Raw genomic sequence first — 57,098 nt, 5'->3', positions numbered from 1 at the left:
CGCACAAATCAGCGCCACGCGCTTCTTGTCGGCGGCCAGATAGCCCAGCGCTCTCCAATAGATCTGCAGAAGTGACACTTCAGCTACTCCGCCAACTCTATATTGTGCCCAATACCAATATTGTGCACTGCACCATTTCTCGACACGTAACGGTTGATGCGTCGCAAAACAATGCCCGTCTATCCCTTCCGTTCCCATTTAGCGAACAAAAGATGACGACGATACGAAATCTGACGTGATCACCTAACGGTTTGAGATAAAAGGTGAAATGCCAGCCTTGCGGCGAAATCATGGCAGCAGGCGGGCACTGCCACATTTTTAAGCACAAGCGGCTGCCCGGGAGCCCATCCGCAGACGGTTTGAGAACGTCGCCGCGGATTGCCCGCAAGTAACGGTGCACGGCTTCGCGCGCCCCGGAGGACGCGCGAAAACCAAGCCAAACTATTGATTTTACGCGGGTATCTTGACCACGATATCGACCTGGGCGCCAGCTTTGGGCTCGAAGGAAGCGGATTTTGTCTTCGAACCGTCGACTTCAAGCGAGATGGTCTTGGCCTTCTTGTCGCGAACGACATGAACCTTGATCTCGGCGCCGAGCATCTTGAGCGAGGCCTCGTAGCCATCCCAATGACTGGGCAGCCTGGGCCGGAACGTGATCAGCTTGCCGCGCCGCTCGATGCCGAGAATGCCCTCCACCGCGGCGCGGTAGAGCCATCCGGCCGAACCGGTGTACCAGGTCCAGCCGCCGCGCCCGCCCTTGTCGTCTCCGGCATAGATGTCGGCCGCGACAACATACGGTTCGACGCGGTAGTGCTCGGTCGAGACCTCGTCGAACGCATGGTTGACCGGATTGAGCATCGAGAAGCAGCGATAGGCTTCGTCGGTCAGCCCCATCTCGGCCAGCGCGATGACGAACCAGGTGGCCGCATGGGTGTACTGGCCGCCATTCTCGCGCACGCCCGGCGGATAGCTCTTGATGTAACCGGGGTCCTTGTCCGTCTTAGAGAAGGGCGGCGTGAACAGCTTGACGATCTTCAGCTGATCGTCGACCAGCAGCTTTGTCGCCTGCTGCATCGCGGTCGTCGACCGCGCCGGATCGCCCTCCCCCGAAAGCACGCTCCAGGACTGGGCGATGGAGTCGATCTTGCACTCCTGCGAGGTGCGTGATCCCAGAGGCGTGCCGTCGTCGAAGCTGCCGCGGCGATACCACTCGCCGTCCCATGCCGTGCTCTCAAGCGCCCGCTTCAGGGCATCGGCATGCTTTGCCCAAGCCTGTGCGCGCTTGGTGTCGCCCTCGCTTTTGGCGACGGCGGCGAAGTCACCAAGAGTCTTCAGCAGGAACCAGCCCAGCCAAACGCTTTCGCCCTTGCCGTGCTCGCCGACGCGGTTCATGCCGTCGTTCCAGTCGCCGCCGAGGATCAGCGGCAGGCCGGCGGGGCTGCTGCGCTTGATAGCGAGGTCGAGCGCGCGTGCGCAGTGGTCGTAGAGCGAGACCGTCTTCTTCGAGACCTCCGGGGTGAAGAAGGCATCATGCTCGCCCTCGCCCAGCGCCTGCCCGTCGATGAAGGGCAGTTGCTCCTTGAGGATCGCGGCGTCGCCGGTCACCGTGAGATAGCGCGCGGTGGCGTGGGCGAGCCAGACAACATCGTCGGAAATCATGGTGCGCACACCGGCCCCGGTACGCGGCAGCCACCAATGCTGGACGTCGCCCTCCGGAAACTGTCGCCGGGCGGCGTTGAGTATCTGGTCGCGCGCCAGCGACGGATCGTGCGCCAGCAATGCCAGCGTATCCTGCAGCTGATCGCGGAAGCCGAAGGCTCCGCTGGCCTGATAGAAGGCAGAGCGAGCCCGGATGCGGCAGGCGAGGCTCTGATAGGGCAGCCAGTGGTTGACCATGGCATTGAGCGCCGTGTCCGGCGTCTCGACCTGGATGGTGTCGAGGAAGCCGCGCCATTCGCGCTCGTTGTCTGCCAGGCGCTGGTCGAAATCCTTGCCCCGGTGCTTCTGCACCAGCGCGCTGGCCTGCTCGGAAGAGTCGGCATCGCCGAGCAGCCACAGCAGCGTGACGTCGCCGCCGGCCGGAATCTCGACATCGCGGGCGATCGCCGCGCAGGGGTCGTCCCCCGCCTCTATGCGGCCCGACAGCGCCGCACCACTCAACACCGACTGCGGCAGTTCGCTGGAACCGTGCCGGCCGAGGAATTCCGATCGGTCCGTCGTCACCGAGTGAACGTCGGCATCGGCGGCGAGGAAGGCCACCCGCTCGCTGAAATCGAGCCCATAGGGATTTTGCGCCAGCAGCGCGCCGGTGCCGCCGTCGCGGGACGGCACGATGGTTGCCGCCGTGCGCGAGCGATGGCCGCCAAGCACCCATTCGGCATAGGCATAAATGCGCAGTCGAGCCGGTACCGAGCCTGAATTCTGGATACGCAACCGGCTGATCTTCACCGGGTCGGCGGGATCGACGACATGGGTCAGGTCCATCGACAGCGGCCCGCGCTTCGAGCGGAACGTCGAGAACCCCTGGCCATGCCAGGCCTCGTAGGTCATCGAAGGATCGCGTACCACCGCGGCGAGCGGCGAGAACGCCTTGCCGCTGGCCTGGTCATAGATATAGATCCCCTCGCCCGGACGGTTCGAGACCGGGTCGTTCGACCAGGGCGTCAACTGGTAATCGCGACTGTTGCGGCTCCAGGTGAAGGCGGCGCCTTCGGCGGAGGTGTGGAAGCCGAACGAGGCGTTGGAGACGACATTGATCCAGGGCTGCGGTGTTGTGCGCCGGCCTGCCAGCCGCACGACATAGTGCCGGCCATCGCCGTCGAAGCCGCCAAAGCCGTTCCACTGACTGAGGCCCGAGCCATCGGCGCTGGCATCCGCGACCGCCGGCGAGGCAAACGCGTGCGCCAGGGGCGCCGGCACATGTGTTTCGCGAGGACCGGGCAATCCGGCCGGCTGCAAGCCGTCGCGCGCCTGGAGAGCGGCCGCTTCAGCCCGTTCGATCTGGTCGAAGATGGTGCCGTTGCGCGTATGCAGCACAACCCGAGCGACCGCGAGCAGCGTCTTGTAGGTGGTCTCTTCCATCAGGTCGCGGCGCACCGCGAAAATGTGCTGGCGAGGTCCGAGTTCCTTGCCGCGCAAGCGGCTGTTTTCGCAGAGAGTTTCCACCGCGCGCTGCAGGTCCTGGACGTAGGACGAGGCCTGCTCGTTGACGACGACGAAGTCGATCATCATGCCGCGGGTGCGCATGTATTCCTGGAAGCGCAATGCCTGGGCGACGATCTCCAGATCGGCGACGTCGCCGATCCTGACCAGGAAGATCGGGAAATCGCCCGAAATGCTGGTCGGCCAGAGGCTCGACTGCTTGCCCAACCCCGAGGCGATGGATTCCGCCGGGAGGCGCAGGAACGGGTCGGGATAGATAAGATAGCGCGCCAGCTTCTGGACATTGGCGGCATCGGTCAGGCTCAAACCCATATGGCGGGTCTGCACCTGGCTGCGGGTCCAGGCAAGCATCGCCTGGCGGGCAAAGCTCTCCTGATGGTCGAGCCGGTTTATGGCATCTTCCAGCTCTGTGCGGTTGGCCCCGACCACGGTCCAGAAGGTCAGCGAGATCTTCTTGTTGGCGGGCACGCGCACCTGGCGGCGCAGCGAGGCGATCGGATCGAGCGTGAAGCCGGAATGGCCGCCGAGCCTCGCGCCCGGATCGAAGGCGGCTGCATCGACGATCGTGCGCCCGCGGCCGATGAAGGCACGCCTGTCGGTCTCGGCCTCGGCATCGCGCGCCGGGCCGGACGGATCGGTGACGAAATGCGCCAGGGTGATATCCGGCTCGCTGGTGTCGCGCTTGCGGCGGGTGGCGAAGATGGCGCCGTTGTTGGCGGCGATTTCGGTCTCCACGAACATCTTCGAGAAGGCCGGATGGGCGTTGTCGGAAGCGTCCGTGCCCAGCACCAGCTCGGCAAAGGAGGTCACCTCGATGTGACGATCGGATGTGCTTTCATTGTAGAGCGTGATGCGGCGGCCTTCGCCATTGCCCTCGGAAACGACGATGCATTCGACCTCGGAGCGCAACGTGCCGACCGATTTGACGAAGCTTGCCTTGTCGTCGGAGAACAGGGTCTGCACCTTCTCCTCGGCCGCGCGCCTTGGCTCCGCCGTTGCCGACCACCAGTCGCCCGTGCTGACGTCACGCAGGAAGATGTAAGAGCCCAGTCGGTCCTCGGTCGGATCCGGCTGCCAGCGGGTGATGGACAGGTCGCCCCAACGGCTGTAGCCGGAGCCGGTTGCCGTCACCATCACCGAATAACGGCCATTCGACATCACATTGGTCGAACGCAGCGCCCGCAGGGGATCGAGCACGATGCGTGTGTCGGGGCTCTCGACTTCGGTTTCGTCCTTGGCGCGCTCGTCGGCCTCGGTGCGCACCGTCGCCGTCGGGATGTCTCGCGGCGCCCTCTCCTGCAGCAGAAGTTCCGCCGATTCGATGACCGGATCGCTGTGGAAGCGGTCACGCAAGCGGCCTTCGAAGATGGCGTCGGCGACCGCGGCGATCGACATGCCCGAATGGTGGGCATAGTAATTCAGCACGACCGCGTGGTTGGTGCCTTCCGGCACGCGCTGCGGCGTGAAATCGACGGCATCGTAATAGCCGTGCGGGCCAAGCGCGCCGACCTCGCGCAGCCGGGCCAGGTTCTGGACCGCTTCGCGCGGGTTGAACTGCGCCGCCAGGATGGTGGCATAGGGTGCAATCACCGTGTTCTGGCCAAGGCCGCGCTTCAGGCCGAGACCAGGCACGCCGAAATTGGTGTACTGATAGGTCAATTCCCGGTCGCGGGCGTTGTAGGCGGCTTCCGAGATGCCCCACGGCACGTTCTTCTGACGGCCATACTGGATCTGGCGCTTGATGATCAGCTTGCTGGTCTGGTTGAGGATCGAGCCCTGGGGTTCCTTCATCACCAGCGGCGGCATCAGGTACTCGAACATCGAGCCGGACCAAGACATCAGCGCGCCCTGGAAGCCGATCTCGACGATCGGACGGCCGAGGCGGAACCAGTGTTCGGTCGGCAGGTCGCCCTTGGCGATGGCGAACAGGCTGGTCAGCCGCGCCTCGGAGGCGAGAAGATCGTAGCAGCTTTCGTCAAGCTGGTGTTCCTCGACGCGGTAGCCGATCGACAGCAGCTTGCGCTCGGGCCGCATCAGGAAGGCGAACTCCATCTCGAAGGCGAAACGGCGCGTGCGCTCGCGCAAGGTGAGCAGTTTTGCTCGCAACGCCTCGACGGCGTTTTCATCGCTATGGGCGTCCTGGACATGGGCTTCGCAAGTGGCTTCAAGCCTTGCCGCCCAGTCGACAATGACGTCGCTCTGTGCCGACGCCGCCTCGGTATGGATGGCGGTTGCGAGCTTGCGGATTTCGCCCGCCAGCACCGCGAGATTGATCGTGCGGATCGAGGCCATTTCCGGCTGTGCCTTGATCGTTTCGACCGCGCGCCGCATGCCGTCGAGACGGTCGACGAGGCGCTGGCGCAACGGCCGCAACTGACGGCGGTCATCAGGAAGGTCATCCAGGCTTTCGCTGAGGATGGTCACCGTGTCGAGAATGCCCTCGAAATCGCCCTGCAGGTGAACGGAAGGCGCTTCAGCCCATTCGGCACAGGAAGCCGCGACGGCCACCAGATGGCCGGCGAGATTGCCGCTGTCGACCGCCGAAATGTAAAGCGGATAGAGCGGCTTCAGCGTTGTCGTATCGTACCAGTTGAAAAGGTGGCCGCGATGGCGCGGCATGCTTTCTATGGTCGTCATGGTGGCGTCGATACGGGTGATGGCATCGGAAAGGCTGATCCAGCCGAAATCGCGCGCCGAGACGACCGACAGAAGATAGACGCCGACATTGGTCGGCGAGGTGCGCGCCGCCACCACGGGAGCCGGGCTTTCCTGGAAATTGTCCGGCGGCAGATTGTGATGCTCTTCCGTGACGAAGCTTTCGAAATAATGCCAGGTGCGGCGTGCCACGGTGCGCAGCGCATGGATGTCGGCCTGCGAAATGCGCAGCCGATCCTCGGTTTCGGCCGAGCGGCTGATCCAGCTGGCGATCGCCGGCGAGCCGATCCAGAACAGGGCGAAGAAGAAAGCGACGAAGGCGCCGGTGGAATCGGCCAGCACCGGAATGGCAAGGCCGACGAAGCCGACGATCACGGCGCCATACATCATGCCGTAGTAGGAGCCGACATCGTTGTCGCCCGCCTTGTGTGCCTGCGAGGCGGTACGCCACTCCAGGAGGTTCTGGCGGCTCACGAACAAGCGATAGAGCGTGCGCACGATGGCATCGCCCATCATCCAGGCATTGTGCGCCATTAGCACGATCTTGATTGCCACCATGGCGGTGCCGAAGGCGACGTCGCGCGCGAGCGCCGAGAAATGGCCGCGCGGCGTCTGGTCCCCGCTCTTGGGGAGGATGGCGTTGACGACATCGAAGGTCGGCGCCATGAACAGGCTGAGGATGAGCAGCGCCTGCCATTGCGCGGCCTGGGTGAAGGGCAGCAAGGTCCAGCCGGCGATCGCCGCCATCACCCAGAAGATCGGGGTCAGCGAACGGCGCAGATTGTCGACCATCTTCCAGCGCGACAGGGCCGGAACGCCGGAGCGCGGATCGAGGATGTAGCCCAGGAGCTGCCAGTCGCCCCGCGCCCAGCGATGATGGCGCGAAGCATCGACCGAGTAGCGGGTCGGATAATCCTCGACCAGTTCGACATCGGTGACGAGCGCCGCGCGCGCCAGCGCGCCCTCGAGCAGGTCGTGGCTGAGAATTGTGTTTTCCTCGATGCGCCCTTGCAAGGCGGCCTCGAAGGCATCGACATGATAGAGGCCCTTGCCGGTGAAGGAGCCGTCGCTGAACACATCCTGGTAGAGATCCGAAACGGCGAAGACATAGGGATCGAGGCCACGATTGGCCGAGAACACGCGCTGGAAGAACGAGGCCTCGTCGCCACTGGTCAGCGAAGCCGTGATGCGCGGCTGCAGGATGGTATAGCCCGCCGTGACGACGCGCTTGACCGGATCGAAATGCGGCCGGTTGAGTGGGTGGCAAAGCTTGCCGACCAGGGTCGCCACCGCATCGCGGGTGGTGCGGGTGTCGGCATCGAGCGTCATCACATGGACGACTTTGTCCGGCAGCGGCACGCTGAGGGGCAGGAAGGTGGTGTCGCTGTCGCCGCGCAGCAGGAGGTCGAGCTCATGCAGCTTGCCGCGCTTGCGCTCCCAGCCCATCCAGCAGCCCTGCGCGGCATTGTAGAGCCGGCGGCGATGCAGGATGTAGAAGCGCGGCGCGCCCTCCGAGGGGTAGCGGGCGTTGAGGCGGGCGATCTCGGCGCGGGCGTAGTCGAGGATTTCGGTGTCCGCGGCGTCGATCTCGGTCTTGCTGTCGGGCCAGTCCGACAGAAGCGCGAAATGGATCTCGTCTGCCAGATTGGCCAGGTAATGCACTTCGATGTTGCGGATGTTTTCCTCGACATCGTCACGCGAGCCGATAAGCGAGGGCACCACGACCAGCGTGCGCGCCTCGGGCGGCACGCCGTGCCTGTAGTCATAGCCGATCAGCCTGGTGGGCTTGAGAAACAGCGAGACCACGGTGTTGAAAAAGGCCAGCGCGCCTTCGCTCGCCGGTACGGCGAACAGCGCCAGCATCAGGACGATCGACGGCACCGAGAGGCCGAGATGGGCCAAGGCGTTGCCCGAAAGCACGAGCAGCAACGCCGTCAGCGCGAAGACCGGCAGGACGATGCCCAGCCATCCCGTCTTGGTGAAGGCTCGCTTTACGGTCTGGCTGACCGTCGGCCGATAGCCGATGGCCTTTTCCAGCTCCAGCCGGCGCGGACCGACGAGGAAGAAGCCGACATCGGTGTGCGCCGATGGCGCCGGCCCGGATTCGGCACCGTCGCCAGCCGATGCCTTTTCGCTCGCGGCGCGCTCGCTGGCGGCCTGGCCGGCCAGTTCGATCGCCTTTTCGGCGACACGATATTCGGAGAGATTCGAGCGGCGGGCCAGTTCCTCGATCGCGGTGCGATACTGATCGCGCGAGAAGAAATCGAGCGCGGCGAAATCGGTGCGTTCACGCAGCACCGTGTCGATGCGGCTGACGCCTTCGAACCAGACCGTCCAGTCGACGTCGTTGATGAGGCGCAGGCCGCGGATGATATTGCCGGTGGTGACATTGCCGCTGGACAGTGTCTGATGCTCGGAGATGATGATCTCCTCGGCATCGGAGCCGGTCTTTTCGAGCTCGCCTTCCAGCCATTCCAGCGCCTTGCCGGCATTCTGCGATCCATCGCGCAAGCGATAGAGCAGCTGGGTTGCGAAGGTGGTGTCCTGTGCATGCGCACCGAAATTGGCAAGGATCGCCTGGCGGTCCGGATTGTCGTCGGTCGCAAGCACCTTGTCGGCCACATCGTTGGCGATCTGGCGCATCTGCCGGGTGCGGTTGACCCTGACGGCAAGCCGGCGAAGATTTTCAATCAGGACAAAGCGCAACAGTGACGGCAGCGCCCAGAGTTCGCCGATCTTCAGCGGCTCGACGGACTGAAACCCCTGGACGATGGCCTTGAACATCGTCGCCGAGACGGAGCTGTCCGAATGCGCCACATAGGTCCAGGCGAGCGCCAGCGCGCGCGGCACCGTGCCGCCATCGGGCAATTTCAGTGTCGGCAACTGGCGATAGAAACGGCGCGGCAGGTCGCGCTTGACCTGGAAGATGGTCTCCTCGACCAGGTAATTGTTATCGAGCAGCCACTGCGCCGCCGGCGTAATCGTTTCCCCCTTGGCCTGCGCCGCATTGGTGGAGCGGTAGACTTCGAGGATCTTCTTGGCGCTGTCGCGGATACGGGCCTGGAAATCGAACGGTACCAGGCCGAACAGGTCGTCGAGATCGCCTTTGGCGAGACTTTCGCCAAGCAGCCGGAGACGCTCCTCCGGCAGGAAAGTCGACCTGATCGGCTCTTCCGTGATGGCCGGGAAGTTCGCGCTTGTCTTCTCGATCTGGGCTGGGTTCGTCTGAATGTTCATTGAAAATTCCGTATGCGGGCGGGTCGCGGCGTCACCGCCACGGGCAATGGCCCTAAAACCGGTTCAAATGCAATTGGTTGCATAAACCCCTATGCCGAAAGTTTGTTTCCGCACCACGACAGGGCGTCATCTTTCGACCAAACTCAAAGACGAGCGCCCCTCGCTCTCGTCAAGATCGATCGACGGAGAGGATTCGGGCTTTTTCGTGATGCCGGCAGGAGCTTACGCTATATTTCGCCGGCGTCGCGATCATGTTTGGAAACAGGCGGTAACCGTTGGCGCGAAAGCGTCAGGCCTCGGCGGTCATCCGGATGACGAACAGGGTTGCGCTCGGCGCCGGTTCGACCCGCAAAGTCCGGGCATTCCGCTCAAGGAGCAGCGTGTCGAGCGGCCCGAGGCGGATCGGTCCGGAGTCCGGGAAAATCGCCTCGCCATCGTGACAAAGGATAAGGGTCGGACCGGCATGGCCCTCGATTTCAGCCGGCGCCGAGATCGTCAGACGCTCGACCGAATGCAGCATGCGGCCACGGCGGGTCATGACGTTGAGGTCAGTGATCGGGCCGGCGACAAGCGCGGCGCTGGTGGGCAGATCGGCTGGAAAGGAAAAAGGCGGCGACGAAGCCGTCAGGCGCGCCGGCGGACGGCCGGCAACATCAAGCACGATCCCCTCGCCTTGCAGCACCGACAGCGTGCGATCGATGCCGGCAAAGCTGGAAAATGGCCCGCTGCCCTCGACGCGCGCCATCGAGACGCGCCACTCGAAATCGTCCAGCCCGGAGCCCTCGGGTGAGACGATGATCTCGGTCGTCGTGCCGCCGCCGTTCTTCCACGGCATGACGCGGTAGTCGGCGGCACGAAGAATGCGCATGGTTCAGCCCAATATGCCAGGCAGGTTGAGCTGGTGTTCCTTGGCGCATTGGATGGCGATGTCGTAGCCGGCATCGGCATGGCGCATCACACCTGTCGCCGGATCGTTCCACAGCACGCGCTCCAGGCGCTTGGCCGCTTCCGGCGTGCCGTCGGCAACGATGACCATGCCGGCATGCTGCGAGAAACCCATGCCGACCCCGCCGCCATGGTGCAACGACACCCAGGTGGCGCCCGACGCGGTGTTGAGCAGCGCGTTGAGCAGCGGCCAGTCCGACACGGCGTCCGTGCCGTCCTTCATCGCTTCGGTCTCGCGGTTTGGCGAGGCAACGGAGCCGGAATCGAGATGGTCGCGGCCAATGACGACGGGCGCCTTGAGCTCGCCCTTGGCAACCATCTCGTTGAAGGCGAGGCCCAGCCGGTGACGGTCGCCGAGGCCGACCCAGCAGATGCGCGCCGGCAGGCCCTGGAAGGAGATGCGCTTGCGCGCCATGTCGAGCCAGTTGTGCAGATGCGTGTTGCCGGGGGTGAGTTCGCGCACCTTGGCGTCGGTCTTGTAGATATCCTCGGGGTCGCCGGAGAGTGCCGCCCAGCGGAACGGGCCTATGCCACGGCAGAACAGCGGACGGATATAGGCCGGCACGAAACCGGGGAAGGCAAAGGCATTCTCGAAACCTTCGTCCTTGGCGACCTGGCGGATGTTATTGCCGTAATCGAGCGTCGGCACGCCGGCGTTCCAGAAGGCAACCATGGCCTCGACATGCTCGCGCATCGAAGCGCGCGCCGCCTTCTCGACGGCCTTCGGGTCGCTGACGCGCTTCTCGCGCCATTGCGCCATCGTCCAGCCCTTGGGCAGGTAGCCGTTGATCGGGTCGTGCGCCGAGGTCTGGTCGGTGACCATATCGGGACGGATGCCGCGCCTGAACATCTCCGGCACGATTTCCGCGGCATTGCCAAGCAGGCCAACCGACTTCGCCTCGCCGGCCTTGGTCCAGCGCTCGATCATCTCCATCGCCTCGTCGAGGGTCTCGGCCTTCTCGTCCACATAGCGGGTGCGGAGCCGGAAATCGATCGAGTCCGGATTGCACTCGATGGCCAGGCAGCAGGCGCCGGCCATGACGGCCGCCAGCGGCTGGGCGCCGCCCATACCGCCGAGGCCGCCGGTCAGGATCCACTTGCCCTTGAGGTTGCCGTTGTAATGCTGGCGGCCGGCCTCGACGAACGTTTCGTAGGTGCCCTGCACGATGCCTTGCGTGCCGATATAGATCCACGAGCCGGCCGTCATCTGGCCGTACATCATCAAGCCCTTCTTATCGAGCTCGTTGAACTTCTCCCAGGTCGCCCAATGCGGCACGAGGTTGGAATTGGCGATCAGCACGCGCGGCGCGTTGGAGTGGGTCTTGAAGACGCCGACGGGCTTGCCCGACTGCACCAGCAGCGTTTCGTCCTCGCCAAGCGTCTTCAGCGAGGAGACGATACGATCGAAGTCGTTCCAGGTGCGCGCGGCCCGGCCGATGCCGCCATAGACGACCAACTCGTTCGGGTTCTCGGCAACCTCGGGGTCGAGATTGTTCATCAGCATGCGCAGCGGCGCTTCCGTGGTCCAGTAGCGGGCGTTGAGCTTGTCGCCGCGCGGGGCGCGGACTTCGCGGATGTTGTGGCGGGGATCGGTCATGTCGTCACTTCCCTTTCAAGATGGCGGCGGCGAGGCGTCAGCGCTCAGCCCAGGAAATCGCGGTTTCGAGGATGGTCTTCAGTGTCGCCCGGATCGGCGCGGCGTAGGTGGCGTCGTAAGGTACCGGCCAGTTGTCCGGCGAGCCCTTCTCCTCGGGTTCACGCATGTAGCCGCGATTGGAGAGCTCCATCTGCAGCGCATGCACGCCGTACCACGGCTGGCCGAAGCTCCGGGTGATCCAGCCGCCCTTGAAACGGCCGTTGACGACCCAGCTTTCGCCGGTGCCGGCGAGGATGGCGGCCACCTCTTCCTGCAACGACGGGTCGGTGCTCTTGCCGTCATTGGTGCCGAGGTTGAAGACCGGCAACGTGCCTTCGAACAAACGCGGCAACACCGAGCGGATGGAATGGCAGTCGTAGACGACGGCTTTTCCATGAGCGCCTTTTATACGCGCGATCTCACCCGCGACCTCGCTGTGATATGGATGAAAAAATCGGCGAGCCCGATGCTCTACCTCCTCAGCGTCAGGCTCCTGACCGGGACGATAGATCGGATCCCCGTCAAATGTTTCCGTCGGGCAAAGGCCGGTAGTGGTTTGGCCGGGATACAAGGAAACACCGGACGGATCGCGATTGACATCAATAACACTGCGAGAGATCGACGTCCGAATAACGCTCGCGCCAAGACCGGCAGCAAAGTCATATAGTTGTTCGATCCACCAATCGGTGTCGCGACGTGCGAGCCACGGAGAAACGAAGCGATCTTCCAAGCCAGCCAAATCCGAGCCGGTATGCGGAATGCTGACAAGCAGCGGCTTGGTCCCTTCATGAACAGAGAGCCAATCACGCGTGTTCATCACGCCGCTCCAGCAATCGACGGCAATATCACCGCGCTCGCCGCCTTCACGGCGGCGCCGCTGCGCACCATTGCGATCGCCTTTTCCATGTCGGGATGAAAATGGCGGTCGTTGTCGAGATGCGGAACTTCGGCGCGGACTAGCTTGCGCACCGCTTCCAGCGCGTCGCTCGAAGCCAAAGGCTGGTGGAAATCGCAGCCTTGCGCGGCGGCCAGCAATTCGATGCCGATCACTGCCGTGGCGTTCTCGACCATGCCGATCAGCCGGCGCGCGCCGTGGGCCGCCATCGAGACATGGTCTTCCTGGTTGGCCGAGGTCGGAATGGAATCGACTGATGCCGGATAGGCTTTCTGCTTGTTTTCCGAAACCAGCGCCGCCGCCGTCACCTGCGGGATCATGAAGCCGGAGTTGAGGCCGGGCTTCGGCGTCAGGAAGGCGGGCATGCCGGAGAGCGCCGGGTCGACCAGCATGGCGATGCGGCGCTCCGAAAGCGAGCCGATCTCGCAGACGGCGAGCGCGATCATGTCGGCGGCGAAGGCCACCGGCTCGGCGTGGAAATTGCCGCCCGAAAGTGCCGTGTCATCCTCGGCGAAGATCAGCGGATTGTCGGTGACGCCATTGGCCTCGGTTTCCAGCGTGTCGGCGGCCTTGCGCAGCACGTCGAGCGCGGCGCCCATGACCTGCGGCTGGCAGCGCAGGCAATACGGGTCCTGCACGCGCTCATCGCCGACGCGGTGCGATTCCCTGATGGCGCTGCCCGCCATCAGATTGCGCAGAGCATCCGCCGTCTCGATCTGGCCGCGATGCTTCCTGAGCAGATGAATACGCGGATCGAAGGGAGCATCCGAACCCTTGGCGGCATCGGTCGAGAGCGCGCCGGCGACCAGCGCCGACTGGTAGAGCACTTCAGCCTCGAACAGGGCGGCAAGCGCGAAAGCCGTCGAGAACTGGGTGCCGTTGAGGAGCGCCAGGCCTTCCTTCGCGCCCAACGTGACCGGTTCCAGCCCGTGCGATACAAAGGCGACCTTGGCCGGAAAACGGCCATGCGGGGTAAAGCATTCGCCGACGCCGATCATGACGGCCGTCATGTGCGACAGCGGCGCGAGGTCACCCGAGGCGCCGACAGACCCCTGTGCCGGCACGACCGGAATAACGTCATTGGCCAGCATGGCTTCGAGCAGTTCGATCGTTTCGGCCCGGACGCCGGAGGCGCCCTGCGCGAGGCTGGCGAGCTTCAGCGCCATCATCAGACGGACGACGGCGACAGGCATCGGCTCGCCGACGCCGGCGGCATGCGAGAGCACGATGTTGCGCTGGAGCGTTTCGAGATCGCTCGCCGGAATGCGCACGCTGGCCAGCTTGCCGAAGCCGGTGTTGATGCCATAGACCGGCTCGCCCTTGGCGACGATGCGCGCCACCGCCTCGGCGCTGGCTTTGATCCTCGGCCGGCAAGCGGCATCCAGCTTGGGCATGGCGCCACGATAGATGGCGCGCCAGTCGGCGAGCGTTGCATTGCCGGGCTTGAGTACGAGTTCGGTCATTGTCCTCTCCAGATGCGGGCATGGAGCGGATTGAAGCCCATGCGGTAAACGAGTTCGGCCGGGCGCTCGATGTCCCAGATGGCGAGATCGGCCGACTTGCCGGCCTCCAGCGTGCCGGTCTTGTGCAGCAGACCAAGCGCGCGCGCTGCCTCGCGGGTAATGCCGGCAAGGCATTCGTCGACAGTCATGCCGAACAGCGTCGCGGCCATGTTCATGGTGAGCAGCAGCGAAGTGAGCGGCGAAGTGCCGGGGTTCGAGTCGGTCGCCAAAGCCATCTTCACATCGTGGCGGCGGAACAGCTCGACCGGCGGCTTCTTGGTCTCGCGAATAAAATAGAACGCCCCGGGCAGAATCCCGGCCACGGTACCGGCTTTGGCCATAGCGGCAGCGCCCGCCTCGTCGGTGTATTCCAGATGGTCGGCCGAAAGCGCGCCATAGCGGGCCGCGAGTTCGGCGCCGTGCAGGTTGGAGAGTTGATCGGCGTGCAGCTTCACCGGCAGACCGAGCGCTTTCGCCTTATCGAAGACGCGGGCCATCTGTTCCGGAGAAAAAGCGATGCCCTCGCAAAAGCCGTCTACCGCGTCAGCCAGGCCTTCGGCGGCAACGGCCGGCAGGATGGTTGCGGCGACCAGGTCAATGAAGGCATCCTTGTCGCCCTTGGCCTCGGGCGGCAGCGCATGGGCGGCCAGACATGTCGTGCGTATGGTCACCGGGCGTTCCTCGCCCAGCCGTCGGGCGGCGCGCAGCGATTTCTTTTCGTTTTCAAGATCGAGGCCGTAACCTGACTTGACCTCCACTGTGGTGACGCCTTCGGCGATCAGCGCATCGAGACGCGGCAGCGTCTGCGCGACGAGATCGCTCTCGCTGGCGGCGCGCAGCGACTTCACCGAAGAGACGATGCCTCCGCCGGCGCGCGCGACTTCCTCATAGGTGGCGCCGACCAGCCGCATCTCGAATTCGTTGGCGCGGTTTCCGGCGTAGACAAGATGCGTATGGCAATCGATCAGGCCCGGCGTGATCCAGCGGCCCTCGCAATCTATGGCTTCGGCGCCCTGACCGATGGAAGCCGGCATGTCAGCTTCGGTACCGGCATAGACGATAAGCCCGTCGCGGGCGGCAATGGCGCCCTTCTCGACGATGCCGAGACCGGCCGCGCCGTCGGCCATGGTCGCCAGCCGCGCATTGCGCCACAGACGAAGGCCGCTCTTCCCGTTTGCTCCAACCATCATCTTTTCCATTTGAAAGGATGACGATTATGTATATACATATTGAAACGCGACGCAAGTGGCATCATCGTGCTCGCATTCGAATTCGGGAGTTTGGACGTGACGGCGATCTTTGCGGAACAGGCCCTGCTGCCCGGAGGCTGGCAGAACAATGTGCGGATCACCCTGGAGGCGGGGCGCATAGCCTCGGTCGAGACGGACACGTCCGCACATGCCGCCGATGAACGCCATTCTATCCTGCTGCCCGGCATGCCCAATCTGCACAGCCATGCCTTCCAGCGCGGCATGGCGGGCCTGGCCGAACTGCGCGGGCCATCCGCCGACAGTTTCTGGAGCTGGCGCGAGGTGATGTACCGTTTCGCGCTCTCGATGACCCCGGATCAGGTCGAGGCGGTTGCTGCCCAGCTCTACGTGGAGATGCTGGAAGCCGGCTTTTCGCGCGTCGGCGAATTCCACTATCTGCACCATGACCGTGACGGGACGCCTTACGCCAACCTTGCCGAGATGGCCGAGCGCATCGCTGCCGCGGCTGGTGAAACAGGCATCGGCCTGACGCTGCTGCCGGTGTTTTATGCGCATTCCGCCTTCGGCGGCGCGGCACCTAACGAAGGCCAGAGACGTTTCATCAATGACGTGAGCAGGTTCTCCCGGCTTGTTGAGAAATGCAGGGAAGCCGTTCACTCTTTGAATCAGGCCGTGGTCGGCGTCGCGCCGCACAGCTTGCGCGCGGCAACGCCGGAAGAACTTGCCCAGGTCGCCGCCATGACACCGGACGGCCCGATCCATATCCACGTCGCCGAGCAGGTGAAGGAAGTCGAGGATTGCCTTGCCTGGTCCGGCGCGCGCCCGGTCGAGTTTCTGATTGGCCACGCCACCGTCGACAAGCGCTGGTGCCTGATACACGCCACCCATATGACCGAGATGGAGACAGTGGCCATGGCCCGTAGCGGGGCGATCGCCGGCCTTTGTCCTATCACCGAGGCCAATCTGGGCGACGGCACTTTTGCGGCGCCGCTGTTCATCGAGCATGGCGGCCGTTTCGGGGTCGGTTCCGACTCAAACGTGCTGATCGGACTGCCCGATGAACTGCGCCAGCTCGAATATTCGCAGCGCCTCGCGCACCGCGCCCGCAATGTCCTGGCGCGCGCCGGCGGTTCGACCGGGCGCGCTCTGTTCGACGCGGCAATCGACGGTGGCAGCCAGGCGCTCGGCGCTGGACCGGCCCTGATCGCCGCCGGCAATCCGGCTGACTTCGTCTCGCTCGATGCCGGCCATCCCTCGCTCGCCGGCAAGACGGGCGACGCGATCCTCGACGCGTGGATCTTCGCCAATGGCAGCAAGGCCGACTGCGTCTGGGTGCACGGCAAAAAACAGGTCAGCGGCGGCAGGCATGCCAAGCGTGACGCGATCGCCGAGCGGTTCCGCAAGGTGATGACCTCGCTTTCGCAGAGCTGAAACCGATGAGCCTTGTCGAGACAGACGACGTCGAGGGCAGCGAACCCATCTCCCTGCATCAGCGCATCCTGTCCGACATCCGGGAAAAGATACTTTCCGGCGCCTGGCCGCCTGGCCATCGCATTCCGTTCGAACACGAACTGACGGATGAGTACAACTGCTCGCGCATGACCGTGAACAAGGCGCTGTCCCAGCTTGCCAAGGCCGGCCTGATCGAACGGCGGCGGCGCTCGGGCAGCTTCGTGCGCCAGCCGCAATCGCAAGCGGCGGTGCTGGAACTGCACGACATCAGGATCGAGGTCGAAGCGCTCGGCCTGCCCTATCGTTACGAGCGCCTGGAGCGCGTCAAACGGCGCGGCAATGCCGAGGACAGGACGCTGCTGGGGCTTTCGGCTCCCGGTTCGGTGCTGTGGCTTGAAAGCCTGCATTTTGCCGGTGAGCGGCCGTTCGCTTTCGAACAGCGGCTGATCAATCTGTCAGCGGTCCCGGAAGCCGCGGACGAAGAGTTCGTTGAGATCGCCGCCGGCCCCTGGCTGATCGGCCGCGTGCCATGGAGCGAGGCCGAGCACCGCATCCGCGCCATGGCCGCCGACGAGAACACCGCCGACGCGCTCGACGTCGATCCCGGCGCGCCCTGCCTGGTGGTCGAGCGCCGCACCTGGAGCGCGGAGCACCCGGTGACGCATGTCCGCTTCGTCTATCCGGCGCAAAGCCACACGCTGGTGGCAAGATTCACGCCATCGCAGGGGTGAGTGATCTCCACCCTTGTGGGGGAGATGGCCGGCAGGCCAGAGGGGGGCGCCGTAGAGCGCTCGCTTGGAATTGCCAGCCGTTCACATGCTCATTTGCCGACAGGCTGGTGGGACAGCGCCCCCCTCTGCCCTGCCGGGCATCTCCCCCACGAGGGGGGAGATTGGCAGCTTCACCGCCGCGCCTTACAGCGCCGCCGTGATGATGATCTCGACCAGATATTCCGGGCCGGCAAGCTTGGCTTCGCCGGTGGCGCGGGCGGGCGTGTGGCCCTGCGGAACCCACTTGTCCCACTCGGAATTCATCTCGGCGAAGGTGCTCATGTCGGCCAGCCAGATGATGGCCTGCAGGATCTTGGTCTTGTCGGTGCCGGCCTGGGCCAGCAATTCATCGATGGTCTTCAAGACATCGCGCGTCTGCGAGGCGACATTGCCGCCAGGCTCGCCGACCTGACCGGCCAGATAGACGGTGTTGCCGTGGATGACGATCTGGCTCATGCGCGGGCCAACATCGATGCGACGAATGCTCATGGGAGGTTCCTTGGTTTGAGGGGTCGCGCCTCTTTAGAGTCCATGCCGGCCCGGGGCAAGGCCGGCGGGCACGAAACCAATTGAGCCAATTGTCTGGCCTCGACGCATCGGCATACACGGCGAGTTGACCGGTCGGGACACAATTCCGCCAGCTGGCCGTGTTGACTAATGTAATAACATCACATATCGACAAGACCCCTGAATTTCGCGGACGGCCCCGAACGCCTGATGACCACTGCCAGCCTGACCTTTCGCGACCTGACGCTCGGCTACAACAGCCATCCCGCGATCCATCATCTGAACGGCGCCATCCGCAAGGGTTCGCTGACGGCGGTGGTTGGAGCCAACGGATCCGGCAAGTCGACATTGATGAAGGGGATCGTCGGCGTTCTGAAGCCGATGGCCGGCGAGGTCGTTCGCGCGCCCGGCGTGCGCGCCGCCTACCTGCCGCAACAGTCGGAGCTGGATCGCTCCTTTCCCGCCCGCGTCGTCGATCTGGTTTCGCTTGGCCTGTGGCCCAGGCGCGGCATGCTGGGCCGCTACACGGCAGAGGATCGCGCGGCGGTGAGCCAGGCGCTGATGGCGGTTGGCCTCGGCGGCTTCGAGAAGCGGCCGATCGACACGCTGTCCGGCGGCCAGTTGCAGCGCACGCTGTTTGCCCGCGTCCTCTTGCAGGACGCCGACCTGATCCTGCTCGACGAGCCGTTCAACGCGGTCGATGCCAAGACGGTTGGCGACCTAATCGCCCTGATCAAGCGCTGGCATGGCGAGGAGCGCACCATCATGGTCGTGGTCCACGATCTGGATCTGGTGCGGCAGAATTTTCCCGAGACCTTGTTGCTGGCCCGCCAGCCGATTGCCTGGGGCGAGACCAGGGAGGCGCTGAAGCCGGAAAATCTTCTGCGCGCGCGCCGTTTCCATGAGGCTTGGGAAGAAAACGCCCCCTGGTGCGAACCCGATGGCCATGATCATGGACACGATCATGGCCATGGCCACGCGCATGGGCATCATCACGACCATGATCATGATCACGGACCGAGAGCCGCCTGATGGATACGCTCTACGGGATTTTCGTCGCGCCCTTTGCCGACTTCGCCTTCATGCAGCGGGCGCTGTTCGGTTCGCTGATGCTGTCGCTCGGCGCCTGCCCTATCGGCGTCTTCCTGATGCTGCGGCGCATGAGCCTGTCCGGCGACGCCATGGCGCATGCCATCCTTCCCGGCGCCGCCGCCGGTTTCCTGCTTTACGGCCTGGAAATCCTGCCGATGACCATTGGCGGCCTGATCGCCGGCGTCGTCGTTGCGCTGGGTGCCGGCGCCGTCTCGCGCTTCACCATCCAGCGCGAGGACGCCTCGATGGCGGCCTTCTACCTGATCTCGCTGGCGATCGGCGTGCTCATGGTGTCGATCCGCGGTTCCAGCGTCGATCTCATGCATGTGCTGTTCGGTACGGTGCTGGCGCTCAACAATGAGGCGCTGATACTGATCGGCGGCATCGTGGCGGTGACGCTGGTCAGTCTCGGCATCTTCTGGCGGGCGCTGGTCGCCGAATGCCTGGATCCGCTTTTCCTGCGCTCGGTCAGCCGCATGGGCAGCCCGGTTCATTTCATCTTCCTCGGCCTCGTCGTGCTCAACCTCGTCGGTGGGTTCCAGGCGCTGGGGACGCTGCTGTCGGTCGGACTGATGATGCTGCCGGCGGCGGCCGCCCGTTTCTGGACCGTGCGCGTCGAGCCGATGTGCGCCCTGGCGGTGCTCATCGGCTTTGCCTCCTGTATCGCCGGCCTCTTGTTGTCGTACCACGCCTCGCTGCCGTCCGGCCCGGCCATCATCCTCTCGGCTGGCGTGGTCTACTTCGCTTCGATCCTGTTCGGTACGCGCGGCATCCTGCGCGCGCGCATCATCCATCACCGTCACAGAACGGCTTGATCCCCCGCCCCTAGTAAGGAGAACCGCTTATGCTCAAATCATTTGGTGCCGCCCTGGCGATGAGCGTTATAACATTAACCGCCTATGGCACATCGACGGCTCTTGCCGCACCGCTGAAAGTGGTCGCCAGCTTCACCGTCATCGCCGATTTCGCAAAGAATGTCGGCGGCGACCGCGTTGCGATCACCACCATCGTCGGCCCCGACGGCGATGCCCATGTCTACGAGCCGAGCCCGGCCGACGCTGTGGCCATGGCAAAGGCCGATGTCGTGCTGGTCAACGGCCTGCATTTTGAAGGGTTCCTGCAGCGGCTGGTCGATGCCAGCGCCACCAAGGCCTCGATCGTCACCTTGACCAAGGGCGTGACGCCGATCGACTTCAAACCCGAATTCGCGGATGCCGATGCGGCCGAGGGTGCCGGCACGGGTGGCGGCAAGACGGTCACGGATCCGCATGCCTTCCAGTCGATCGCCAACGCCAAGATCTACGTGAAGAACATCGCCGAAGCCTTCTGCGCAGCCGACAGCGATGGCTGCGTCAGCTACCAGACCAACGCCGCTGCGTACACCAAGAAGCTCGACACGCTGGAGGGCGAAGTGAAGGCGGCCATCCAGTCGATCCCGCAAGCCAAGCGCGTCGTCATCACCTCGCATGATGCCTTCGGCTATTTCGAGCATGAATACGGCCTGACCTTCCTCGCCCCGCAGGGCATCTCGACCGATTCCGAACCCTCGGCCGCCGATGTCGCCAAGCTTGTCGAGCAGGTCAAGCAGGACAAGGCTGCCGCGATCTTCGTGGAAAACATCACCAACCCGCGGCTGATCGAGCAGATCGCCAGCGAGACCGGCATCAAGGTGGGCGGCACGCTGTATTCGGACGCGCTGTCGCAGCCGGATGGTCCAGGGTCGACCTATATCGACATGATGCACAACAACATCCGTCAGATCAAAGGCGCGATCCTCGGCAGCTGACCGGACACACTCTGAAAAGGCGGGGCTGATCTCCGCCTTTTTTTGTGATCTTTTGTTATAAAATAACATTACAGAACTGGAGCCTAACATGGACCAAATGCCCGCCGCAAAGCGCCTTCCCGTCACCGTTTTGTCCGGCTTCCTCGGCGCCGGCAAGACCACGCTGCTCAACCATATCCTGTCGAACCGCGAGGGCCGCCGCGTGGCCGTCATCGTCAACGACATGAGCGAGATCAACATCGACGCCGAACTGGTGCGCGACGGCGCCGATCTGTCGCGCACCGACGAGAAACTGGTGGAGATGTCGAATGGCTGCATCTGCTGCACATTGCGCGACGACCTGTTGAAGGAGGTGCGCGCGCTGGCCGAACAGGGCCGTTTCGACTACCTGCTGATCGAATCCACCGGCATTTCGGAACCCCTGCCCGTCGCCGCGACGTTCGATTTTCGCGACGAGCACGGCGAGAGCCTGTCCGACGTCGCCCGTCTCGACACGATGGTGACAGTGGTCGACGCGCTCAATCTGCTCAAGGATTATTCCTCCTCGGATTTCCTCAGTCAGCGCGGCCAATCGCTCGGCGATCAGGACAACCGCGCGCTGGTCGACCTGCTGGTCGAGCAGATCGAATTCGCCGACATCGTGGTTCTGAACAAGATCGGCGCGGCGAGCCCTCATCAACGTGACATCGCAAGATTGATCGTGAGGGCACTCAACCCCGATGCCGAGATCGTCGAAGCCGATTTCGGCAAGGTGCCGCTCGACAAGGTGCTTGCTACCGGACGCTTCGATTTCGACAAGGCACAGCAGAACCCGCTGTGGTTCAAGGAACTCAACGGTTTTCGCGATCATGTTCCCGAGACGCAGGAATATGGCATCCGCTCCTTCGTCTATCGGGCGCGAAAACCGTTCGAGCCCACGAGATTCCAGGCCTTCATTGACCAGGCATGGCCTGGCGTTGTGCGGGCAAAAGGCTTCTTCTGGCTGGCGACGCGGCCGCGCCATGTCGGCGAAATGAGCCATGCCGGAGCGTTGGTCCGGACAGAGAAGCGCGGCCTGTGGTGGGCAGCCGTGCCGCAAGGCCGCTGGCCTGATCATGCCGAGTGGCGCGAAAGCATGGCGCCTTATCTCGATCCCGTATGGGGCGACCGCCGGCAGGAACTCGTCTTCATCGGCTGCGAACCGATGGACGAGGCGAAAATCCGCGCCCAGCTTGATGCCTGCCTTGTCGAGGCCGAGGCTTTCCGGCCCGAGCTATGGCGCGACCTCCCTGATCCGTTCCCCGCCTGGGCGGCTTGAGGCAAGTTCGTTTCGGGAAAAGCCTCCCTCCGCGCTGAAGGATTTCTGCCGGCGCGGATTGCCGACAAGAGCGGGGAGTGGCAAGACTCCTTGCCAAATCAGTTTGTGAGGATGCTGCCATGGAATACCGCGAAATCAGCGAAGATTATTCGGTCTCCGGCCAGATTCAGGCGGAGGACGTAGCAGCCATCAAGGCCGCCGGCTTCAAGAGCGTCATCTGCAACCGTCCGGACGACGAACAGCCCGGCCAGCCTTCGGCCAAAAGCATCGGCTCGGCGGTCGAGGCCGCCGGCCTCGCCTTCCGCTACATCCCTGTCATCAGCGGCCAGATCACGCAGGAAAACGTCGATGACCAGGCCGAGGCACTGGACGAACTGGAAGGCCCGGTGTTCGCGTATTGCCGGTCCGGCGCGCGGTGCACCAATCTTTATGGGCTGATCCAGCAGTCGAAGGGCTGAGCTGACCCGATTGAAGCCAGTCAATCCCGCACGCTGGCGATCCTTCACACCCCTCTCTGTCCTGCCGGACATCTCCCCCGCAAGGGGGGAGATCAGATATCGTTTTTTGCTTTGGCCAATTCCCAAAGTTGCAGAACGGGCGCTGAGTCCGGAAGCTGCCAATCTCCCCCCTTGCGGGGGAGATGGCCGGCAGGCCAGAGAGGGGTGCTGTCCCTCTGACGTATCCAGAAAATTCGGCTCCATTCAAATCGGCAGCGCGCCGGTTTCCTTGAGCGTTTCGAGTACGATCGCCGTCTTCACATGCTGCACAGACTCATGCGGTAGCAGCACGCCGTTGACGAATTCCGACAATGATTTGAGGTCGGGCGTCACCACCTTCAGGATGTAATCCATCTCCCCGGTCAGCGCGTGCGCTTCCTGCACTTCCGGCAGCCGCGCCACCAGTTCGCCGAAGCGGCGGGCATTGTCGCGGTTGTGGGTGGCCAGTGTCACCGAGATGACATTGACCAGCGAGAAGCCGAGCTTGTCGCGGTCGAGCACGGCCCGGTAGCCCTTAATATAGCCGTCTTCCTCCAACCGTTGACGACGGCGCGAACATTGCGACGCCGACAGGTTCACCCGCTCCGAAAGATCGCTGTTGGTAAGCCGCGCATCGCCCTGAAGAAGCGCCATTATCTTGCGATCAAACTGATCAATGCGCGTCTCATCCATGATTTTGTCTCCGATTGCGCACACTTCGCGCACCAGATGATCATTCCAAGCGGCTGAATGCAAGCACCGTGCACCGGCTCCGCGCTATGATGGCGGCAGATGAGCCTTTCAGGCCAAACGAGATTTCGGAGGAATATCATGGGTCCCTTTCCGCACGACGCACCACCCGCAAAGATCAGCAAGGAAAACCCGGCCGGCACCGATGGTTTCGAGTTCGTCGAGTTCGCCCATCCCGAACCGCAAAAGCTCGCCGAACTGTTCACCCGCATGGGCTATGTGGCGGTGGCCAAGCACCGTACGAAAGACATCACGGTCTGGCGGCAGGGCGACATCAACTATGTCGTCAACGCGGAACCCGGCTCGCATGCGATGAAATTCGTCGACAAGCACGGTCCTTGCGCCGCATCCATGGCCTGGCGCGTGGTCGATGCCAAGCACGCTTTCGACCACGCCGTCTCGCAAGGCGCCACACCCTACGAAGGCAATGACAAGGCGCTCGACGTGCCGGCGATCGTCGGCATCGGCGGCTCCCTGCTCTATTTCATCGACGCTTACGGCAAGAAGGGTTCGGCCTATGACGCCGAATTCGAGTGGCTCGGCGCGCGCGATCCGCGGCCACTGGGCGTCGGCTTCTATTTCCTCGACCACCTCACCCACAATGTCTATCGCGGCCAGATGGACAAATGGTGGGATTTCTACCGCAACCTGTTCGGCTTCAAGCAGATCCATTTCTTCGACATCGACGGCAAGATCACCGGCCTTGTCAGCCGGGCGATTACCTCGCCCTGCGGCAAGATCCGCATTCCGCTCAACGAATCCAAGGACGAGACCAGCCAGATCGCCGAGTATCTGAAGAAGTACAATGGCGAAGGCATTCAGCACATAGCGGTCGGCACAGACGAGATCTACGCGGCCACCGACAAGCTCGCCGCCAACGGGCTGAAGTTCATGCCCGGCCCGCCGGAAACCTATTACGACATGTCGTATGCCAGGGTGAACGGCCATGACGAACCGATCGAGCGGATGAAGAAGCACGGCATCCTGATCGACGGCGAAGGCGTGGTCGACGGCGGCATGACCAAGATCCTGCTGCAGATCTTCTCGAAGACGGTGATCGGGCCGATCTTCTTCGAGTTCATCCAGCGCAAGGGTGACGAAGGCTTTGGCGAAGGCAATTTCCGCGCGCTGTTCGAATCGATCGAGCAGGACCAGATCAAGCGCGGTGTGATCAGGGTAGACGGCAAGGCAGCGTAGGCTGCCCCGAACCGAACTTCTTGCGGCGCGATCAATTATGACCTAAATTATGGTCATAAAGGATCGCGCTATGAATGTTTCCATCGCCGAGGCCAAGGCTAAATTGTCTGAACTCGTCAGCCGCGCTGAAGCCGGCGAGGAGATCATACTTACACGCCACGGCAAAGTGGCCGCGCGCATTGTACCGCCGGCGGCCGCCGAAACGCTGCCGCGTATCGGCGCCTTGAAGGGCAAGATCTGGATTGCGGACGATTTTGACGAACTCGGTCCCGAATGGGACGAGTACGTGAAATGACGGTCGGCCAGTATCTCGCCGACACCCATATCATCCTCTGGTCGATTTCGGACGACCGACGTCTCAGCGAACAGCACCGCGCTATCCTGGCTTCGGACGCGGTGGTGTTCGCCAGCGCGGCAAGCGTGTGGGAAATCGCCATCAAACGTTCGATCGGAAAACTCGATGCGCCCGACGATCTGCCAACGCTGCTTCCAAGGATGCGATTTCAGCCGCTCGCCGTAACTTTACATCATGCGAATACCGTCAGCGGCCTACCCCACCACCATGGTGATCCGTTCGACAGACTGCTGATCGCGCAGGCGCAGGTGGAGAACCTGACCATCCTAACATCTGACCCGCATTTCGCCCGCTACGGCGTCGCTCTGGCCTGATAGGCGAAAAAACCGGCTCACAATCCCAGCTTCTCGACCTCTGCCTCCCTCAGCTTAATGTCATAATCGAGCAGGAACTCATCGAGTTGCGGCGGCGGCACCGAGGTGCCGGACAGCATTGCGTGCACCTGGCCGCGATGGTGGATGTCGTGCAGGAAGACATGGGCAAGGATATCGCCGATGCGCTCGGGGATCATGCCGTCCTCACGCCGGTCGGTGATCACGCGGCGGTCGAGATCGGCCTCCGACAGGCCATCGCAGAAGACGATCAGTCGCCGGTCAGCCGCGATCTGCGCGGCAAACAGCGCATGGGGCTCGTCGAAAGGCACAAAATCATCAAAGGCAGCGGCACCGACGCCGCCCTCTTCGAGAAAATCGAGATAGAGATAGTCGACCGCAAGGACATGGTTGAGCGTTGCCTTGATCGACGGGAAAAAGCTGGTGCGCTCGGCTTCGAACTCACCGGGCTTGAGCGCAAGCACGGCACGATAGAGCCGGTCGTTCGACCAGAGATTGTTACCGGCCATGCGGCGCAGATGGTCCAGAAGATTCATCGCTGAAACCTCTCTTAGCCCCTAGCCCTCGTATTTCTCGACCTTCTGCTCGATGGCGCCGAAGATCGAATGTCCGGCCTTGTCCTTCATCTCGATGCGCACCGTGTCGCCGAAGCGCAGGAACGGCGTCTTCGGTTCTCCCGCCTCGATGGTCTCGATCATGCGCAGCTCGGCGATGCAGGAATAGCCGGCGCCGCCCGCCGACACCGGCTTGCCGGGGCCGCCGTCCAGCTTGTTGGAGACGGTGCCCGAGCCAATGATGGTGCCGGCGGCAAGCGGTCTTGTCCTGGCGGCATGGGCAATCAGCGCCGGGAAATCGAAGGTCATGTCGATGCCGGCATTGGCGCGGCCGAAGGGCTTGCCGTTGAGATCGGCAAGCAGCGGCAGGCTGACCTTGCCGCCGTCCCAGGCATCGCCCAGTTCATCGGGGGTCACCGCGACCGGTGAAAAGGCCGATGACGGTTTCGACTGGAAGAAGCCGAAACCCTTGGCCAGTTCCGGCCCGGTCAGCGCGCGCAAGGTGACGTCGTTGACCAGCATGACCAGCCGGATCGCGGCTCGCGCTTCATCGAGGCTCGCCCCCATCGGCACGTCATCGACGATGACGGTGACTTCCCCCTCCATGTCGATGCCGAAGGCTTCATCGGCCATGCGGATCGGATCACGGGGTGGAATGAAGGCATCCGAGCCGCCCTGATAGATGAGAGGGTCGGTCCAGAAGCTTGCCGGCATCTCCACGCCACGCGCTTTGCGCACCAGTTCGACGTGGTTCACATAGGCCGATCCGTCGGCCCATTGATAGGCGCGCGGCAGTGGAGAGTGCGCGTCATGCTCGTGAAAGCGGGCCGACGGCACAGCATTGTTTTCCAGCGATTCCGCTATCGTCGCGAGATGCGGCGAGATCCTGCGCCAATCGTCGAGTGCCGCCTGCAGCGTGCGCGCCAGGAACGAGGCATCGGTGTACTGCGTCAGGTCGCGCGAGACGACGACGAGCTTTCCGTCGCGGGTCCCGTCCTTCAAGGTGGCAAGCTTCATGCGGTTTCCTCTCCTTGCGCGGCCTTGGCGCCGCTTTGGCTTTTTGCCTTAAGCATGATCTTTTCCGAAAGACGGCTTGCATGCGGTCCTTCGGTTCGGATCATGCCAACTCCACAACAAGGCCGTCACGGGCGATCGTCAAGTCGCCGGCCCACGTTCTCCTGACAGCGGCGATCCAGTCGGCCTCGCCGATCCCGCGATCGTCGGCGGGAATGAGGTGGTTGAGCACCAGCCGCTTCACGCCGGCATCGCTGGCGATGCGTCCGGCCTCTTCGGCGAAGCTGTGGCTGGCAAGCAGATGCTCCTTCAGCCGTGCGCCGTTGCCGGTCCGCGCCACGAGCCGTTCGATGCCCTCTTCCAGCATGGCCTCATGAACGAGAATGTCGGCTCCTTGGGCGAAATCGGCCAGCGGCGGGAAGAAAGCGGTATCGGCCGAAAACACGACGCTTTGCACGCCATGCTCGAAGCGCAGGGCAAAGCAGTCGGTCACCGGCGGGTGATCGACACGCAGCGCCGAGACTTTTAGGCCGCGCTGCTCAAGCACCTGCCCCTCGCTGAATTCACTGATCGAAACCAGTTCACGAATGTCTGGCCTTCCCTCGTCGGCGATGCGGATCTCGATGTCGAACTCCATCGCCTGACAAAACCGGTGCCAATAGTGGCCGGTGCCGGGCGGGCCGAACACGCTGACCGACTTGGCAAGGCCCGCTGTCCAGGCAGTGTGCAGAAGTGGCCCGAGTTCCAGCACGTGGTCCGAATGCAGGTGGGTGATGAAGATCAGTTCGAGTGCCTTCAGGTTGATGCCGGCATCGACAAGGCCGCGCGTTACACCCAGGCCGCAATCGACGACGATGACCCTGCCGCCGATCTCGAGCAGCGATGAACTGGGCCACGGCCCGCCCGGCCGCAAAGCCGGGCCGCCCTTCGAACCGAGAACCACCAGCCGGCCCGCCATGGAGACGGCGCTCAAGACCAATCGCCCTCGGGCGTGCCATTGAAGCGTTTCTTCAGATCGGCCCAGCAGTCGATGTAATTGTCCTGCCGGGTTTCAAGCTCGGCGCCGTAGCGGGTCAGCATCTGCGGGAAGCGGGTCTCGAACATGAAGGCCATGGTGTTGTCGAGCTTGACCGGTTTCAGCTCCGCGCGCGAGGCCTTTTCGAAGCCAGGTGCATCGGGGCCATGGGCCAGCATCAGATTGTGCAGGCTGATGCCGCCGGGCACGAAGCCTTCCTCCTTGGCGTCGTACTGGCCATGGATCAGGCCCATGAACTCGCTCATGATGTTGCGGTGATACCAGGGCGGACGGAACGTATTCTCCGCCACCAGCCAGCGCGGCGGGAAGATAACGAAGTCGATATTGGCGGTGCCCTCCTCGCCGCTCGGCGCCGTCAGCACCGTGAAGATCGACGGATCGGGATGGTCGAAGAGGATGGCGCCGACCGGCGAAAAGGTTGCCAGATCATATTTGTAAGGAGCGTAGTTGCCATGCCAGGCGACGACATCGAGCGGTGAATGGCCGATCTCGGTGACGTGGAAATTGCCGCACCATTTCACGATCAGCCGGCACGGCGTCTCCTTCTCCTCGAACCAGGCGCAAGGCGTCTTGAAATCGCGCGGATTGGCCAGGCAATTGGCGCCGATCGGGCCGCGATCGGGCAAGGTCAGCTTGGCGCCATAGTTTTCGCAGACATAGCCGCGCACTTCCCTGTCGACCAGTTCGACCTTGAAGACGAGGCCGCGCGGCAGCACCGCGATCTCGCCGGGCCTGAGCTCGATGACACCCATCTCCGTCACCAGGCGCAAGGCGCCGACCTGGGGCACGACCAGCAACTCGCCGTCGGCATTGAAGAAATGGTCGTCGATCATCGACGTGTTGGCGACATAGACATGCGCCGCCATGCCGCTCTGGCCTAGCACGTCGCCCGCCGTGGTGATGGTGCGCATGCCCTTGATGAAATCGGTCGGCTCCTTCGGCATCGGAACGGGATTCCAGCGATATTGACCGAGCGCCAGTTCATGATCGCCGACATTCGGGGCGCTCTTCCACAGGGGATAGCCCACCGCCTTGAAGCGGCCGGTGTGCTTCACACTTGGCCGGATGCGGTAGAGCCACGAACGCTCGTTGGTGCCGCGCGGCGCCGTGAAGGGCGATCCGGAAAGCTGCTCTGCATAAAGGCCGTAGGCCGGCCGTTGCGGCGAGTTTCGGCCCTGCGGCAACGAACCGGGCAAGGTCTCCGTCTCGAAATCATTGCCGAAGCCCGGCATATAGGAAAAGGCCATCCGATCCTCCCAGATCCTGGTTTCCCGCCTGTTGGCGAGGCATACCAGCGATGTTGACCAAACTGGTTTCATTTGTAACCATTGAAAATGTAACTATCAACGGCCGATATTTCATCCACGGTGCGCATCATGGAAACCGAGATCCTGGAACTCGAAAGCTTCCTGCCCTACCGGCTTTATCGGTTGGCGGACGCCGTCAGCCGCGAATTCTCCGGCATCTACAAGCAGCGCCATGGCCTGACGCGGCCGGAATGGCGCACCTTGTCAGGCCTGGGGCAACGCGGCACGATGACGGCGACGGAACTTGGCGAGCAGTCGGCCATGCACAAGACCAAGGTGTCGCGGGCGGTGGCAGAGTTGGAACGGCGGCGGTGGCTGACACGAACTCCCGACGAGAACGACCGGCGCGTCGAGCATCTGGCACTGACCAGGGCGGGACTTGCCGCCTATCGCGAGATGGTGCCGCTGGCGAAGGCATTTGAGAGGGAGCTGCTGGAGAAGCTCAGCAATGGCGACCGTGCGGCGATCAAAGTGGCGCTGGCCGCATTGGAAAGTCGATTACAAAAGCCGAAATAGAATCAGAGGCTACCGCCCTAAACGAGTAAGCGCCCAGTCTTCAGCAACGACTTCGATCGTGTCATCACGAAAGTAGAACAGGAACTGCCGCGATTTAGGCCCATCTTGCGACAGAACCTCCCAATTGTTTTCGTTGATTGACCTACTGTCCCCGATCACCTCGTAGAATTCACCCCATTCAGGAGCCTGCTTGGCGTAAAGACCTTCGCCTGCGAACCAAGCGTGATCGTTTGTGGAGTCCCATCGCCAACGACTGCAACCTATGAAACGAAGCGCTCCCGTCTCCCCCTCACGAGCATCGTAGCCCCAAGGGTTCAATAGGAACGCCAGTTGAATCGTGTCGCCCTCCACGGTCAGCGCGACACTAGGGGCGTTGGGCTCGGCATTCCAATCCGGGTTCAGGTGACGGAAGGATAGCTGATCTACCAATCCATCACCACCTTGCCGGAACTGCCGCTGCGCATCGCGTCGAATCCGGTCTGGAAATCATCAATCCCGATGCGGTGCGTGATGAGCCCGGACACATCCAGCGGCCCCTGCACCAGCGCGATCATCTTGTACCAGGTCTCGAACATCTCGCGGCCGTAGATGCCCTTGAGATGCAGCATCTTGAAGATGACCTTGTTCCAGTCGATCTCGAAGCCGGTCGGCGCGATGCCGAGGATGGCGATCTTGCCGCCATTGTTCATGGTGTCGATCATGTCGCGGAAGGCGGGTGCAGCGCCCGACATTTCGAGGCCGACGTCAAAACCCTCGGTCATGCCGAGCGCCGGCATGACATCACGCAACTTTTCCTTCGAAGCATCGACGACATGCTGGACGCCGAGTTTCTTGGCCAATGCCAGCCGCACCGGGTTGATGTCGGTGATGACGACCTTGCGTGCGCCGACGCATTGCGCCACCAGCGCCCCCATGATGCCGATCGGCCCGGCGCCGGTGACCAGCACATCCTCGCCGACCAGATCGAAGGACAGGGCGGTGTGGACGGCGTTGCCCAGGGGATCGAAGATCGCCGCGATCTCGTCCGGCACGTCGTCGGGGATCGGCACGACGTTGTGCTGCGGGATCGCGAGGTATTCGCCGAAGGCGCCGGGCCGGTTGACGCCGACGCCGAGCGTGTTGCGGCACAGATGTGCTCGCCCGGCGCGGCAGTTGCGGCAATGGCCGCAGACGATATGGCCTTCGCCCGAGACGCGCTGGCCGACCTTGTATTCGGTGACCGCGGCACCAAAATCGGCGACGGTGCCGACGAATTCATGCCCTGTCACCATCGGCACCGGCACCGTCTTCTGCGCCCACTGGTCCCAATTGTAGATATGGACGTCGGTGCCGCAGATCGCGGTCTTCCTGACCTTGATCAGCACGTCGTTGGGGCCGATCTCCGGCACCGGCACTTCTTCCATCCAGATGCCCGGCTCGGCCTTGGCCTTCACCAAGGCCTTCATCATGTTCGACATTCTTTTGTTCCTTGAATCTCTTGATCCGGAATCGCTTTTTGGTACCGCGCGGCGCTCAGGAAATCACGCCAAGTTCCCGCCCGACCTCGCCGAATGCCGCCACCGCGCGATCGATGTCGGCGCTGGAGTGGGCGGCCGACATCTGGGTGCGGATGCGCGCCTGCCCTTTCGGCACCACCGGGAAGGAGAAGCCGATGACGTAGATGCCGCGCTTCAGCATGCGCGCCGCCATCTCCTGCGCCAGGGTCGCCTCCCCCAGCATCACCGGGATGATCGGATGATCTGCACCGGCCAGGGTAAAGCCGAGCTTGCCCATCTGTGACCGGAACCGCGCCGCATTGGCATATAAGTGTTCGCGCAAGGCGTCGCCATTGCGGATCAGATCGAAGACCTTGATCGAGGCGCCGGCAATCGCCGGCATCAGCGTGTTGGAAAAGAGATAGGGCCGCGACCGCTGGCGCAGCCAGTCCACCACTTGCCTCTTGCCCGAGGTGTACCCGCCGGACGCCCCGCCCAGCGCCTTGCCGAGCGTGCCGGTGATGATATCCACCCTGCCCTCGACGCCGCAATGCTCGGCCGAGCCGCGGCCGTTCCTGCCGACGAAGCCAACCGCGTGGCTGTCATCGACCATCACCATGGCGTCGTATTTGTCGGCGAGATCGCAGACGCCCTTGAGGTTGGCGATGATGCCGTCCATCGAGAACACGCCGTCGGTGGCGATCAGCCGGAAGCGGCAATCCTTCGCTTCCTTCAACCGGGCCTCCAGATCGGCCATGTCGTTGTTGGTGTAGCGGAAGCGTTTTGCCTTCGACAGCCTGACGCCATCGATGATCGAGGCGTGGTTCAGCGCATCCGAAATGATGGCGTCCTCCTCGCCGAGCAGCGTCTCGAACAGGCCGCCATTGGCGTCGAAGCAGGAGCCGTAGAGGATGGTGTCTTCCAGGCCGAGGAAGGCGGAGATCGTCGCCTCGAGCTGCTTGTGCTCTTCCTGCGTGCCGCAGATGAAGCGCACCGAGGCCATGCCGTAGCCATAGCGGTCGAGCGCCTGTGCGGCAGCCGTCCTCAGGTCAGGGCTGTCTGCGAGTCCCAGATAGTTGTTGGCGCAGAAGTTCAGCACCTTCTCACCCGCGACCTCGATCTCGGCCGACTGCATCGAGGAAATCACCCGCTCGGATTTGTAGAGCCCGGCCGATTTCAGCCCCGCAAGCTCGCTGTCGATGTGGGAAAGGAATGCTGCGCTCATGACCGGGCCTCGTTTGACGTGGGCAGACTGTCGTCCCGCCCGCGCAAAAAATCCATCGCAAAAGCGACCGGATCGGGTGGTCGGGCAGCATCGAGAAGTGCGCCACAAGCGACCACGCGCAAACGCAACGGCCAGTACCGTTCAAATGCGGGCCGATCGCGAAAGGACCCGATAACCATTTCCCGATCTTTACCCCTCTCCCCCTTGCCTGCGGAGGGTCGCTTTCCAGTCCTGTTAAGGTTTGCACTTCAATGGTGCTCATACAGGAATCCGTTGGCGAGAGGGCCGCCCCCGAAAATGTCGCAGCAGCCGGTGCAAACCGTTTCAGGCAGGCTCATACTGCTGATCAAGGCTGGCTACTGGCTGGCCTTGCTGATCATCGCGGCCATGGTGGCGGCTTCCTTCGTCCTGTTGCAGCAGACGATGGCAACGCAGCAGAACAATCACACCTTGCTCGACATCGTCAGCACGCAAAAGACGCTGTCGCAGCGCATCGTCTTCCTTGCCGGCGCAACGGGCGCCGCTTCGCGCGACAAGCAACCGGCGCTGGTCAGTGCGCTGAAGCAGGCGACGGCGGAGTTCGAGAAGAACTACGATCTGCTGCTCAAGCAGACCGGAGCAGACCCGGAATCGGCGGCCAAGCAGGATCCCAGGTCGATCGAGAGCGTGCTTTTCGCCAAGCCGTTCCATCTCGACTATTTCTCGGTGGGGTTGATCGCCAATGGCGACCGACTGATCTCGGCTTTCGAAACGCAACTCAACAGCTCCGACCACGAGGGCTACAAGGGCGGCGCCGAACGCGTCAATCTCGATGCCTCGGTCGCCAATGCCACCTTGTCGGGTTACGCCGCGCTCGGCCAGCGCATCAACGCCGATGCCGATGAGCGCTCCGAAAAGCTGCTCGCCCTTCATCGCACGCTCTTCTACGCCACCATGGGCGTGATCCTGCTGGTGGCACTGTTCATCTTCCGGCCGATGTCCAATGCGATCCTGCGCAAGACACGCGAATTGGTCGACGCGCGCAATTCCATGGCCTTCATCGCGGTTCACGACGGCCTGACGGGTCTGCATAACCGCACCTTCCTGACCGACCATTTCGACACGCTGATCAAGGGCGCGCACCGGCGGCGCGAACGCCTGGCCGTCGTCCAGCTGGACCTCGACCGCTTCAAGCAGATCAACGATACGCTTGGCCATGCCGCCGGAGACTATGTGCTGGTGGTGACGGCGCAGCGCATGCGTGATTCCTGCCGGGCGTCGGATCTGTGCGCACGGCTCGGTGGCGACGAATTCGTGATGATCCTCAATGGCGCCGGCACCACGGACGACATCAACATGCTGGCGCGGCGCATTCTGGCGCAGATCAACGAACCGATCGTTTTCCAGGGCACCACCATTCTTCCAGGGGCCAGCGGCGGCATCGCGGTCTATCCGATCGACGCCGACAACGCGCAGGACCTGCTCGTCCACGCCGATCTGGCACTCTACTCCGCCAAGAAAATGGGCGGCGGCAACTTCTCCTTCTTCTCCGAGGAATTGCGCCGCGAACTCGATTATCGCAAGCAGCTGGAACATGACATCAAGGTCGCCATTTCCGAAAGGGCGTTCCAGGTCTACTTCCAGCCGCAGGTTTCGCTGACCAATGGCGCCATCAGCGGTATCGAGGCGCTCGTGCGCTGGAACCATGCCGAACGCGGCATGATCTCGCCAGGCGAATTCATTCCGGTCGCCGAGAAATGTGGCTTCATGCCTGAGATCGGCCGCATCGTGATCAGCAAGGCGGTCAACGAAGCGGCAGAATGGAACCGCGCCGGGATTTCCTTTGGCCGGCTGGCCGTCAACGTTTCGGGCACAGAACTGCGCGAACATGATTTCGATACGTTCCTCTTCGAAACGCTGGAAAAGGCCGGACTGCCGCCGCAGAAGCTGTCGCTGGAAATCGTGGAATCCGTCATTCTGGACGATGAGAAGACAGGCATCGCGGCAAAGCTGCGTCACATCAGGGCAGCCGGCGTCCATCTGGAACTCGACGACTTCGGCACCGGCTATGCATCGCTGAGCCACGTCAATCCCAACGAGATCGACCGGCTCAAGATCGACCGCCGTTTTGTCCAGAACATTCATGAGAACGGCGACAATTCGAAGATCGTGCGCGCTATCACCGAGCTGGCCCGGGGGCTGGGCATCTCAATCGTCGCCGAGGGCGCCGAGACAGAGGCCGAACTCGACTCGCTGATGGCGATCGGCTGCGACCAGGTGCAGGGCTATTCTATCGCCTTCCCGATGCCGCAGGACAAGGCGCTGGAATGGCTGACCGCGCGCATGCCGAAAAAGAAGGCGAGGCTGACAGTTTTGCAGGGCAGCCTGGCCTAGCCAGGGAACGGCCCGCCTTGACAAGCAGCCGGGGAAATGGCGGCCTGTCCCGATCACAAACGGATGCAGCGCCTGATGACATTCTTTCGGTTTGTCCTGGCAGCGATGTTGGTCTGCGCATCGGCGGCCCACGCGGCGGATCGCACAATATATCTTACCTTCGACGATGGCCCGTTGAACGGTACCGGCAACATTCTCGACGTGCTCGAGGCCGAGCAGGTTCCAGCTACATTGTTCATGGTCGGCATGCATGCCGAGGCGAGTGCTTCGAACAAGATGCTGGTGCGGCGCGCCAAGGCGATGCCGTTGGTGACGATCGGCAACCACAGCTACAGCCACGCCTATAACCATTACCGCCACTTCTACAGCGATACCGAGGGCGTGGTCGCCGACATGCTCATGGCCAATGCCGTGCTTGGCTTGAAGCCGGCGGTGCACGCGCGCCTGCCCGGACGCGACGTGTTCCGGCTGCCCTCAATGTCGAAGAACGACAACTCTCTCGGGCAGGCACAGGCCGGCCGCGAGGACCCTGACTACGAGTTCGTCGCGGCCTCCGGCTTCTACCTCTATGGCTGGGATCATGAATGGGTACACAAGGACAGTGGCGAGCCGGTGCAGAGCGTCGACCATCTGGTCGCCGAGATCGATCACCTCTTCGGCTACGGCCGCTTCGCCAAGCCCGGCAAGCTGATCCTTCTGATGCATGACGAGATGTTTCAGGATGGCTTCGACGGCAGGACCAAGCTGACGGACCTCATCAAGGCCCTTAAACTGCGCCACTATACGTTCGGAGCGATAGCCGGCTACGACCGCTGAGCCGTCTATGGCTTGACCTGTCGAGCCGTTTTGCGAGGCGGGGTCGGCATGCCATCCTTGCCGCCGGGCAATCCGTCGCCGATGACGCGAAGGCCGGCCTCGACATTGGCGCGCAGCACCGCAAGCACCTCGGCGAACTCGGCCAGCCTGTCATCGGGCAATCCGCTTCGCAGCCGTTTGTCGAAAGCAAGCGCGGCCATGCGCAATCTGTCGAACATGGCATCTCCCGCCTTGGTCAGTTCGACCAGGTGAACCCGGCGATTCCCGGGATCGCGGCGCCGCGTCAACAGGCCCTGCGTCTCCATCGCGTTGAGATGATGGGTCAGCGTGGCGCCCTGGATGCCGATCATGCCGGCGAGTTCGCGCTGATTGGCAAGCGCGCTCGACTTGACCGACAGCAGCGTGAGCCAGACGGGCAAGGTCCCGCCGGCCTCACCCAAGGCAGCGTCGAAAGCCTGAGCGACAAGCTTGGCGGTGCGGCCGAGATTCATGCCGACAGGCGGGCGTTCAAAGGGTGTCATTGCCGGACACTAGACGGTGTTTCCCATGGATGGAACCGGCTTCTAATAACACATTGACATCTAACCATTAGATATCTATCTATTTTCATATCTGCGGCTGTGGAGGAGATCCGGCATGCAATACGTCTACATCGTCATCATCGGCCTCCATGTCATGGCAGGCGTGTTCTGGGCGGGCACCACCGTCACGCTTGCCCGCGATCCCGAGATCAAGGCCGAGCGCTTCATCCAGCCGCAGATGGGCGCCTCCGGCATGGTTTTCCTCACCGGCGCGCTGCTGTGGTATTTCTTCCACGGCGCCTATTTCGGTTCGATGGAAATGGTGCTGGCCCTCGGCATCGTTGCCGCTTTTGCCGCCGCCGGCGTGCTCGGCGCCATGGTCGCAGGATCAAGCAGGCGGCTGGCCGGCGCAGACGCCGCAACCGAGATCCACCTGCGTGCCAGAATGGCCAGGGGTGAACGGATCTCGGCATGGCTGCTGGTGGTCACCGTGCTGTGCATGGCAACCGCGAGGATGATCTGAGCATTGCCTCACAGAGATCGTGCGTTGCCTGGCTGCCAGTCACCAATGCACGGGCGCGTTGGCCGAGCTACTGTACATGGGCTCTCGTACAAGGCTCGGCCGCGTGCCACCGATTTGCTTAGAGCGGTTCAGCGTTTCACGGAATCGCTGAACCGCTCTAAGCCTTTGTTTTTACGCAATTCCGGACGGAAAACCGCTACGCACTTTTCCTGGAATTGCTCTAACGCCGCTCAGATTCGCAGGCCGAACCTGATCCCATCATAGATGGCGGCGTGGATGTTGCGCGAGGCGACCGCGTCGCCGATGCGCAGCAGCACGAAGCCGCCTTCGGAATTGCGCGCTGGAAAAATCTCGCCGCCACCGACCAGTCGCTCGTAGTCGACCGCGCCGCCATTCTTCGACAGCGGCTTCAGGCTGAGGTAGAGGTCGTCGAGCGGCGCCGTGCCATGCTCGACCACCACCTGGTCGACCCTGCGCTCGCCGCGCCAGCCATCGGCAAAGTCCGACGCGAGTTCCGCCACCAGTTGATTGCCTTCGCGCCGTACCGAGCGCAGGCGCGTGTTGATGGTGATCGTGACGCCCTTTTCATGGAAGGCCCTGACGTAGGGCACGTGGTTCATGCCACCCATTTCGGGGGCGAAGAAACGTTCCGGCGAGACCAGTTCCAGCCGCGCGCCGCTGTTGGCGATGAGTTCGGCAGCACCCATGCCCTGGTGGCCGCCATTGTCGTCATAAAGCAGGACATTTTCGGCCGGCTTTACACCGCCGGCCATGATGTCCCAGCTCGAGGTGACGAGATTGTCGCCCGCCGTCAGCGGCGGATTCTGCGGCAGGCCGCCGGTGGCGACGACCACCACGTCGGGGGCCAGCGCCAGCACATCGTCCTTCTCCGCCCAGGTATCGTAACGGATTTCGACGCCCAGCCGGTCGAGCTCGGCCAGCCGCCAGTCGATGATGCCGATCAGTTCCTTGCGCCGCGGGTTCTGGGTCGCCAGCCGAATTTGGCCACCCGCCTGGCTCGCCGCCTCGAGCACGGTCACCTGATGGCCGCGCTCGGCGGCCACACGCGCGGCCTCCAGACCACCCGCGCCGGCGCCGACGACAACGACCTTTCTTTTCGGCCCTTCGGTCTTGACGATGATGTGCGGGATGTCGGCCTCGCGGCCGGTCGCCGCGTTGTGGACGCACAACGCCTCGCCGCCCTCATAGATGCGGTCGAGACAATAGGTGGCGCCGACACACGGACGGATCTCGTGCTCGCGCCCTTCCATGACCTTCTTGATGATATGCGGATCAGCGATGTGCGCGCGCGTCATGCCGACCATGTCGAGCTTGCCGGTGGCGATGGCATGGCGCGCGGTGGCGACGTCGGAGATGCGCGCCGCGTGGAAGGTCGGGAATTTCGTCGCCGCCCTCACCTCACCGGCGAAGTCGAGATGCGGCGAGGAGCGCATGCCGGTCACCGGAATGACCTTGGTCAGCGCCGCGTCGCTCTCGATCGAACCACGGATGATGTTGAGGAAGTCGACCTTGCCGGAGCCGGCCAGCCGCCTGGCGATCTCGACGCCCTCCTCCTTCGACAGGCCCTTTTCAAAATCCTCGTCGGCGACCATGCGGATGCCGACGACGAATTTCTCGCCGACGGCCGAGCGCACGGCATCCAGCACCATGTTGGTAAAGCGCAGCCGGTTGTCGAGCGAGCCGCCGAATTCGTCATCGCGATGGTTGGTGGCCGGCGACCAGAAGCCGTCCATCAGATGGCCGTAGGATTCGAACTCGATACCGTCGAGACCAGCCGCCTGGCAGCGCTGCGCGGCCGCCGCATAGTCGGCGACGATGCGCTCGATATCCCAGTCCTCGATGGTCTTTGGAAAGGCGCGGTGCGCCGGCTCGCGCACCGGCGAAGCCGACAGAACCGGCAGCCAGTCGGCCTTGTTCCAGCCGGTGCGCCGGCCAAGGTGCGTGATCTGGATCATCACCTTGCAGTCGTGCTCGTGACAGGCATCCGCCAGTTCAGCCAGCCACGGCACGATGCGATCGTCATAGACATGCAGATTGCCGAAGGCGGCCGGGCTGTCGCGCGAAACGATCGCCGAACCGGCGGTCATGGTCAGCGCCATACCGCCCCTGGCCTTCTCGGCATGGTAAAGCCGATAGCGTTCCTTCGGCATTCCGTCCTGGGAATAGGCGGGCTCATGGCTGGTGGACATCACCCGGTTCTTCAGCGTCAGGTGCTTGAGCTGGTAGGGTTGGAGAAGCGGGTCGTTGCTGGTCATCTTCTTCCTGCCGTTTCACTGTCGTGCACCCGATCGATCCGAAAACCGCTGCGCGGTCCTCGTTCCGGTGCTAATGAGCGCGGCAAATCCAAGGACAAACCGCGATGATCGATACCAAAACCCTCACCCAGCTCGGCGCGCACGTCGAGACGCCACAGAGCCCCGAACAGGCGGTCCTGGAGACCGTGCCTTTCCAGCGTGGCGACGGACCGCCCGCCATCGTGCGCTTCACCTGCCCGGAATTCACCTCGCTCTGCCCGGTTACCGGACAGCCGGACTTCGCTCATATCGTCATCGACTACGCCCCCGACGCGGCGCTGGTGGAATCGAAGTCGCTGAAGCTGTTCATGACCTCGTTCCGCAACCACGGTGCCTTCCATGAAGACTGCACCGTCATGATCGGCCGTCGCATCGTGGCCGCGACGAAGCCGCTGTGGCTGCGCATCGGCGGCTACTGGTTCCCGCGCGGCGGCATACCGATCGACGTGTTCTGGCAGACCGGCACACCGCCGGAAGGCGCCTGGCTGCCGGAGACAGGCGTCGCGCCATATCGCGGAAGGGGCTGAGAACGACATCTGACCGTCAGACATGGTCGGCCGCCTCGGATCGACAGAGATTTTTTGAAAGAAACGGCAGAACCGCGTCGCGATAGCGGGCCGGATCAGAGCGCAACAGGTCGACGTGGCCCGCGCCCTGGAACCAAACCAGCGGTGCCTCTGGCACGGCATTGTGCAATGCCGTGACCTGCCCGCGATCGATGAAGGGATCGCGACTTCCCGCCAAAAGGATAAGCGGCTTGCCAATCTTGCCGATACGATCCACCGGCCGGACGTCGTCGGCGCTGAAGCCCAGACGCAGTGGCATCTGCGCCAGCAGGACATCCGCCTGAAGGCCCCGCAGAACGTTGAAAGGCATGCGCCACGCTGTCGTCTCACGCAGCGTCCCATAAAGCTGCTCCAGCACATAGGTGTCGGCGAGCGTCTGCGGCGCGGCGAAGACCAACGATGCAGCGCCCAGCGATGATCCAAGGGCGCCTAGTTTCTGGCCAGCAAAGCGCTGCCGGGCATAGGCGAGGATGCGCGCCGTGTCCTGCCCCTCGGCGTAGCCGAACCCTTGGACAGAACCACCGCTCTCGCCGTGCCCCGAAAGGTCGAAAAGGACCACGGAATAACCCGCATCAAACAGAAGTTTTGCTCTCTGGACCATCGCGAGCCGGTTGGCGCCGCGTCCATGCAACAAGGCTATTGCGCCGCAACTGCCCTTCCGATCGGCGACCCAACCGTCAAGTTCAGGCCCTTTTTCCTGATCCAGCGTAACACGCACGAGAGGCAAATCACGGGGCATCGCAAGCGTCTCGCGAGGACCACGCGCAATCAGCGTTGTCCCAACGGCCCAGTCGACGACACAGATGGCGACGAACAGTCCGACGATCGCAGGCACGAGGAAGGAACGCAGTTTCATCGGCCGACCAACTTCATCGTCCGCCTACTCGCACTGATACTGGCTGAGCGCCCATTCGCCGGTCACCGACAACAGATCGGAGATCTTCCACTCGCCGTCGACCTTCTTGAATTTCCATTCGAGACGGTGCGGGTTGTTGTCGATGACGAAGGCGACGATGACCTTGGCCTGGTCGCCATTGATCGCCTGGAGCGTCTTCAGGCTCTTGTCTATCTGCTCCTTGTCATAGTCGGCGTTGTCGAGCGCCATGTTGGGGTCGAGGCATTCCCCCTGCCCGGATTTGCGCAGCGCATCGCTCTTATCCAGGACAGTCTTGGCCGGGTCGGTGAAATGGCTGCGCTGCGCCGGATCGATCTCCAGATTGACCTGGTCATAGAACGGCCTCACCACCGCTGTCGGCGATCCCGGCTGGATCGGCGGGGCAGGCCCGGTCGGCGGCCATGCGACCGGCGGCGTTGCCGGCTCCACGGCGCCGCCCGGCGCGGTTGCGGGCGGGGACCCGCCATTGTCGGCCGGCGCCGGTTGCGCAGGCGTGTTCGCCGGCGGCGTTCCCAACAAGCCCTGAGCCGCAGCGTCGTTCAACGCCACCGCCAACAGGCATAGGACCGACAGGGCCGGGAACAGGCGGCGGACCATGACCTCACTCCGGATCTTGGCCCGCCATGCATTCGAGCTTGCTCAGCGTCCAGTCGTTGGTCTTGGAGGCAATGTCCGATACCTTCCACTTGCCATCGACCTTCCTGAGCGACCAGTGCATCTCGCGTTGTGAATCGTCTCCTTCGGCGAAAAGGCTGAAGCTCGCCACCACCTGTGCGGTATCGCCATCGACCGTCTCCGACAGTTTCAGGGTCTTGGAGAGGGTCTTCTGGTCGAAATCCTGTGCATCGAGACCTGGGTCGAAGTCGATGCAGGCAAGCTGGTCCGGATTCTTCTTGGTCGCCTGGTCGTTGAGATCGAACAGTTTCGTGACCGGTTCGGTGAACCGGTCCCGATACTGCGCGTCGGCCTCGAACCGGACCTCGGGGACATAGAAGAACTTCACGGCATCGGACGCCGGACCGGCAAAGGCGGTGGCGGGCAAGGCTGTCGAAAGGACGGCAAGGAGCACAGGCAGTCGCATGCAGAATCTCCGGCTTTTGATGGCTTGAAGCAATCAACACCACGTATCCTGCATATCGGCTTTTTTGCGGTCCATGAAGCCCTGCGCCGCGCGGTTTTCAGCCGTCCAGCCAGACATTCTGGAGATCCATCTCGAAGGTCTGATGGACGCCGTAGTTCCTCACCTTCTTGTTCGTGTGACTGTAGAGCTTCTGCCAGAACGGCTGGATGATGACGCCGGAGTCCTGCAGGATCTGTTCGACATCCTTCATCACCTCCTTGCGCTTGGCGACGTCGATCAACGATAGCGCCTCTTTCAGCTTGGCGTCGAAATCGGGGTTTGAGTAAGCCGATTCATTCCAGGCCTCGCCGGTGCGATAGCCGAGCGCCAGGACCTGGACGCCGAGCGGGCGCATGTACCAGATGGTCATCGAATAGGGATATTTCGTCCAGTCGTTCCAGAAGGTCGAGCCCGGCAGAACCGTGCGCTTCACCTTGATGCCCGCATCGCGCAGCTGGCCGGCGATGGCGTCGCCGGTGTTCTTCTGCCAATCGTCCTCGATGGTGATCAGTTCATGCTCGAAGTCGGCTTGGCCCGCTTCCGCCATCAGCTTCTTGGCGCCGGCCGCGTCGCGCTCCTTCTTGGGCAGCGCATAATATTCCGGATGGATCGGGCTGACATGATGGTTCTCGCCGACCGTGCCGCGGCCGTTGTAGCCGAGCTGCAGCACCGCATTGTTGTCGACCGCCATCTGCAGCGCGTTGCGCACGCGCTTGTCGTCATAGGGCTTGTGCGTGACATTGGTGCGCGCCACCAGCGTGGTCGCGGTCGCCACCTCCGATTTCACCAGCCCCATCTTGTCGAGGATGTCGATAAAATCTGCCGGGCTCTCGAAATTGAGGTCGATCTCACCGGAATCGAAGGCGTTGACCGTCGCGTTGAAATCGGTGCCGTAGTCGATGAACTCGACGCTGTCGAGCGGGGCTTCGCCGCCCCACCATTTGCCGTTCTGGCGGCGCTTGACCACCGCCTTCTGGCCGACATCGTAGGAGACCAGCTCGAACGGTCCGGTGCCGATCGGCTTCTTGATCGGGTCGGCGCCGTCGGCGTCGAAATTGCGATGCACGACGAGGGCGGGATAGTCCGTGAAGTTCGGGATCAGCGAAATGTCGGGCTCGGAGAGCTTCAGCTTGACCGAGAAGTCGTCGACCTTGGTGATCGCGCCATCCCTGGCCTTGCCGGTCTTGGCGTCGATCAGCGCGCCGACACGCGCGGCCATGGAGTTGCCGGCAACGCCCTTTTCGCACCAGCGGGTGACATTGTGCACGACGTCATCGGCGTTGAAGGCATCGCCATTGTTCCAGGTGACGCCCTTGCGCACATGCAGTGTGTATTCGGTGGCGTCGTCGTTGATGTCCCAGCTTTCCAGCAAGACGGGCTCGAAGGTGAACTGTCTGGTGTAGCGTACCAGCGGCTCCAGCCAGCTGCGCGAAATGTTGGCAAGCTCCACCCAGTCATAGGTGCGCGGGTCCTTCTGCGCCTTGACCGACATGGAGACGTGCAGCGTCCCGCCTTTTTTCGGCTCTTCGGCCAAGGCTTTCACCGGCGCGGCAAGGCCGATCATGCCATAGGCGAGCGCCGTCGACGCGCCGAAGGCGCTTGCCAGCGCCAGAAATTCCCGCCGGTCCACGCGGCCGGCCCGCGCTTCCGCCGCCATCGCCTCGATGGCGGCTGGCACGCGATCGCCATTGCTTCTGAAAAGCGTCATTTATTCCTCCCTTGTTGGTTCCCTTCAGGTCTTTTGCCTGGCGTTCTTCAACTGACGGTGTCGGGCAGCCTTTCCTCGCGCCGCGCGATCAAGTCCTTGAGGCCCTCGGCCACGCCCTCATCGAGCTTCGGCTCCTCATAGTCGGCCAGCATGTTTTTTGCCTTCTCGCGGCCGCGTGCGTCATGGTCCTTCGCACCTTCGGCGTTCCATTGCTCGAAGGAGTTGAAATCCATGATGCTCGGCATGAAGAAGGCCTTCTCGAAATGCTCGAGCGTGTGCTGCGTGCCGAGGAAATGGCCCTGCGGCCCGACTTCGCGGATCGCCGCCATGGCGTCCTTGAAATCATCGAACGGCAGGCCGCCGGCATATTTGTACCAGCCGACGAGCTGCTCGCAGTCGGTGGCGAACTTCGAATAGCCGCAGGTCAATCCCGCCTCCAGCCAGCCGGCCGAGTGCCAGATGTAGTTGGCGCCGGCAAGGATGGCGGCATGCATCAGCATGTTGGCCTCGTAGCCCGCCTGCGCATCGTTCAGCTTCGAACCGACATGGAAGCCCGACGTGCGCCATGGCAGCCTGTACTTCCGCGCCAGCGCGCCCATCACATACATCATCTGGGCGGCTTCCGGCGTGCCGCCCATCGGCGCGCCGGTCTTCATGTCGACCGTGACCATGAACTGCCCGTAGACTTGGGGCGATCCGGGGCGAATGAGCTGCGTGAACGCGACGCCGGCCAGCGCCTCCGCGTTGACCTGCGCCACCGCGCCCAGCGCCGAGGCCGAGGTGGAAGCCCCGCACAGCGCGAAGGGGGCCAGGATGAGCGGCTGGTTGTGACGCGCATAGACCTTCATCGCGTCCAGCATGGTGGCGTCCCACACCAGCGGCGAGTTGCAATTGGTGATCGCCACCAGCACCGGATTGTCGCGGACGAACTCCTCGCCGAAGACGATGCCCGCCATCGCCATCGTATCCTCGGCCCTGTCCTTGGAGGTCACGATGCCCATGAACGGCTTGTCCGAGTGCTTCAGCGCCGAGTGGATGATGTGCAGGTGGCGTTTGGGCACCGCGATCTCCATCGGCTCGCAGATGATCGAGCTCGATGAATGCAGCGCCGGCGCCATGTAGGCGAGCTTATGGAAATTGTTGAGGTCGGCGAGTGTGCCGTAGCGCCTGTTGTTGTCGAGGTCGCGGACATAGGGCGCGCCATACATCGGCACGAAGACCGAGTTGTCGCCGCCCACACGCACGGATCGCTCGGGATTACGCGCATTGAGCGTGAACTCGGAAGGCACTTTCGAGACAAGGTCCATGAGCAAGGCACGGTCGATGCGGACGCGCGTCTCGGAGACATCCGCGCCGGCCGCCTTCCACATGGCAATCGCCTCGTCGTCACGGAATTCGCAGCCGACCTCTTCGAGGATCGCAAGCGATTCCTGGTGGATCAGTTCCACCGCCTCGTCCGGAACCATCTGATAGACGGGAATCTTGCGGACCAGGGTCGGAAACGAGGCGACCGGAGCGCTTCTCAGCGCCTTGCGTCCCAGGCGCCCACCGCCTCGGCGATGGGTGGTTTCGGTCAACTCAGCGGCAGGTGCGTTCATGACGGCTCCAGTCATTCCTCGGCATCACCGTAGCGAGACAAAATCCCGGTGTGACGCTGGAAAATCCTGATCTCTTGTATAAGCTCAGCTTATGAGAAGCCTGCGCCATCTCCTGCCCTCGGCCGGCAGCCTGATCGTCTTCGAGGCTGCGGGGCGGCTGTCGAGCTTCACCGCCGCCGGGCGCGAGCTCGGCATGACGCAGGCGGCCGTCTCCTATGCGATACGCGGACTGGAGGAGCAGCTCGGCGCCAAGCTGTTCCAGCGCCGCCACCGCCAGGTCATGCTGACGGAAGCCGGCGAGCGCTTCCACGCCGACGTCTCCCTGGGCCTGTCGCACATCCGCAAATCGGCCGAGGATTTGCGGCTGCAGGCGACCGGCGGCCATGTCACTGTCGCGGCGTCGACCGCTTTCGGCTCGTTCTGGATGATGCCGCGCCTGCAGCAGTTTCGTGACGAATTGCCCGGCATCGACCTGCGCATCCAGACCGCCGACCGCGACCTCGACATCATCGCCGAAGGCATCCCGCTCGCGGTGCGCGGCGGCGAACCCCGCGACTGGCCGGACTACCACTCGCTGCCGCTTGCCGACGAGGAGATCTTCCCGGTTGCCGGAACCAGCTATCTGACAAAGTTCGGCATGCCGGGAACCGTCGAGGAGCTGGCCACGCATCGCCTCATCCATCTCGAGGAGCCCTATCGCGAAGCGGCGAGCTGGGACGAATGGTTCCAGTCGGCCGGCGGCAGGCTCGACGATACGGCGCGCGGCCTGCGCATCAATGACTATGGCCTGGTTATCCAGGGGGTGATGGAGGGCCAGGGGATCGCCCTCGGCTGGCGCCATCTCGCCGAGCGCTTGCTGGCCACGGGCCTGCTGGTGCCGGTGACGGACCACGTGCTGAAGACCGGCAAGGCCTTCTATGTGGTCTGGCCGAAGAACCGGGATTTGAGCGACAACGCCCGCAAGGTCAGGGACTGGCTCGTCGCGCAGGCGTGAGGCGACCCATGGTGGCCGAAAACGTTAAAATGATCTATAAATATAGACACTATTTTCAGAAGTATGATCGTATATTTCTGGAATAATGATCCCAGCAAGAATTTTTTATACGATATTCCTCCCTTTTCTCTTGGCTAGCTTTCTATCTGGCTGCAACGGGAGAGAATGGGAATGGAACCAGAAAATCTTGATTGAAGTCTGGGTGGGCGGAAAGGTCGTATCCGGATCCTCCGTTCTCCACGTAATAGCCAAAGAAGATAAATTCAATTCCACTCTTCCGACTTACAGCGAGGGCGAGGCAACCGTTGTCGATCTTGGCGAGCATGGCAAACTGTTCGCTCTTCTCGGCGACGCAGCCAGAATGGCGGAATTGACGTTTCACGACATCGTGCCAGAGTATAGTTCGACCCAAGATCAATGGGCGGCGATAATGAAGTTCAGAGGCAGGAGGGAGATCCCTGCCCGGTACCTCTTTCCCGGTACAAGAATCTATCAAAAGCTCTATCCAACACTGGCCGCATTCACCGATACCCAGAATCCCGGTACGATCACGATACTGGACCCCAACGAGCTTTCGACGTTTTTTGGTCCGGGGGTGTCGCTCAAAAGAATCGAGCTCGAAATCACAGATGAACCAGTGACCCGAGGCATGGTAACTGCCGCCCTGCCTTGCCTGATATCGGACCTTGGCTGTTTTTCAAGAAATCCAGAGATACCTAAAAATATTCGACAGTCCATATCTGATTCATCGTTTCGGCGAGAGTGCACTTTCCTTCATGGATGCCGCTGAGCGCGTGGAATATGCGCAGCAGGCTGGATCCACCGCTCTCGCAACTCTGCCCTCCCCTAGCGGTCCCGAATCCGCCTATATTGCTCCCATGCCCATTCGCCAGCTATCCGAAACGATGATCAACCAGATCGCCGCCGGCGAAGTCATCGAGCGCCCGGCGAGCGTGGTCAAAGAACTGGTCGAGAATGCGCTGGACGCCGGGGCATCCCGGATAGAGGTCGTCACGGCCGGCGGCGGGCTGAACCTGATCCGTGTCACCGATGACGGTTCCGGCATTCCCGAACAGGAGCTTTCGCTGGCCATTGCGCGCCACTGCACCTCCAAGCTTACCGAGGATATTCACGACATCCGTTCGCTCGGCTTTCGCGGCGAGGCGCTGCCGTCGATTGGCTCCGTGTCGCGGCTGTCGATCCGTTCGCGCACTGCCCTTGGCGACAGCGCCGCCGAGATCGGCATCGAGGGCGGCCGGGTGTCGGCCGTGAGGCCGGCGGCGGCCAATCGCGGCACGACGGTGGAAGTGCGCGACCTGTTCTTCGCCACCCCTGCCCGGCTGAAGTTCATGAAAGGCGAACGCGCCGAAAGCTCGGCCACTAGCGACGTCGTCAAGCGCATCGCCATCGCATTTCCTTCCGTGCGCTTCACGCTGGCCGGCTCGGACCGCTCGACCTTGGAATTGCCGGCGACGGACGCCAGCCCGCAAGGCAGCCTGCGCCGCGTCGCGCAGGTGATGGGCGCCGATTTTCCCGACAATTCCATCGCCATCGACGCCATGCGCGAAGGCGTCCACCTGACCGGCCATGTGTCGATCCCGTCCTTCACGCGCGCCAACGCGTTGCAGCAATATGCCTATGTCAACGGCCGCCCGGTGCGCGACAAGCTGATCGCGGGCGCCATTCGCGGCGCTTTCGCCGATGTCCTGCCGCGCGACCGCCATGCGGTCACGGTGCTGTTCCTGACTCTTGATCCGGCGATCGTCGACGTGAACGTCCATCCAGCCAAGGCCGATGTGCGCTTCCGCGATCCAGGGCTGGTGCGCGGGCTGATCGTCGGCGCGATCCGGCAGGCGCTCGCCGATAGCGGCATCCGTGCCGCCACCTCCGGCGCCGCGGGCATGATGGCGGCTTTCCGGCCGGGCGCCGCAACCTTCGGCCATGGCGGGCCGGCCAACGGCCACCGCGGCTATGAAGCAGCTTACCGTGCGTCCGGTTCCACCGGTTTCGACCCCTCGCGCTCGCCGCAGCGGCCGCTCGACATGCAGTTCGAAGGTTCGGGTTTTGAGCATGCCGGCGCAAGAACCGGCGGTTTCAGCGAACCCGGCCAGGCGGGGTTCGATGCCGGCTCGCTTGCCAGCGCGGATGCACGCCCGGGACAGAGCGAGGCGGCCGAGACGCTGCTGGGCACGGTGCTCGGCGCGGCACGGGCGCAAGTGCATGAGAACTACATCGTCGCCCAGACCAGGGATTCGCTCGTCATCGTCGACCAGCACGCCGCGCATGAGCGGCTGGTCTACGAGGCGCTGAAGAACGCACTGCATTCGCGCGCGGTGCCTTCGCAGATGCTGCTGCTGCCTGAGATCATCGATCTGCCGGAAGAGGACGCGGAACGCCTCGCGCTGCATTCCGAAACCCTGGCCCGGTTCGGACTGGGGCTGGAGCGTTTCGGGCCGGGCGCGGTCGCCGTGCGCGAGACGCCGTCGATGCTGGGCGAGACGAATGTCCAGCAATTGGTACGCGACCTTGCCGACGAGATCGCTGACAACGATACGGTCGAGACGCTGAAGGAGCGTCTGGACAAGATCGCCGCCACCATGGCCTGCCATGGTTCGGTGCGCTCCGGCCGGCTGCTCAAGGCCGAGGAAATGAACGCGCTGCTGCGCCAGATGGAGGCGACGCCCGGTTCGGGCACCTGCAACCATGGTCGTCCGACCTATATCGAGCTCAAGCTGGCGGATATCGAGCGGCTGTTCGGCCGGCGATGAAGCCTCCTGGCTAGAGAACGATACCCGGCCTCATTGCCTTTGCCGATACTTCCTCGCCGCCGGATCAAAAATGTAATCGATCGTCGTTCCGGCGCCGCCGCCGCGAAAATTCACGGAAATGACGTCCTTGCCGTGCTCGATCCATTTCTCGACATTCATGTAGATGGGCGTCATCAGCATGCCGGCGCTGCAAACATCGTCATCCCTGAAAGTGATTTCCTGAACGACTTTGGCGCCGTGCTTTCTGATGACCTGCATTTTCGTCATGCAGATGCCCGCGCTGGTGTTGGTGTAGATGCCCGCGAACCGGTCATTGGCCGTCTGCGCCCAGAACGGAATCTCGACGCTTCCGTCGATCTTGCCCTCACCGGTATCGTCCAACCCGGCAACCCTCGTGAGGATCACGGGGTAGGTCTCCGTCCCCTGGCTCCAGCTTCCAGTGGCACCGCCAGTCGTCACGTCGAGGTTAAGCGCGCATCCGGCGGTATCGATCGGCGTCTTCGAACCGATCACGAGTATGCGTTGGAATTGCTTCTCGTCCGAAATTTCGCACAGCACCATCCCGGTGCCGCTGAGCTTGCCATACAACGGGATCGGGCTTTGCCTGTCGTCGTAGAAGTAGCTGCCCTCGACCATGATCCCGCTGCCGAAATCGTAGGTCTGCAGGGACAAATGGATCGGATGCGACCCTATGGATCCCTGATAGTTTTCCACATGGTACCAGCCGGCCACGGCCTGCCCGCCCAGCGCCAGAAGAATAAGAATTGCCGATATGAACCGCCCAGCCAATCCGCCCCTCCACGCCCAGCCAAGGACAACATAGCCGCCGGCGCGGCTCATGTCTGCATCGATGGCCGGGCCGTGCGGCGCGTTTCCGATTTGATTCAGGCGAAGCCCGCAAGCCTCTGATTCAGCGTTTCAAATTCACCACGATGACACCGCCGAGCGCCAGCGCGCCACCGAGGATGCCGAGCGGCGTCGGCACTTCGCCGAGCCAGAAGAAGCCGATCAGGGCCGACATAGGCGAGACCAGATAGAGGAAGTTCGAAGCGCGCGCGGCCGGCAGGCGCGACAGCGCGGTCGCCCAGGCCGCATAGGCGATCAGGCTCGGCACGATGCCAAGAAAGATCACGGCTCCGAGACCGGCCGTGCTGGCTACAGCTGCCTGCGCAAAACCGCTTGGCAGAAAGGGCGAAAGGCAAAGTGCGCCAAGGATCATGTTGGAAGCCGAGATGGTCAGCGGGTGATGGCGGGCGAAGAGCGGCTTCTGGACGATGGTGTTGACGGCCGAGCACAAGGCTGAGCCTAGCACCAGCAGCGCGCCGGTGTTGAAGTGCAGGCCATGGCCGTCGGCGACGGCGATGATGCCGATGCCGGCGAAAGAAATGACCGTGCCAAACCAGGCCCAGCCTGAGAAGCGCTCGCCGAGCAATGCCATCGCCATGATGGCGGTGAAGATCGGGCTGACGTTGATAATGAAACCCGCGGCCCCGGCCGAGACGGTCAGTTCGCCGAAATTGAGCATGACGGTGTAGAGCGCGACGAAGATGGCGCCGCCAAAGACGAGGCGCCACACTTCGTCGAGCCTGGGCAATGCCGGGCGCTTGACCGCAAGGAAGATCGCCGCCGGAACCGCGGCGATGCCAAAACGCAAGGCGCCCAGTTCCAGCGGCCCGAAAGCGGTGAGGCCGGCGCGAATGGCGGGAAATGCAGAGGCCCAGCCGACCACTGTGAGCGCCACCGCGATGGCCGCCGTGGTGTCCATCCGCTGTGTCTGATTCAACGTGCCCGTCATCGCGCTCATCTCACTATCCTCGTCTCATTTCGTCCTGGAAGCCACAAAACGCCTTTTCCCGCCTGTTGACAAACGATCAAATCGAGCATCAGCTGTGAGTATGGATCACAGCTCAGACACGATGGTACCGCTCGAAACCTTGCGCGCGTTCGACGCGGCTGCGCGGACCGGCAGCTTTTCGGCGGCTGCCGAGAAACTTAACATCACCCATGGCGCCGTCAGCCGGCAGATTGCCAAGCTCGAGGACTGGCTGGGGCTCAAAGTGTTCGATCGCGGCGCGCGCGGCGTCACCTTGACGATCGAAGGCAACCGGCTGCATCTGCGCACATCGGAAGCCTTCGCTCTGATATCGAGCCATTCCGACCGCTGGGTCGAACCGCGTGGCACCGCCGTGGTGCGGTTGACGTCCATCCCCTCGGTCAGTGGCCTCTGGCTTATGCCGCGCATGGCGGCGCTGGAGAGCCATCCCACCAAGCTGCGCATCGTGCTCGACGTCGATATCCGGCAGGCCGACTTGGCTGACGAAGGCATCGATCTGTCGATCCGCTGCGGCCGTGGCGGCATTCCAGGCCGCATTTCGGTGCAGCTTTTCGAGGAACATGTCTTTCCCGTCGCCTCTCCGGAACTGGCGCGCGAGGTCGGGCGCGGCGATCCGGCACGGCTGCTCAGATTTCCGCTGATCAACGATTCGGACGCTTCCGGCTGGCGCGCCTGGTTCGCGGCGCAAGGCATGGATTACCGCCCGCGCCCGCAGGATCGCCGTTTCGAGGACTATAATCTGGTGCTGGACGCGGCGGCCTATGGGCTCGGCATCGCGCTTGCGCGCCCGCCACTGACCGGACACCAGCTTGAATCGGGCCGCATCACCGCCGTGGATGAGCGCACCGCGCTCAATCCTGTATCCTACTGGCTCGACCGACCGATTGGTCGGCCGCGCACCGCCGCCGCCGACCTCGCTCGCCGCATCGCGCAACAAGCCGGATTGGCGCCGGAAAAGATCGAGGACTTCATCGAGGCCGAGCGATAGCGTGCGTTCACGGGCGGCAAGACTGTCGCGAATGTCAGCGAAGCAGCAGCAGAACGAACCCGACGGTCATCATGGCCAACAAGCCAGCGGTTATCGAGACAAAGCCGATCTTGACCAACAGGCGCTCGGGGTTCAGCGCAACGGCATGGGCTTGATTGGCTGGCGTTCGACGGCCTGCCGGTGTTTGCGGGGCAACGGTGCTGCGCGGGGCCGGAACCTGCGGTGGGATGAATGACAGCAGCGAGACGCCAGACGACCTGACGGAAGCGTTGTCATTGGCCGTCACCGAAGGCGGCAACGCGCCGCGTTGCGCTTCGGCGTCAGGCGCCGCCTTCCTCGCCGCGATCGACGCCACCACCGCGTCTTCCCCGATATCGAGCTGCGCCATATAGGCCTCGACGATGCCGGCCGAGGCAATCTGCTGAGACTTGACGGCGATCGGCGTCGCCGGCATGGCCATCAGCGTCGGCGCCGTGCGTTGGGCGAACAGAGAAGGCGCTGGCGGCTGGACCAGTTCGCGAACAAGCGCCGTCCGGACCGGATCGGCTTTCGCCGCCGGCACAGGTTGCGGCATCATCGCCTCCTTCAAGAGGGAAGCCAGCCCGGCGGAAGAAATCTCCATCATGCCCCCAAAACAGAAGCTTTTAAGATTGTGTTAACGCGCCAGCATTGTCCCAAGCTTGTCGCGCGCTTGACCTGGGCCGCGATTTGTGGCGATGAAATCCGGATGAACCTCGGCACCTCAGCATGATGAACCGTTTCGAAGGCCCCGGCGGCAAGGAAGCCCGCATCCGCTACCTCGATGGCGATTTCCAGGTCACCAGCCCGGGCTCGTTCGTTCGCTGCGCGGTGACCGGGGAAAACATCCCGTTGGACGAGCTGAAGTATTGGAGCGTCGCAAGGCAGGAGCCTTACGTAAACGCCACCGCCTCGTTGCGCCGCGAAATCGAGGTGCATCCGGAGCTGCGCAAACGCGGCTAGATTTCACCCTTTAAGCCTGCGCTGCCGCCATGCATCGAGCGTTTCCTCGATGATACGCCCCGGAACATGGTCGAGTTCAAAGACGGTCCGTATCTCCAGGATTTCAAGGCTGTCGAGGAAGTCCTGCGGGGCGCCGTGACGCAGTCGGGCGGCGTCCTTGGCGGTGGTGATGAGGCCCAGCCCTTCAGCGCGCGCCGTCGCCGCCAGTTCGGCGAGCTCGTCCTGGGCATAGAAGTGATGATCCGGAAAGGGCTTTGACAGCACCAGTTCGCCGCCGGACGAACGCACGGTATCAAAGAACTTTTCGGGATGGCCGATGCCGGCAAAGGCCAGACAACGCTTGCCGGCAAGGTGCTCACCAGCGGTCGGCTCCGTGTGAGCCTCGAAGATCGGACGACCCGCGCGCGCCGCCTGGCGCACCACCGCATCGGCGGCTGTGCCCTCGCCCATCTTCAAGAGCCCGCTGGTGAAGACCAGCTGGTCGACGATCTTGGCACGAAGCGGCCCGCCCGGGATGACGCGGCCATTGCCGAGCCCGTAGCGGGCATCGACGACGACCAGCGCGTAGTCGATATGGATGCGGGCGCTCTGGAACCCGTCATCCATGATCAGAAAATCACACCCGTGTTTTTCCAGGAGCAGCCGCGCGCCGGCGGCCCGATTGGGCGTCACCGCGACCGGCGCGTGTTCAGCCAGCAGCAACGGCTCGTCGCCGACATGCCTGGCGCTGTCATGGCCGCCATCGACGACATGCGGCTCGGCAAACGAGCCGCCATGGCCGCGCGACAGGAAACCGGGTTTGAGATGCATGCGCTTGGCCTGTTCGGCGAGTGCGATGGCCACGGGCGTCTTGCCGGTGCCGCCGACGGTGAAATTGCCGATGCACAGAACCGGCGCTTCGATCTTCTCGCGCCGCGCCCTTCGCATGCCGCGACCGGCGGCAAGCGCATAAACCGCCGACAGAGGTGACAGGGCGAGCACGCGCCAGTCCGGCTTCTCCCACCAGAATGGCGGCGCTTCGGAGGCCATGCTAACGCCCGTTCGCGCCCTTCAGGCGCGCCTTGACAACCAGCGGCTGGATGTAGGGTTCAAGCGATTTGAGCGTGCGCGCCAGCGCACCACGCATCTCGTCGACGGTCGCCGCCCCGGCCGCCATCATCTCGTGGCGGGCGACTTCGTTGGTCAGCAGGAAGTTCACGGCCCCGGCCAGCATGTCACGGTCGCGCACGAGCTTGGCGCCGCCGCTGTCGAGCAGACGTTGATAGGCTTCGCGGAAATTCTGCACGTTGCGGCCGGCAAGAACCGCGGTGTCCAGCATCGCGGGCTCCAGCGGATTCTGGCCGCCTTCGGAAGTCAGCGAACGGCCGACGAAGGCGATTTCGGTCAGTCTGAGATAAAGTCCCATCTCGCCGATCGTATCGCCGAGCAGGATTTCGGTGTCGGGTCCGATACGATCACCCTTGCTGCGCCGCGCGACCTTCAGCCCCATGCCGGAAATCTGCGCGGCCAATGCCTCGGCGCGATCGGGATGGCGCGGGACGACAATCGTCAGCAGGCCGTGATGACGCTTGTGCAACGTCGCGTGAACCTCGGCGGCGACCACTTCCTCGCCATCATGGGTTGAGATCGCGGCCCAGGTCGGGCGTCCGCCGATCTGCCGCTGCAAGGTGGCCAGCGCCCGCTCATCGACCGGCGGCGGATTGGTATCGACCTTGAGATTGCCCGAAACCGTGACCGGCCGGGCGCCGAGGGCGCGAAAACGCTCGCCATCGACATCGGACTGGGCGACGACATGGGCAAGGTTCTCGAACAGTGCCTCGGCGATGTTGGCCCGCTTCTTCCAAGAGGAGAACGAGCGGTCGGATAGCCTGCCATTGACCAGCACCTGCGGCACATGGCGCGCGCCAAGTTCGAGGATGGTCATCGGCCAGATTTCGGATTCGGCGATGATGGCAAGGTCCGGCCGCCAGTGGTCGAGGAAACGGCTGACCGCCGGTTTCAGATCGAGCGGCACATATTGGTGGATGATGCGGTCGCCGAGGCGCTCGTCGGCGACCTGGGCCGACGTCACCGTGCCGGTCGTCAGCACGATGTTGACGCCATAGTCGAGAATGCTTTCGACCAGGGGCACGACGGCGATGGTCTCGCCCACGCTAGCAGCATGGATCCAGATGACAGGGCCTTCGGGGCGCGGGCGCCCGGCAACACCGTAGCGCTCGCGACGGCGGTTGCGGTCCTCCTTGCCGCGCGAGGTGCGCCAGGCAACATAAGGCCCGACCAGCGGATAGGCGGCGGCGCCGGCGAAACGGTATGCCGACAGAACGGTACGCGCCCAGCGACCGCTCATCGCGGACCGTCCACGAGACGGTAGGCTTCGGCCGTCGCGGCATTGAGGGCGCTCGTCACCTCCTGGCGCTTGCGCTCCATTTCGGCGTCATCGGCATCCGAGGCCACATAGATCGGCGCACCGATGGTCACGGCGGAGCGACCGAACGGCAGGTTGATTGTGGTCTTGTCCCAGCTCTTTTCCAGAACCTTGCGGCGGCTGGTGGCGATGGCGACAGGCAGGAGCGGTCGTCCCGAGAGACGCGCCAAAAGCACGATACCAAGTCCAGCGTCGCGCGGCGTGCCGTGGGGAATGTCCGCGATCATGGCGACATTCTTGCCTGACGTGAGCGACTTTTTGAGGGCGATGAGGGCCTTGGCCCCCCCCTTGTCGAGATGCCTTGCATTGTCACGCCCGCCCGAACCACGGACCGCCTCGATGCCGAACTTCTCCAGCATCAGCGCGTTGAGCTCGGCATCGGCGCTGCGGGAAACCATGGCGACCAGCGGCTTGCGCTTGGGATAATAGGCGGGCGTCAAAAGATGCTGGCCATGCCACAGCGCGATGATGCCGGGTTCGAACTCGGCGTAGGCGCCGCCCGAAAAGCGCGCCGATCCCTCGACAAGGGGGCTGGTCCACCGAACCAGCCGCACGAACTGGGCGAGCAGGCTTGCAATGGCGCTCTTGACGAATCGGGACTGCGCGAGCGGCTCGCGAATCCTGCGCCAGAAGGCCTTGGTCGTACGGCTCCGGCCCCTGCCCGGGGACACGGCCTCGCCGGCTGGCCCTTTCGCCAGATCATGCTCCATCGACGTCAACCGGCTGCCTTGCTGTCGGGATCCAGCAAACGATGCAGATGAACGACGAAATAACGCATATGGGCATTGTCCACGCTGGCTTGCGCCTTGGCTTTCCACGCCGTGTGCGCGGTTTGATAGTCCGGATAGACGCCGACGATGTCGAGCGCGTCGAGGTCCCGGAACTCGGTGCCGCCAAGCTTCTTCAGTTCGCCCCCGAACACCAGATGCAACAGCTGTTTCTTTCCGTCTTCCGCGGCCATTTCGGTCCTTCACATAGTCTGAATTTGTGACAGGTCTAGACCAAAGCCGCCGACTTTGGAACCTGCGAATGCGCTTTCACCCGTCCAGCCCGGCGATGACATCGACCAAGACAGCCAGCAAATCACCGCTGCCGGCGGCAAGCGCACCATGGCGTGTCACCGCGCCGGCATAGAGCGGCGCGTTGCCTTGCGGGTCGAGCAGCAGGCCGCCCGCCTCGCGCAGGATGAGATCCGCGGCGGCGATATCCCAGTCATGCGCGTTCGGCTTGACGAAAGTGGCGTCGAGCGTGCCGTTGGCGATCATTGCCAGCCGATAGGCGAGCGAAGGACTGTAGGGAGCCCGTTTGAGCCGCTTCTGCCACTCGGCCGGCACCAGGTCGATCAACTGCTTCAGCCCGGAAATCTCGGCCTTTTCTCCGAGTTGCCGTATGGCGATCTGCTTGCCGTTGCAAAAAGCACCCTGGCCGGGCAACGCCCAATAGGTCTCGTCCAGCGCCGGGCACTCGAGCACCCCGGCCAGCGTGCGACCGTCTTCAACCACGGCGACACTGACGCACCAGGTGCGCTGCCCCTCCAGGAAGCCGCGCGTCCCGTCGATCGGGTCGACGACGAAGGTGCGGCGCGCCGAAAGCCGCGCCGCATCGTCGACGGTTTCTTCCGACAGCCAGCCATAGTCAGGCCGCGCCGCCAGCAATGTGCGGCGCAGATAGGCGTCCGCGGCGTGATCGGCTTCGCTGACCGGCGACGTGCCGCCCTTCATCCAGACCTGCGGAGCGTTACCGAAGTAGCGCATGGCGATGAGGCCGGCCTCGCGGGCAGCATCGCGCAGCAGCGCCAGATCCCCAACAGCGCCGGAAGAGTCCGTGGTCAGGTCATGCTCCGGCAAGGGTCATGCCTTCGATCAGCAGCGTAGGAGCGGCAGTGCCGAAATTGCGGTCGAGGTCGTTGGCCGGCACCATGTTGAGGAACATCGTCTTCAGGTTGGAGGCGATGGTGACTTCGGCGACCGGATAGGCAAGCTCGCCGTTCTCGATCCAGAAGCCGGAGGCGCCACGGCTGTATTCGCCGGTCACCATGTCGACGCCCTGGCCAAACACTTCCGTGACATAAAACCCCGTCTTGAGCGACTTGATGAAGTCCTCCGGCGACCGTTCGCCCGGCTCGATGGCAAGGTTGGTGGAAGACGGCGATACGGACGAGCCGCTGCGCGCTCCGCGTCCGTTGGTGACAAGGCCGAGTTCGCGCGCCGCGGACGTCGACAGGAACCAGTGGTTGAGAACGCCCTTTTCGACCATCAGCAGTTTCTCGCCCTCGATGCCCTCTCCATC

At 63.3% G+C, this 57,098-nt stretch carries 52 protein-coding genes (2 of these 52 only partly in view); 20 read left to right on the top strand and 32 right to left on the bottom strand.

Features of this window, described 5'->3' with window-relative positions:
- The 7 genes from FFS37_RS04885 to hutI form a co-directional block, all read right to left on the bottom strand.
- Positions 1-78, bottom strand: partial view of a glucan ABC transporter ATP-binding protein/ permease gene (locus FFS37_RS04885; RefSeq protein WP_137929821.1) — the beginning only. 1,692 nt of this gene lie to the left of the window's left edge; 78 of the gene's 1,770 nt are visible here — the first part of the coding sequence; it begins with the start codon at positions 76-78; the stop codon falls past the left edge of the window.
- 372 nt (positions 79-450) lie between these two features.
- The gene (locus FFS37_RS04880; protein WP_137929820.1) at positions 451-9,054 is read right to left on the bottom strand and encodes a GH36-type glycosyl hydrolase domain-containing protein; all 8,604 of its coding nucleotides are present in this window, start codon (positions 9,052-9,054) and stop codon (positions 451-453) included.
- 289 nt (positions 9,055-9,343) lie between these two features.
- On the bottom strand, positions 9,344-9,922 hold the full coding sequence (locus FFS37_RS04875; RefSeq protein ID WP_137929819.1) for a HutD/Ves family protein: 579 nt from the start codon (positions 9,920-9,922) through the stop codon (positions 9,344-9,346).
- Positions 9,923-9,925: 3 nt separating this feature from the next.
- Positions 9,926-11,596 carry a urocanate hydratase gene (gene hutU / locus FFS37_RS04870; protein WP_137929818.1) on the bottom strand — a complete coding sequence of 557 codons (1,671 nt, stop codon included), beginning with the start codon at positions 11,594-11,596 and terminating at the stop codon, positions 9,926-9,928.
- Positions 11,597-11,633: 37 nt separating this feature from the next.
- The gene (hutG, locus tag FFS37_RS04865) at positions 11,634-12,452 is read right to left on the bottom strand and encodes an N-formylglutamate deformylase (protein WP_137929817.1); all 819 of its coding nucleotides are present in this window, start codon (positions 12,450-12,452) and stop codon (positions 11,634-11,636) included.
- On the bottom strand, positions 12,452-13,993 hold the full coding sequence (gene hutH, locus FFS37_RS04860; protein ID WP_137929816.1) for a histidine ammonia-lyase: 1,542 nt from the start codon (positions 13,991-13,993) through the stop codon (positions 12,452-12,454). The genes hutG and hutH overlap by 1 nt, the downstream gene beginning before the upstream one ends.
- On the bottom strand, positions 13,990-15,219 hold the full coding sequence (hutI, locus tag FFS37_RS04855; RefSeq protein WP_171026173.1) for an imidazolonepropionase: 1,230 nt from the start codon (positions 15,217-15,219) through the stop codon (positions 13,990-13,992). Before hutI ends, hutH begins: the two co-directional genes overlap by 4 nt.
- 99 nt (positions 15,220-15,318) lie before the next feature.
- On the opposite strand from hutI, the gene FFS37_RS04850 reads away from it, so the two are divergent.
- Together FFS37_RS04850 and hutC are read left to right on the top strand one after the other, a co-directional pair.
- Positions 15,319-16,674 carry a formimidoylglutamate deiminase gene (locus FFS37_RS04850; RefSeq protein WP_137929814.1) on the top strand — a complete coding sequence of 452 codons (1,356 nt, stop codon included), beginning with the start codon at positions 15,319-15,321 and terminating at the stop codon, positions 16,672-16,674.
- A gap of 5 nt (positions 16,675-16,679) precedes the next feature.
- Positions 16,680-17,426 carry a histidine utilization repressor gene (hutC, locus tag FFS37_RS04845; RefSeq protein WP_137929813.1) on the top strand — a complete coding sequence of 249 codons (747 nt, stop codon included), beginning with the start codon at positions 16,680-16,682 and terminating at the stop codon, positions 17,424-17,426.
- Positions 17,427-17,609: 183 nt separating this feature from the next.
- Here the strand turns inward: hutC and FFS37_RS04840 are convergent, their stop codons facing one another.
- The gene (locus FFS37_RS04840; protein ID WP_137929812.1) at positions 17,610-17,954 is read right to left on the bottom strand and encodes a RidA family protein; all 345 of its coding nucleotides are present in this window, start codon (positions 17,952-17,954) and stop codon (positions 17,610-17,612) included.
- A 228-nt stretch (positions 17,955-18,182) separates the two neighbouring features.
- On the opposite strand from FFS37_RS04840, the gene aztA reads away from it, so the two are divergent.
- From aztA to FFS37_RS04815, 5 genes are all read left to right on the top strand, one after another.
- Positions 18,183-19,004 (top strand): zinc ABC transporter ATP-binding protein AztA, encoded by an 822-nt coding sequence (gene aztA / locus FFS37_RS04835; protein WP_137929811.1) that lies wholly within the window; start codon positions 18,183-18,185, stop codon positions 19,002-19,004.
- Positions 19,004-19,879: a zinc ABC transporter permease AztB gene (aztB, locus tag FFS37_RS04830; RefSeq protein WP_137929810.1), complete on the top strand. Its 876-nt coding sequence runs from the start codon at positions 19,004-19,006 to the stop codon at positions 19,877-19,879. Before aztA ends, aztB begins: the two co-directional genes overlap by 1 nt.
- Positions 19,880-19,908: 29 nt before the next feature.
- On the top strand, positions 19,909-20,850 hold the full coding sequence (aztC, locus tag FFS37_RS04825; RefSeq protein WP_137929809.1) for a zinc ABC transporter substrate-binding protein AztC: 942 nt from the start codon (positions 19,909-19,911) through the stop codon (positions 20,848-20,850).
- Positions 20,851-20,938: 88 nt separating this feature from the next.
- The gene (gene zigA, locus FFS37_RS04820; protein WP_232375579.1) at positions 20,939-22,147 is read left to right on the top strand and encodes a zinc metallochaperone GTPase ZigA; all 1,209 of its coding nucleotides are present in this window, start codon (positions 20,939-20,941) and stop codon (positions 22,145-22,147) included.
- Between the two features lie 119 nt (positions 22,148-22,266).
- Positions 22,267-22,605 (top strand): TIGR01244 family sulfur transferase, encoded by a 339-nt coding sequence (locus FFS37_RS04815; protein WP_137929808.1) that lies wholly within the window; start codon positions 22,267-22,269, stop codon positions 22,603-22,605.
- Positions 22,606-22,848: 243 nt separating this feature from the next.
- Here FFS37_RS04815 and FFS37_RS04805 read toward each other — a convergent pair whose 3' ends face one another.
- Positions 22,849-23,316: an Lrp/AsnC family transcriptional regulator gene (locus tag FFS37_RS04805; RefSeq protein ID WP_137929807.1), complete on the bottom strand. Its 468-nt coding sequence runs from the start codon at positions 23,314-23,316 to the stop codon at positions 22,849-22,851.
- Positions 23,317-23,454: 138 nt separating this feature from the next.
- Here FFS37_RS04805 and hppD point away from each other — a divergent pair, with 138 nt between their 5' ends.
- The 3 genes from hppD (at position 23,455) to FFS37_RS04790 (ending at position 25,239) form a co-directional block, all read left to right on the top strand.
- Positions 23,455-24,570, top strand: coding sequence for a 4-hydroxyphenylpyruvate dioxygenase (gene hppD, locus FFS37_RS04800; protein WP_137929806.1), 1,116 nt, complete (start codon positions 23,455-23,457; stop codon positions 24,568-24,570).
- 70 nt (positions 24,571-24,640) lie between these two features.
- Entirely contained in the window at positions 24,641-24,865 is a 225-nt protein-coding gene (locus FFS37_RS04795; RefSeq protein WP_137929805.1) for a type II toxin-antitoxin system Phd/YefM family antitoxin, read from the top strand.
- Positions 24,862-25,239 (top strand): type II toxin-antitoxin system VapC family toxin, encoded by a 378-nt coding sequence (locus FFS37_RS04790; RefSeq protein WP_137929804.1) that lies wholly within the window; start codon positions 24,862-24,864, stop codon positions 25,237-25,239. Before FFS37_RS04795 ends, FFS37_RS04790 begins: the two co-directional genes overlap by 4 nt.
- Positions 25,240-25,256: 17 nt before the next feature.
- Here FFS37_RS04790 and FFS37_RS04785 read toward each other — a convergent pair whose 3' ends face one another.
- From FFS37_RS04785 to hmgA, 4 genes are all read right to left on the bottom strand, one after another.
- Positions 25,257-25,793: a DinB family protein gene (locus tag FFS37_RS04785; RefSeq protein ID WP_137929803.1), complete on the bottom strand. Its 537-nt coding sequence runs from the start codon at positions 25,791-25,793 to the stop codon at positions 25,257-25,259.
- A gap of 21 nt (positions 25,794-25,814) precedes the next feature.
- A complete protein-coding gene (locus FFS37_RS04780) occupies positions 25,815-26,828 on the bottom strand; it encodes a fumarylacetoacetate hydrolase family protein (RefSeq protein ID WP_137929802.1) in 1,014 nt (337 codons plus the stop codon).
- A gap of 100 nt (positions 26,829-26,928) precedes the next feature.
- The gene (locus FFS37_RS04775; protein ID WP_137930123.1) at positions 26,929-27,783 is read right to left on the bottom strand and encodes an MBL fold metallo-hydrolase; all 855 of its coding nucleotides are present in this window, start codon (positions 27,781-27,783) and stop codon (positions 26,929-26,931) included.
- A gap of 11 nt (positions 27,784-27,794) precedes the next feature.
- Positions 27,795-29,108: a homogentisate 1,2-dioxygenase gene (gene hmgA, locus FFS37_RS04770; RefSeq protein ID WP_137929801.1), complete on the bottom strand. Its 1,314-nt coding sequence runs from the start codon at positions 29,106-29,108 to the stop codon at positions 27,795-27,797.
- Positions 29,109-29,237: 129 nt separating this feature from the next.
- Here hmgA and FFS37_RS04765 point away from each other — a divergent pair, with 129 nt between their 5' ends.
- Positions 29,238-29,684: a MarR family winged helix-turn-helix transcriptional regulator gene (locus FFS37_RS04765; protein WP_137929800.1), complete on the top strand. Its 447-nt coding sequence runs from the start codon at positions 29,238-29,240 to the stop codon at positions 29,682-29,684.
- Positions 29,685-29,693: 9 nt separating this feature from the next.
- Here the strand turns inward: FFS37_RS04765 and FFS37_RS04760 are convergent, their stop codons facing one another.
- From FFS37_RS04760 to FFS37_RS04750, 3 genes are read right to left on the bottom strand one after another with little or no spacing between them, the layout of a single operon-like run.
- Positions 29,694-30,113, bottom strand: coding sequence for a hypothetical protein (locus FFS37_RS04760; RefSeq protein ID WP_232375578.1), 420 nt, complete (start codon positions 30,111-30,113; stop codon positions 29,694-29,696).
- Positions 30,107-31,141: an L-threonine 3-dehydrogenase gene (tdh, locus tag FFS37_RS04755; protein WP_137929799.1), complete on the bottom strand. Its 1,035-nt coding sequence runs from the start codon at positions 31,139-31,141 to the stop codon at positions 30,107-30,109. The genes FFS37_RS04760 and tdh overlap by 7 nt, the downstream gene beginning before the upstream one ends.
- A 55-nt stretch (positions 31,142-31,196) precedes the next feature.
- Positions 31,197-32,384, bottom strand: coding sequence for a glycine C-acetyltransferase (locus FFS37_RS04750; protein ID WP_137929798.1), 1,188 nt, complete (start codon positions 32,382-32,384; stop codon positions 31,197-31,199).
- A gap of 297 nt (positions 32,385-32,681) precedes the next feature.
- Here FFS37_RS04750 and FFS37_RS04745 point away from each other — a divergent pair, with 297 nt between their 5' ends.
- Both FFS37_RS04745 and FFS37_RS04740 read left to right on the top strand, forming a co-directional pair.
- A complete protein-coding gene (locus FFS37_RS04745; RefSeq protein WP_137929797.1) occupies positions 32,682-34,757 on the top strand; it encodes a putative bifunctional diguanylate cyclase/phosphodiesterase in 2,076 nt (691 codons plus the stop codon).
- Between the two features lie 174 nt (positions 34,758-34,931).
- Positions 34,932-35,573: a polysaccharide deacetylase family protein gene (locus FFS37_RS04740; protein ID WP_232375576.1), complete on the top strand. Its 642-nt coding sequence runs from the start codon at positions 34,932-34,934 to the stop codon at positions 35,571-35,573.
- Positions 35,574-35,578: 5 nt separating this feature from the next.
- Here FFS37_RS04740 and FFS37_RS04735 read toward each other — a convergent pair whose 3' ends face one another.
- On the bottom strand, positions 35,579-36,094 hold the full coding sequence (locus FFS37_RS04735) for a MarR family winged helix-turn-helix transcriptional regulator (protein WP_137929795.1): 516 nt from the start codon (positions 36,092-36,094) through the stop codon (positions 35,579-35,581).
- 115 nt (positions 36,095-36,209) lie between these two features.
- Between FFS37_RS04735 and FFS37_RS04730 the strand changes: the two genes are divergently transcribed.
- The gene (locus FFS37_RS04730) at positions 36,210-36,617 is read left to right on the top strand and encodes a hypothetical protein (protein WP_137929794.1); all 408 of its coding nucleotides are present in this window, start codon (positions 36,210-36,212) and stop codon (positions 36,615-36,617) included.
- Positions 36,618-36,847: 230 nt separating this feature from the next.
- Here the strand turns inward: FFS37_RS04730 and FFS37_RS04725 are convergent, their stop codons facing one another.
- Positions 36,848-38,893, bottom strand: coding sequence for an oxidoreductase (locus FFS37_RS04725; protein ID WP_137929793.1), 2,046 nt, complete (start codon positions 38,891-38,893; stop codon positions 36,848-36,850).
- Positions 38,894-38,997: 104 nt separating this feature from the next.
- Here FFS37_RS04725 and queF point away from each other — a divergent pair, with 104 nt between their 5' ends.
- Complete coding sequence (queF, locus tag FFS37_RS04720; RefSeq protein ID WP_137929792.1) at positions 38,998-39,459, top strand: preQ(1) synthase; 462 nt, start codon at positions 38,998-39,000, stop codon at positions 39,457-39,459.
- A 16-nt stretch (positions 39,460-39,475) separates the two neighbouring features.
- Here queF and FFS37_RS04715 read toward each other — a convergent pair whose 3' ends face one another.
- The 5 genes from FFS37_RS04715 to FFS37_RS04695 all read right to left on the bottom strand — a co-directional run bounded on the left by FFS37_RS04715 (position 39,476) and on the right by FFS37_RS04695 (position 44,819).
- Positions 39,476-40,354: an alpha/beta hydrolase gene (locus tag FFS37_RS04715; RefSeq protein ID WP_137929791.1), complete on the bottom strand. Its 879-nt coding sequence runs from the start codon at positions 40,352-40,354 to the stop codon at positions 39,476-39,478.
- Positions 40,355-40,378: 24 nt separating this feature from the next.
- Positions 40,379-40,990: a hypothetical protein gene (locus tag FFS37_RS04710; RefSeq protein ID WP_137929790.1), complete on the bottom strand. Its 612-nt coding sequence runs from the start codon at positions 40,988-40,990 to the stop codon at positions 40,379-40,381.
- A 4-nt stretch (positions 40,991-40,994) separates the two neighbouring features.
- Positions 40,995-41,474: a DUF3828 domain-containing protein gene (locus FFS37_RS04705; RefSeq protein WP_137929789.1), complete on the bottom strand. Its 480-nt coding sequence runs from the start codon at positions 41,472-41,474 to the stop codon at positions 40,995-40,997.
- 97 nt (positions 41,475-41,571) lie between these two features.
- Positions 41,572-43,221 carry an ABC transporter substrate-binding protein gene (locus FFS37_RS04700; protein WP_137929788.1) on the bottom strand — a complete coding sequence of 550 codons (1,650 nt, stop codon included), beginning with the start codon at positions 43,219-43,221 and terminating at the stop codon, positions 41,572-41,574.
- A gap of 47 nt (positions 43,222-43,268) precedes the next feature.
- On the bottom strand, positions 43,269-44,819 hold the full coding sequence (locus FFS37_RS04695; protein ID WP_137929787.1) for a trimethylamine methyltransferase family protein: 1,551 nt from the start codon (positions 44,817-44,819) through the stop codon (positions 43,269-43,271).
- A gap of 91 nt (positions 44,820-44,910) precedes the next feature.
- Between FFS37_RS04695 and FFS37_RS04690 the strand changes: the two genes are divergently transcribed.
- From FFS37_RS04690 to mutL, 3 genes are all read left to right on the top strand, one after another.
- Positions 44,911-45,813 carry a LysR substrate-binding domain-containing protein gene (locus FFS37_RS04690; protein ID WP_137929786.1) on the top strand — a complete coding sequence of 301 codons (903 nt, stop codon included), beginning with the start codon at positions 44,911-44,913 and terminating at the stop codon, positions 45,811-45,813.
- Between the two features lie 187 nt (positions 45,814-46,000).
- Complete coding sequence (locus FFS37_RS04685; RefSeq protein ID WP_137929785.1) at positions 46,001-46,603, top strand: hypothetical protein; 603 nt, start codon at positions 46,001-46,003, stop codon at positions 46,601-46,603.
- Between the two features lie 88 nt (positions 46,604-46,691).
- Entirely contained in the window at positions 46,692-48,581 is a 1,890-nt protein-coding gene (gene mutL, locus FFS37_RS04680; protein WP_137929784.1) for a DNA mismatch repair endonuclease MutL, read from the top strand.
- 30 nt (positions 48,582-48,611) lie between these two features.
- Here the strand turns inward: mutL and FFS37_RS04675 are convergent, their stop codons facing one another.
- The gene (locus FFS37_RS04675; protein WP_137929783.1) at positions 48,612-49,421 is read right to left on the bottom strand and encodes a hypothetical protein; all 810 of its coding nucleotides are present in this window, start codon (positions 49,419-49,421) and stop codon (positions 48,612-48,614) included.
- Between the two features lie 70 nt (positions 49,422-49,491).
- Complete coding sequence (locus FFS37_RS04670; protein WP_137929782.1) at positions 49,492-50,385, bottom strand: DMT family transporter; 894 nt, start codon at positions 50,383-50,385, stop codon at positions 49,492-49,494.
- A 91-nt stretch (positions 50,386-50,476) separates the two neighbouring features.
- Between FFS37_RS04670 and FFS37_RS04665 the strand changes: the two genes are divergently transcribed.
- Entirely contained in the window at positions 50,477-51,403 is a 927-nt protein-coding gene (locus FFS37_RS04665; protein ID WP_137929781.1) for a LysR substrate-binding domain-containing protein, read from the top strand.
- A gap of 34 nt (positions 51,404-51,437) precedes the next feature.
- On the opposite strand, the gene FFS37_RS04660 is transcribed toward FFS37_RS04665, so the two are convergent.
- Entirely contained in the window at positions 51,438-52,025 is a 588-nt protein-coding gene (locus FFS37_RS04660; protein WP_137929780.1) for a hypothetical protein, read from the bottom strand.
- Between the two features lie 125 nt (positions 52,026-52,150).
- Here FFS37_RS04660 and FFS37_RS04655 point away from each other — a divergent pair, with 125 nt between their 5' ends.
- The gene (locus FFS37_RS04655; RefSeq protein WP_137929779.1) at positions 52,151-52,384 is read left to right on the top strand and encodes a DUF2093 domain-containing protein; all 234 of its coding nucleotides are present in this window, start codon (positions 52,151-52,153) and stop codon (positions 52,382-52,384) included.
- A 3-nt stretch (positions 52,385-52,387) separates the two neighbouring features.
- Here FFS37_RS04655 and lpxK read toward each other — a convergent pair whose 3' ends face one another.
- From lpxK to FFS37_RS04625, 6 genes are all read right to left on the bottom strand, one after another.
- Positions 52,388-53,413 carry a tetraacyldisaccharide 4'-kinase gene (lpxK, locus tag FFS37_RS04650; RefSeq protein WP_137929778.1) on the bottom strand — a complete coding sequence of 342 codons (1,026 nt, stop codon included), beginning with the start codon at positions 53,411-53,413 and terminating at the stop codon, positions 52,388-52,390.
- 1 nt (position 53,414) lies between these two features.
- Complete coding sequence (waaA, locus tag FFS37_RS04645; RefSeq protein ID WP_137929777.1) at positions 53,415-54,731, bottom strand: lipid IV(A) 3-deoxy-D-manno-octulosonic acid transferase; 1,317 nt, start codon at positions 54,729-54,731, stop codon at positions 53,415-53,417.
- Entirely contained in the window at positions 54,728-55,519 is a 792-nt protein-coding gene (locus FFS37_RS04640; RefSeq protein WP_137929776.1) for a lysophospholipid acyltransferase family protein, read from the bottom strand. The genes waaA and FFS37_RS04640 overlap by 4 nt, the downstream gene beginning before the upstream one ends.
- Positions 55,520-55,524: 5 nt before the next feature.
- Positions 55,525-55,770: a DUF4170 domain-containing protein gene (locus tag FFS37_RS04635; RefSeq protein ID WP_137929775.1), complete on the bottom strand. Its 246-nt coding sequence runs from the start codon at positions 55,768-55,770 to the stop codon at positions 55,525-55,527.
- Positions 55,771-55,846: 76 nt separating this feature from the next.
- Positions 55,847-56,656, bottom strand: a complete 810-nt coding sequence (locus FFS37_RS04630; protein WP_137929774.1) for a 3'(2'),5'-bisphosphate nucleotidase CysQ — start codon at positions 56,654-56,656, stop codon at positions 55,847-55,849.
- Positions 56,643-57,098: the 3' portion of a TldD/PmbA family protein gene (locus FFS37_RS04625; protein ID WP_137929773.1), read on the bottom strand. 888 nt of this gene lie beyond the right edge of the window; the window shows 456 of its 1,344 coding nt (coding positions 889-1,344); the start codon falls outside the window, past its right edge; it ends in the stop codon at positions 56,643-56,645. The genes FFS37_RS04630 and FFS37_RS04625 overlap by 14 nt, the downstream gene beginning before the upstream one ends.

This window comes from Mesorhizobium comanense, assembly GCF_005503535.1.
In the GTDB taxonomy this organism is placed as follows: Bacteria; Pseudomonadota; Alphaproteobacteria; order Rhizobiales; family Rhizobiaceae; genus Mesorhizobium; species Mesorhizobium comanense.
The sequence above is the reverse complement of the archived record's forward strand: the minus strand, read 5'-3'. Positions and strand labels throughout refer to the sequence as shown.

Coding starts and splice junctions, on each gene's coding strand:
- FFS37_RS04840 (WP_137929812.1), bottom strand. CDS start 17,954: ATGAGCATTCGTCGCATCGATGTTGGCCCGCGCATGAGCCAGATCGTC.
- tdh (WP_137929799.1), bottom strand. CDS start 31,141: ATGTCGAACATGATGAAGGCCTTGGTGAAGGCCAAGGCCGAGCCGGGC.
- hmgA (WP_137929801.1), bottom strand. CDS start 29,108: ATGGCCTTTTCCTATATGCCGGGCTTCGGCAATGATTTCGAGACGGAG.
- FFS37_RS04785 (WP_137929803.1), bottom strand. CDS start 25,793: ATGAATCTTCTGGACCATCTGCGCCGCATGGCCGGTAACAATCTCTGG.
- FFS37_RS04780 (WP_137929802.1), bottom strand. CDS start 26,828: ATGAAGCTTGCCACCTTGAAGGACGGGACCCGCGACGGAAAGCTCGTC.
- waaA (WP_137929777.1), bottom strand. CDS start 54,731: ATGAGCGGTCGCTGGGCGCGTACCGTTCTGTCGGCATACCGTTTCGCC.
- FFS37_RS04765 (WP_137929800.1), top strand. CDS start 29,238: ATGGAAACCGAGATCCTGGAACTCGAAAGCTTCCTGCCCTACCGGCTT.
- FFS37_RS04690 (WP_137929786.1), top strand. CDS start 44,911: ATGAGAAGCCTGCGCCATCTCCTGCCCTCGGCCGGCAGCCTGATCGTC.
- FFS37_RS04795 (WP_137929805.1), top strand. CDS start 24,641: ATGAATGTTTCCATCGCCGAGGCCAAGGCTAAATTGTCTGAACTCGTC.
- FFS37_RS04660 (WP_137929780.1), bottom strand. CDS start 52,025: ATGGAGATTTCTTCCGCCGGGCTGGCTTCCCTCTTGAAGGAGGCGATG.
- lpxK (WP_137929778.1), bottom strand. CDS start 53,413: ATGGCCTCCGAAGCGCCGCCATTCTGGTGGGAGAAGCCGGACTGGCGC.
- aztA (WP_137929811.1), top strand. CDS start 18,183: ATGACCACTGCCAGCCTGACCTTTCGCGACCTGACGCTCGGCTACAAC.
- aztB (WP_137929810.1), top strand. CDS start 19,004: ATGGATACGCTCTACGGGATTTTCGTCGCGCCCTTTGCCGACTTCGCC.
- FFS37_RS04875 (WP_137929819.1), bottom strand. CDS start 9,922: ATGCGCATTCTTCGTGCCGCCGACTACCGCGTCATGCCGTGGAAGAAC.
- FFS37_RS04700 (WP_137929788.1), bottom strand. CDS start 43,221: ATGACGCTTTTCAGAAGCAATGGCGATCGCGTGCCAGCCGCCATCGAG.
- FFS37_RS04665 (WP_137929781.1), top strand. CDS start 50,477: ATGGATCACAGCTCAGACACGATGGTACCGCTCGAAACCTTGCGCGCG.
- FFS37_RS04750 (WP_137929798.1), bottom strand. CDS start 32,384: ATGAGCGCAGCATTCCTTTCCCACATCGACAGCGAGCTTGCGGGGCTG.
- FFS37_RS04790 (WP_137929804.1), top strand. CDS start 24,862: ATGACGGTCGGCCAGTATCTCGCCGACACCCATATCATCCTCTGGTCG.
- FFS37_RS04745 (WP_137929797.1), top strand. CDS start 32,682: ATGTCGCAGCAGCCGGTGCAAACCGTTTCAGGCAGGCTCATACTGCTG.
- FFS37_RS04655 (WP_137929779.1), top strand. CDS start 52,151: ATGATGAACCGTTTCGAAGGCCCCGGCGGCAAGGAAGCCCGCATCCGC.
- FFS37_RS04805 (WP_137929807.1), bottom strand. CDS start 23,316: ATGGATGAGACGCGCATTGATCAGTTTGATCGCAAGATAATGGCGCTT.
- hutI (WP_171026173.1), bottom strand. CDS start 15,219: ATGGTTGGAGCAAACGGGAAGAGCGGCCTTCGTCTGTGGCGCAATGCG.
- FFS37_RS04775 (WP_137930123.1), bottom strand. CDS start 27,783: ATGGCGGGCCGGCTGGTGGTTCTCGGTTCGAAGGGCGGCCCGGCTTTG.
- FFS37_RS04705 (WP_137929789.1), bottom strand. CDS start 41,474: ATGCGACTGCCTGTGCTCCTTGCCGTCCTTTCGACAGCCTTGCCCGCC.
- FFS37_RS04635 (WP_137929775.1), bottom strand. CDS start 55,770: ATGGCCGCGGAAGACGGAAAGAAACAGCTGTTGCATCTGGTGTTCGGG.
- FFS37_RS04670 (WP_137929782.1), bottom strand. CDS start 50,385: ATGAGCGCGATGACGGGCACGTTGAATCAGACACAGCGGATGGACACC.
- FFS37_RS04695 (WP_137929787.1), bottom strand. CDS start 44,819: ATGAACGCACCTGCCGCTGAGTTGACCGAAACCACCCATCGCCGAGGC.
- aztC (WP_137929809.1), top strand. CDS start 19,909: ATGCTCAAATCATTTGGTGCCGCCCTGGCGATGAGCGTTATAACATTA.
- FFS37_RS04715 (WP_137929791.1), bottom strand. CDS start 40,354: ATGAAACTGCGTTCCTTCCTCGTGCCTGCGATCGTCGGACTGTTCGTC.
- queF (WP_137929792.1), top strand. CDS start 38,998: ATGATCGATACCAAAACCCTCACCCAGCTCGGCGCGCACGTCGAGACG.
- FFS37_RS04815 (WP_137929808.1), top strand. CDS start 22,267: ATGGAATACCGCGAAATCAGCGAAGATTATTCGGTCTCCGGCCAGATT.
- FFS37_RS04710 (WP_137929790.1), bottom strand. CDS start 40,990: ATGGTCCGCCGCCTGTTCCCGGCCCTGTCGGTCCTATGCCTGTTGGCG.
- mutL (WP_137929784.1), top strand. CDS start 46,692: ATGCCCATTCGCCAGCTATCCGAAACGATGATCAACCAGATCGCCGCC.
- hutU (WP_137929818.1), bottom strand. CDS start 11,596: ATGACCGATCCCCGCCACAACATCCGCGAAGTCCGCGCCCCGCGCGGC.
- FFS37_RS04725 (WP_137929793.1), bottom strand. CDS start 38,893: ATGACCAGCAACGACCCGCTTCTCCAACCCTACCAGCTCAAGCACCTG.
- FFS37_RS04730 (WP_137929794.1), top strand. CDS start 36,210: ATGCAATACGTCTACATCGTCATCATCGGCCTCCATGTCATGGCAGGC.
- FFS37_RS04735 (WP_137929795.1), bottom strand. CDS start 36,094: ATGACACCCTTTGAACGCCCGCCTGTCGGCATGAATCTCGGCCGCACC.
- zigA (WP_232375579.1), top strand. CDS start 20,939: ATGGACCAAATGCCCGCCGCAAAGCGCCTTCCCGTCACCGTTTTGTCC.
- hppD (WP_137929806.1), top strand. CDS start 23,455: ATGGGTCCCTTTCCGCACGACGCACCACCCGCAAAGATCAGCAAGGAA.
- hutC (WP_137929813.1), top strand. CDS start 16,680: ATGAGCCTTGTCGAGACAGACGACGTCGAGGGCAGCGAACCCATCTCC.
- hutG (WP_137929817.1), bottom strand. CDS start 12,452: ATGAACACGCGTGATTGGCTCTCTGTTCATGAAGGGACCAAGCCGCTG.
- FFS37_RS04880 (WP_137929820.1), bottom strand. CDS start 9,054: ATGAACATTCAGACGAACCCAGCCCAGATCGAGAAGACAAGCGCGAAC.
- FFS37_RS04675 (WP_137929783.1), bottom strand. CDS start 49,421: ATGAGCCGCGCCGGCGGCTATGTTGTCCTTGGCTGGGCGTGGAGGGGC.
- FFS37_RS04640 (WP_137929776.1), bottom strand. CDS start 55,519: ATGGAGCATGATCTGGCGAAAGGGCCAGCCGGCGAGGCCGTGTCCCCG.
- hutH (WP_137929816.1), bottom strand. CDS start 13,993: ATGACCGAACTCGTACTCAAGCCCGGCAATGCAACGCTCGCCGACTGG.